The following is a 56867-nucleotide window of genomic DNA, read 5'->3' as shown; positions in this document are numbered from 1 at the left end:
CCCAAACCTCCTTCAGCAACTCCTCGCGGCCCACCAGCTTGCCGCGATTGCGCACCAGCACCTCGAGCATGCCCCATTCGGTCGGCGTCAGATGCACCTCGGAACCGTCCTTGGTTACCTTCTTGGCGGCCAGATCGACGGTGAACGCGTCGGTTTCGACGACCGGCTCGTCCACCTCCGACGCCGCCGCGTTGCGGCGCACCGCGGCGCGCAACCGCGCCAGGAACTCGTCCATCCCAAAGGGTTTCGTCACGTAGTCGTCGGCGCCGGCGTCGAGGGCCTCGACCTTGTCCGACGAATCCGTGCGCGCCGACAGCACGATCACCGGCGCCGACAGCCAGCCGCGCAGGCCGGCCAGCACCTCGATGCCGGAGATGTCCGGCAGCCCGAGGTCCAGCACCACCACGTCGGGCTTGTGCTCGGCCGCCGCGCGCAGCGCCCCCGCGCCCGTCGACGCGGTGATCACCTCGTAACCCCGCACGGACAAATTGATTCGTAACGCCCGCAGGATGTGCGGCTCGTCGTCGATCACCAACACCCGGGTCATAGCGCACCAAACTCCTGGGGCGCGGCCAGATCGACCACGACGGTGAGGCCGCCGCCCGGAGTGTCACCGGCCGAGATGGTGCCGCCCATCGCCTCCACGAACCCACGGGCCACCGACATTCCCAGCCCCACGCCGGTGGTGTTGTCGTGATCGCCCAACCGCTGAAAGGCCTCGAAGATCTGATCCTCGGTGCCCTTTGGGATTCCGGGACCTTCGTCGATGACGTTGATCAGGACGCGATCCCCCACCCGGCCCGCGTTGACGCGAACCACGCAGTTGGGCGCGTAGCGCAGCGCGTTGTCGATCAGGTTGGCGAGCACGCGTTCCAGCAGCCCGGCGTCGGCCAACGCCACCGCGTCACCCATGTCGACCTTGACCCGATCGATCGCCGACCGGTAGAACCCGGTGGCGCCCTTGCCGATGCTGACCAGCGCGCGCTGCACCGTCTCCTCGAGGTACACCCGGCGCAGGTCCGGGCGGATCACCCCGGCGGCCAGCCGCGAAGAGTCGAGCAGATTGCCGACCAGCGCGGTCAGCTGGTCGATGGACTCCTCGATGGTGGCCAGCAATTCGGCCGTGTCGGCGGGGGAGAAGGCGACATCCTCGGCGCGCAAGCTGGACACGGCGACCTTGGCCGCCGCCAGCGGAGTGCGCAGGTCGTGGCTCACCGCCGAGAGCAGGGAGCGCCGCAATTCGTCGGCGCGCACGATCGCCTCGGTCCGGCTGGCCTCTTCCGCCAGCTCTCGCTGCCTGATCAGGCCCGCGGCCTGTTTGGCCACCGCGCTCAGCACCCGGCGGTCCCGGGTGGACAGCTTCCTGCCGGCCATCAGCATCCAAAACACGTCGTCGCCCACCTCGATCGCGGTGTCGGCGGAATCGACGCTCACACAAGGATCTTTGCCCACACACGCGACGATGTGGCCCTTCTTGCCGGCGGTGCGCTCTTCCTCGCTCGGCTCCCGCAGCATGCTGACCGCGCGCTGCGAATAGGTCTCGCGCACCCGTTCCAGCAAGGTCTCGAGGTCGGCGCCGCGCAGCACCGACCCCGCGAACAGCGTCAGCAGCTCGGCTTCCTGGGAGGCGCGGCGGGCCTCCCGGGTGCGTTTGGTCGCGCCGTCGACGAGGACGGCGACCGCCACCGCGATCAGCAACAGCACCAATTCCGTTATGGCGCTGTTGGGTTCGGCGATGGTGAAGCTGTGCCGCGGGGGTATCAGGTAGTAGTTCAGCAACAACCCGGACAGCACCGCCGAAAGGGCCGCCGGCGCAACGCCGCCCAACAGCCCGACAAGCAGCACGCCGATAAAGAACAATGCGCTCTCGCCGCCGTTGTTGAGGTACGGGTCCAGCAGCGTCACCGAGACCGTGCAGATGACCGACGGCACGATGGCGGCCGCCAGCCACGACGTGACCCGACGCTCGCGGGGCGACAGCGCCGCGATGCGGAACCCGCTGCTGGATTCCTCGTGCGTCACCATGTGCACGTCGATTTTCCCGGACCGTTCGACGATCGTCGGGCCGATGCCCTCCTCGAAGATGCGCGCCCACCGGCGCCGCCGCGACGTGCCGATGACCAGCTGGGTGGCGTTGTTCTCGCGCGCGAAATCGAGCAGCGCGGCGGGCACGTCGTCACCGACCACGGTATGCAGCGACGCGTCCAGGCTGTTCGCCAGCTCTCTGATCTTGCCCATCCTGCGCTCCGACACGCCGGCCAGGCCGTCACCGCGGATGACGTGCACCACCATCAGCTCGGCGGTGGACTTCGACGCGATCCGCGATGCCCGCCGCACCAGCGTCTCCGATTCCGGACCGCCGGTGACCGCCACCACGACCCGCTCGCGGGCTTCCCACATGTCCGTGATCTTGTTCTCGGCCCGGTACTTGGCCAGCGCGGTGTCGACCTGGTCGGCCAGCCATAACAGCGCCAATTCCCGCAGCGCGGTGAGGTTTCCGCGGCGGAAGTAATTCGACAGCGCCGCATCGATCCGGGACGGGGCGTAGACGTTGCCGTGGGATAGCCTGCGGCGCAACGCCTCAGGGGTGATGTCGATGAGTTCGACCTGCGAGGCCTGGCGCACGATCGAGTCGGGTATGGTTTCCTGCTGCTCGATGCCGGTGATCTGGGCGACGACGTCGTTGAGGCTCTCCAGGTGCTGGATGTTGACCGTGGAGATCACCGTTATCCCAGTGTCAAGCAGTTCCTCGACGTCCTGCCAACGCTTTTCGTTCTTGCTGCCGGGTGTGTTGGTGTGGGCGAGTTCGTCGACGAGGACCACCTGGGGATGGCGCGCCAGCACGGCCGGCACGTCGAGCTCGGGGAACCTGCCGCCGCGATAGTCGACGTAGTGCGGCGGGATGACCTCGATACCGTCAAGCAGCTCGGCGGTTTTCGCCCGCCCATGGGTTTCGACCACCGCCGCCACCAGGTCGGTGCCGCGCTCCAAGCGCCGGTGCGCCTCGCCGAGCATCGCAAACGTCTTGCCGACACCCGGTGCCGCGCCGAGGTAGATGCGTAGCTCGCCGCGCTTGGGATGGTGGTCGGTCGCGCTCACGTCAACCATCATCCCCCTCCGCGCTAGCCGTTAACCGGAAATTTGTGGTCGAGCTGCAGGTTGAGCTGCAGCACGTTGACCGTCGGCTCGCCCAAAAACCCGAGGTCGCGGCCGCCGAGGTACTGCGCCAGCACCGCGCGGATCTGATCGGCGCTGACGTGGCGCGCCTTGGCCACCCGGGCGACCTGGATGTCGGCGTAGGCCGGCGAGATGTTCGGGTCCAGGCCGCTGCCGCTGGCGGTGACCGCGTCGCCGGGGACGGCCGGGTCGGCGGGTGCAGCCCCGCGGATGGGCACGATCTGGCCGATCGTGTAGTCCTCGCCATTTTTCGCGCACTCGACCCGCGCGCCCTCGTACATCGTCAGGAACGGGGTCGACGTCGACTGGCACGGCTCGTTGACGCTCACCACGCGGGTGGGGTGAACGACGTTTCCGCGGGCGTCGCGGGGTCCGATCACGGACAGGACCGCGCCCACGCCGCCGCCCGTGCAGAACGGCCGGGACCCGTCGACGCCCTCCAGCTGACCAATCGCGGCGCTGCGCGTGCACACCTGCGTCAGCAGGCTCGGCTTGCCCGGTGCGTCGACGATGCTCTCCGGACCCAGGTTGCTCGCGCCCGATGCCAGCGGGTCGTAGCCGTTTCCGGCCGCCGAGGGGCGGCTCTGGAAATACTGCGGCAGCGGGTTTCCGTCCTTGTCCGTGAACGGCTGGCCGATCAGCCGGCTGCCGACGGTCTTGCCGTTGGCGGTCAGGATCGAGCCCTCGGCCTTGTCGTGCAGCCCCGGGATCTGCGCCACCAGCCAGACCAACGCCGGGTAGGCGAGGCCGGTGATGACGGTCAGCACCAGCAGCGCGCGGAAGGCCGCCCAGTGCATGCGGACGAAATTGGAGAACTTCATTTCAGGACATCCCGGGGACGAATTGGACGATGAGGTCGATTGCCTTGATCCCGATGAACGGGGCGACGATGCCGCCGAGCCCGTAGACATAGAGGTTGCGGCTCAACAGCTTTGACGCGCTGCTCGGCGTATAGCGCACGCCGCGCAGAGACAACGGGATCAGCATGACGATGATGATCGCGTTGAAGATCACCGCCGACAGGATCGCGGACTGCGGGCTATGCAGCCGCATGATGTTGATCATGTCCAGCCCGGGGAACAGCGCGACGAACATGGCGGGGATGATCGCGAAGTACTTCGCGATGTCGTTGGCGATGGAGAACGTGGTCAGCGCCCCGCGGGTGATCAGCAGCTGCTTGCCGATCTCGACGATCTCGATGAGCTTGGTGGGATCGGAGTCGAGATCGACCATGTTGCCGGCCTCTTTGGCCGCCGACGTTCCGGTGTTCATCGCCACGCCGACGTCGGCCTGAGCGAGCGCCGGCGCGTCATTGGTGCCGTCGCCGGTCATCGCGACCAGCTTGCCGCCCTCCTGCTCGCGCTTGATCAGCGCGAGCTTGTCCTCCGGCGTGGCCTCGGCGAGGAAGTCGTCGACGCCGGCCTCGTCCGCGATCGCCTTGGCGGTCAACGGGTTATCGCCGGTGATCATCACGGTGCGGATGCCCATCTTGCGCATCTCGTCGAAGCGCTCGCGCATGCCCTGCTTGACGACGTCCTTGAGGTGGATGACGCCGAGCACCCTTGCATTTTCGTCGGCTATGCCGTCGACGCACTCGCCGACGACCAGCGGAGTCCCGCCGCCGGCGGAGATGCCGTCGACGATCTCGCCGAGCTGCGTGGGCACCTTGCCGCCTTGTGCGCGTACCCATTCCGCGACGGAGCTGGCCGCGCCCTTGCGCAGCTGGTGCCCGTCCAGGTCGACCCCGGACATGCGCGTCGAGGCGGAGAACTCCACCCAATGGGCGTGCGCGAGTTCGCCCGGGGCGCGCTCGCGCAGCCCGAAGTGTTGCTTGGCGAACACGACGATCGAGCGCCCCTCCGGCGTTTCGTCGGCCAGGCTGGACAGTTGCGCGGCGTCGGCGAGTTGCTCGCTGGTGACCCCGTCGAGGGGGACGAACGCGCCGGCCTGCCGGTTGCCCAGCGTGATGGTGCCGGTCTTGTCGAGCAGCAGCGTGTTGACGTCACCGGCTGCTTCCACCGCGCGCCCGGACATGGCGAGCACATTGCGCTGCACCAGCCGGTCCATGCCGGCGATGCCGATGGCCGACAGCAGCGCGCCGATCGTGGTGGGGATCAGGCACACCAGCAGTGACACCATCACGATCCCGGTGACGCCACTTGCGTTGAGCGCCTGGCTATCCGGGACGCCCGGGTTGTTCGCCTTGGAGTAGATCGCCAGCGGCTGCAGCGTCGCGACGGCGAAGACGAAGATGATCGTCAGCGCGGCCAGCAGGATGTTCAGCGCGATCTCGTTGGGGGTTTTCTGCCGGTTGGCGCCCTCGACGAGCGCGATCATTCGGTCGATGAAGCTTTCGCCCGGCTTCTGGGTTATCCGCACCACGATCCGGTCGCTCAGCACGGTGGTGCCGCCGGTGACCGCCGAACGGTCGCCGCCGGACTCGCGGATCACCGGCGCCGACTCGCCGGTGATCGCCGATTCGTCCACCGACGCAATACCTTCCACGACGTCCCCGTCGCCCGGGATCACCTGCCCGGCCTCGACCACGACGATGTCGCCCTGCTGCAGCAGCGGCGCCGCCACCTGGTCCTCGACGCCAGGGGCGCCGGGCTGCCAGTTCTTGAGTCGCCGCGCCAGGGTTTGGGTTTTGGCGCGTCGCAACGTTTCGGCCTGCGCCTTGCCGCGGCCTTCGGCCACCGCCTCGGCGAGGTTGGCGAAGAGCACGGTCAGCCACAGCCACATGACGGTCAGCCATCCGAACCAGGTTTCGTTGGCGATCGCCAGCACGGTGCTCCAGACGGCGCCGATCTCGACGATGAACATCACCGGGTTGCGCCACAGGGTGCGTGGGTCGAGCTTGCGCAGGGCGTCCGGCGTCGAGCGCCACAGCATCTTCGGGTCGAGCAGGCCGCCCTGGACCCGCTTCTTGTCTGCGGGAGTCGCGGGCTGCGTCTGCTCGGACGAATCGACGGCGGTCGCGGTCATCAGTGGATTCCTTCGGCAAGAGGCCCGAGCGCGAGCATGGGCAGGAAAGTGAGGGCAACGACGATCAGCGTGACGCCGGCGACCATCCCGACGAATTGCGGCCGGTGGGTGGGCAGGGTGCCCGCCGACTCCGGCGTGTGGCCTTGCTTGGCGAGCGAGCCGGCCAGCGCGAGCACGAGCACGAGCGGCAGGAATCGGCCGAACACCATGGCCAGCCCCAAAGCGGTGTTGTACCAGTCGGTGTTCACGCTGATCCCCGCGAACGCGGACCCGTTGTTGTTGCCCGCGGAGGTGAACGCGTACAGCACCTCCGAGAGCCCGTGCGGGCCGGTGTTCAACATTCCCGTGCGTTCGCCCGGCAGCGCCATCGCGACGGCGGTGCCGGTCAGCACGATCAGCGGTGTCACCAGGAAATAGCTTGCGGCGAGCTTGATTTCGCGTGGGTTTATCTTCTTGCCGAGGTATTCCGGGGTGCGCCCGACCATCAGCCCGGCGACGAAGACGGTGATCACCGCCAGGATCAGGATGCCGTACAGGCCCGATCCTGTGCCGCCGGGCGCGACCTCGCCGAGCTGCATGTTGAACATGGTGATCATCCCGCCGAGGCTGGTGTAGGAGTCGTGGAACGAGTCGACGGCACCGGTGGAGGTGAGCGTCGTCGAGTCGGCGAACACCGCGGAGTCGGCGATCCCGAACCGCTGCTCGACCCCTTCCATGGCCGCCCCGACGGCGGTCGGCACCGTGCCGTGGTGCTGCAGCTGGAACCACAGCATGAACGACACGCTGATGGCGTACAGCGTGGCCATGACCGACGCGATCGCATAGCCCTGCTTGGTGCTGCCCACCATGCGCCCGAAGGTGCGCGGCAGCGAGAAGCCGATCACCAGCAGCAAGAAGATCTCGAGCCAGTTGGTCCATGCCGTCGGGTTCTCGAACGGGTGCGCGGAGTTCGCGTTGTAGAAGCCGCCGCCGTTGGTGCCGAGCTCCTTGATCACTTCCTGGCTGGCCACCGGGCCGCCGGTGATCGTCTGCTGGGCGCCGCCCAGGGTGGTGGCGACCTGGTCGTGCAGGTGGAAGTTCTGGATCACCCCGCCGGCGACGAGCAGGATCGCGGCGACGATCGATATAGGCAGCATGATGCGCAGCACCGTGCGGACCAGATCGACCCAGAAGTTCCCCAGCTCGCCGGTGCGCCTGCGGGCGAACCCGCGAACCAGCGCGACCGCCACGGCCATGCCGACCGCGGCCGAAACGAAGTTCTGCACCGCCAGCCCGGCCATCTGCACCAGATGGCCTTGCGTCGACTCACCCGAATAGGCCTGCCAGTTGGTGTTGGTGACGAAGCTGACCGCGGTGTTCCACGCCAGCGAGGGAGTCATTTTGGTGGCCGGGTCGTGCAGATGCAGCGGCAGCTTGTCCTGCACGAGCTGGAACACGAACAGGAACAGGATGCTGACCGACGAGAACGCCAAGACGCTGCGGGCGTAGGCCCCCCACGTCTGCTCCGAGCGTGAATCGACACCGATCGCGCGGTAGATGACCCGCTCGACATACGAGTCCTTCTCCGACGTGTACACCCGGTACATGTAGTCGCCGAACGGCACATGCACCACCACCAGCGCCACGACGAGGACGGCGAGAAAGAGGATCCCCGCTGTTGTTGTGTTCACTAGAACCTCTCCGGGAACAGCAGGGCCGCTGCGAGATACAGCGCGAGGATGACGGAAAGCGCCAAGCCGACGACGTTTTCGTAACTCACAGCCGCTCGACCAGCTTCTGCGCCAGCCCGAGCAGGGCGAACACCGCGATCGTCAGTAAGACGTAGACCAACACGCCCATCTTGTCTCCGTTCCGCGCTTGAGGACCTCATCGAGCCAGCCACAGCGCCGGCCTCGGAGGCAAGGTCAGCTTGAAACTAAACGGGACCCGTGCGGCAGGGCCGTTGGTTGACGCTTTCCTAACGGCGCCGTAGTGCACTTTTATGGTTTCTTTACGCCCAATCCGCGGTTTGGCCGCGGGTCGATAATGTCGCGCAAATCTTGGAAATTCGACCGGATGAATGGCGTTTGGATCGCCGGCCGGCATTGCGAACCCGGGTGGATTTCGTGGGGAACGGCGTTATCTGTAACGGTGTCACCGGCGTTGGCTCGCGTTGTGTGTCAAGTTGGTGAGTTTGCGGTATTGGCCGGGCGCGGTGCCGGTGGCCCGTTTAAAGGCGCGGGCGAAGGCGAATTCGGAGTCGTAGCCGATGTTTTGGGCGATTTGGCGAATGGTGGCGTTGTCGTCGCGCAGTCGGCGCGCGGCCAACGACATGCGCCAGGCGGCTACGTAGGCCATGGGCGATTGGCCGGTGAGGGCGGCGAACCGGCGGGTGAGGGTGGCGCGGGCGGTTCCGGTGGCGTGGGCCAGGGTGTCGAGGGTCCAGGCCCGGCCAGGGTCTGCGTGGATCAAGGACAGAGCAGTCCCGACGGTGGGGTCGAACAGGGCGCGGCCCCAGCCGCTGTCGTGGTGGTGTTCGGCGAACCAGGTCCGCAGCAGGTAGACGAACAGCAGGTCGACCAGTGAGGCCATGACGGCGGGGGCTCCTGGGTCGGTGCCGTCGACCTCGGCGGCGATGAGCAGCACGGCGGCGGCCAGGCCGCTACCTCGGGCCTGGCCAGCGGTCATGAGCACCACCTCGGGAAGGACGCTGGTCAGCGGATGCCGGATCCCGGTCGCGAGGCGGTATCCGCCGCAGATGAACACGGTGGCCGGGCCGTCGCCTTCGATGACGACATGACAGGGCGGCGTCCCCTCGTCGAGGGTGCGGCCGGCGATCTCCGACATGGGGCGGGCGGGTCGTTGGGGGGTGTCGGACAGTACGTGGGCCTTACCGGACGAGATCAGCACGACGTCCCCGCTGGTGAGTTGCACCGGCTCGGCGCCCTCCAGGGTGAGCCAGCAGGCCCCGGCGGTGATGACGTGGAAGTTGACCATATCGGCCGCCGGGAACGCCGCCCCCCACGGTGCGTGGAATCGGTTGCGCGAGTACATCAGGCTGCCCCGCCGCGTGGTGGCGACCACGTCGGCGACGATATCGGCCACCGGATCATTGGCCACCATTCCCATAGCGGCAAGGATATGCACTGAGCTGAATGGACATCAATCCAGGCTGATCTGTCATGGAACCGCGCATCGGCGGTGTTTAGCGTCGAAGCCGACCGGAGACACACATCTGGATCTGGAGGCCGATCGTGGACACCACTGTGTTGGTCACCGCGCCGACCGGCAAGGTCGGGCGCCGGCTGATCCCGCTGCTGTGGCGTCGCGGGATGCTGGTGCGCGCGGCGAGTCGCTCACCGCTGCCGCAGCGCCGAGGTGTTGAGCCCGTCCGTTTCGACTGGACCGACGCGACGACCTATGCGGCGGCGCGCGACGGTGTCGAGGCAATGTACTTGGTGGCCGGTGATATTCCGCAGGCGGTACACGCCGACTACATCCGCCGGTTGCTCGAGGGCGCGGCGGGGGCCGGGGTGCAGCGCGCGGTGTTGCTGTCCACCTATGGCGTGGATCAGGCACCGCCGGAGCACCCGTTGCGCCGGATCGAATCGGCCGTTGAATCCTCCGGTGTGCCCTTCACGATCCTGCGGCCGGGCGCGTTCATGCAGAACTTCTCCGAACGGCTGCGGTGGCGCGAATCGCTGGCCGAGGGCATCCGCGACGCCGATGAGATCGTCGCACCCGGTGGGGATGGACGGGTGAGCTATGTGTCGACTGAGGACATCGCCGCGGTAGCGGCTGTCGCGCTGACCGAGGACGGGCACCAGGGCAACTCCTACGCGCCGCTGGGACCTGAGCCACTCACGCTGACCGAGGTAGCCGACCACATTTCCTGGGTCACCGGCCGGCCGATCAGCTATGTCGAGACCGGTCGTGCACCCATCCGCGAGGCACTCCTGGCCGCCGGCGCACCAGCTGAGGCAGCCGAAACCAACAGCCAGCTGTATGTCCATGCGTTCACCTCCGGTGCGATGGGGGTGTCCAACGGTGACGTCGCCGAGGTGACCGGACGACCACCGGTCAGCTTCGGGGAATTCGCCGCGGGTGCGGCCGCCGCGTGGCGCCGATAGCGCTCGCGGCGTACCGCTGTCGAAGCACAACGAAAGGACATGAAACCTATGGGAGACACGATTCTGGTGACGGGCGCGACCGGTACCGTCGGCCGCGAAGTGGTCGACCAGCTCCTCGACGCCGGTCATCGGGTGCGAGTGCTGGTCCGTGCCCCGGAGCGCGCCCAGCCGGGCACCGAGGCTGCGGTGGCTGATCTGAACCAACCCCAAACGCTGACACCCGCATTCGACGGTGCGCGGAAAGCGTTCATCCTCGCCCCACCGGTCCCGGAAATAGAGACGATGACGGTCAACGCTCTCGTCGCCGCCGAGCAAGCCCGCGTCGAACACATCGTGTACCTGTCCAACTTCGGTGCCGGCCGCTTCGAGGGCGCCCTGTTCGACGCGCACGGCGCCAACGAGTGGCGGCTACGGTCGCTGCGGTCGACCTGGACGATCCTGCGGCCGACGCGATTCATGAACTACGTTCCATTCGCCATGAACGCGGCCCGCGACAGTGGCCGCCTCGTCGAAACATACGGCGGCGCAAAGGTCGTCATGATCGATCCGGTAGACATCGGCGCGGTCACGGTGGAATGCCTAACTGCACCCGGGCACGACGGTAAGGTTTACATTCTGTCCGGCCAGGCCCTCACCGGCGACGAGATCGCCGCACACGTTTCCGACGCCCTGGGAACGCCGGTCGACTTCGTCGACGCCGGCCTCGACGAGACCCGCCAAACCCTGCTCGCGTCAGGCTTTCCCGCCGCGCTGGCCGAACACACCCTCGCGTACTTCGAAACCGTCCGCAGCGGGCAGTGGTACGAAACCACAACGGTCGCCGACATCCTTGGCAGGCCAGCGCGCACCTATCAGGACTGGCTAGCCGACCACGCATCCGACTTCACCTGACCGGACCCGCTCAAGGCCGTAGCAAGGCGATGCTCGCCCACGCCGCACCAGACGAGCCGGTAAATCCGCAGACAAAGTGCGAGTAAGGATCTGCGGGATTACAGGCTCGACGTGCCGTCCGTCGCCGGATCGTCGATCATCGGCAGCCGGACCCGGAAAACCGTTCGGCCATTGGCGGATTCGGCGGTCACCGAGCCGTGGTGGGCCTTGACGATCGAACTCACGATGGCCAGGCCCAGCCCGATGCCGGAGCCGTTGGACCGGGCCGTGTCGGCGCGCGCGAACCGCTCGAACAACCGGGGGAGGAGCTCCGCGTCGATGCCGGGGCCGTCGTCGGCGACGGTCAGTTCGACGTAGGGCTGCTCCGTGCCGCGGCGCCGGCAGGTGATTCCGGTGGTCACCGTGACGCCCGGCGGCGTGTGCACGCGGGCATTGCTGAGCAGGTTGCTGACCAGTTGATGCAGCCGGGCGTGATCGCCGCGAACCCAAACCGGCTCGTCGGGAAGGTCTTTGACCCAATGGTGCGTGGGCGCCGCGACCGCCGCGTCGTTCACCGCGTTGACGGCGAGGTCCGCCAGGTCGACATCTTGGGTCTGCAGGTCTTGACCCTCGCCCAGTCGCGAGAGCAGCAGCAGCTCGTCGACGAGCACCGCCATGCGCCGCGCTTCCGCCTCGATGCGGGCCAGCGCGTATTCGGTGGTCGGCGGCAGCGCCGAGCTGTCTTGGCGGGTCAGCTCGGCATACCCCTGAATCGCCGCCAGCGGGGTTCGCAACTCGTGGCTTGCGTCGGTGATGAATTGCCGCATCCGCAAGTCGGAGTCGGCGCGATGCGCCAGCGCGCTATCGACGTTGTCCAGCAGCCGGTTCAGCGTGTGCCCGACGATTCCGACCTCGTTGTCGGGGTCGGTGTCGTTCGGCCGCACCCGGACGTTGATTCGGTGGTCGTCGGTCAGCGGCATGGCGGCCACCTCGGCGGCGGTGGCTGCGAGCCGGCGCAGCGGGCGAAGCGTGATCCCGACCACCCAGATCGTCAGCCCCGCCGTAATCGCGAGCGCGGCCGCAACGAGCGCCGTGGTGGTGATGTTCTTGCGGGCGATGATCTGGTTGGCCCGCGCTTGCGACACCCCGACGACCAACAGGTCGGACCCGTAGGCCCGGCTGTCGACGCGATAAGAACCGAGGCTGCCCAGCTTCTCGGTCCGTGGCGGGGCGTCGTCGGGCCAGGGCTGGGACTCGATGGCGTGCACCACGTCGGGTGGCGCGGGTCGCGCCTCGGCTTCGGAAAAGACGGCCGAGCCGATCACGGTGCCGTCGTGCAGGACGGCGATGACGTTGCCGGGCGTTTGATCGGTGAACACCAGCATCGCCTGTGCGATGGGTTCGGTGCCGCGGTGCGTCGGACCGTGTTCGCCGTTTCGGTATCTCGTGTACGAATTGCTCAGCGCGTCAAGGGATTGGGCGACGTCGGCGTCGCTCATGGCCGTCACGTAGCCGCGCAGGCTCAGCACCGAGACGACGCCGACCGTCACCAGCACCACGCTGACCACCGCCAACACGCCCAATAGCAACTGACGGCGCAACGAGTGGGGCAGCCACCGCGGAAGATCCCTGGATCCGGTGTCCGGCTCGCCGGTCATTCGGGCGGTCGCAGCATGTACCCAACGCCGCGGACGGTATGGATCATCGGATCCCTGCCGGAGTCGATCTTCTTCCTCAGGTACGAGATGTACAGGTCCACGATGCTGGTTCGCCCGGCGAAGTCGTAATTCCAGACGCGGTCCAGGATTTCGGTGCGGCTCAGCGCGCGGCGGGGATTGCGCATCAGGAACCGCAGCAATTCGAACTCGGTCGACGAGAGCGATATCTGGGTCCCGCCGCGGGTGACCTCTCGGCTGGCGGTGTCGACATGCAGGTCGCCGATCTTCAACGTTTCCGCGGCCGGCGGGGTCAGCTGGGTGGAGCGGCGCAACAGCCCACGCAGCCGCGCGACGAGCTCCTCGAGGCTGAACGGCTTGGTCATGTAGTCGTCGGCGCCGGCGGTCAGGCCGGTGACACGGTCCATGACCGAATCGCGGGCGGTGAGGAACAGCGTGGGGGTGTAGGCGTCGGATTCGCGGATTCGCTGCAAAATCCGCAGGCCGTCCACGTCCGGCAGCATGATGTCGAGCACCAGCACGTCGGGATTGACGTTCTCGAACTTCGCGATGGCCTCGCGGCCGTTGTGGGCGATGTCGACCACCCAGCCCTCGTAATGCAGCGCCATCTTCACCAGGTTGGTCAGCGCGGGCTCGTCGTCCACCAGCAAAACCCGGATCGGTGAACCATCGGCACGATAAATGCGGGGCAACTGCCCCAGAATGGCCTGGCGTGGCCGTTGGCTGCCTGTGTATCCGGACATCACGGTCATGTTCCTACATCCTCCCAACCGCACATGTGGTTGTCACGGAGTTCATAGAACTCTCAAATAAAACGCCTTTCCGCGGGCCGCGCCGGGCGCCGCGCGATCGGCTGTGCCGGAGGTTTCTCATCGCTCGAGTTGAGAAGAGTTGGATTACCAAAGATACTGGTATGTATGGCTCTTCGCGCTCGCGGTTCGCGCCGGGCCTCCGGCCGATTCCCCAAATCGATTCCTTGAGAATGGATTTCATTGATCAGGTGCCCCGATTCTCCTAGTGCTGAATGGTTTTCACAGCTCGGCCGGCGAGCCTGCCATCCCTTCCGGTCGTCACCGCGCCCGACAGGGTCAGGAAACTCGAGCGAGGAAGGGGAATAGGCGATGGACTTTGGCGCGCTGCCACCGGAGGTCAATTCCGGTCGAATGTATTTGGGCCCGGGGCCCGCGACCTTGTTGGCCGCCTCCGCAGGGTGGGAGTCGCTGGCCGGCGAGCTGATCGACGCCGCCAGCGGCTACCAGTCGGTGATCGCGGGCCTCACCGACGAGTCGTGGCTGGGGCCGACGTCGCTGTCGATGGCGGCCGCGATGACGCCCTACCTGTCGTGGATGACCGCCACCGCGGCCCAATGCACGAGGGCGGCCGCGCAGGCCACGGCCGTCGCTGCCGCCTTCGAAGCAGCGTACGCGATGACGGTTCCGCCGCCGCTGATCGCGGCCAATCGCGCTCGGCTCATCGGGTTGATCGCAACCAATGTCTTCGGGCAGAACACGCCGGCGGTCATGGCCACCGAGGCCGAGTACAGCGAAATGTGGGCCCAGGACGCGACGGTGATGTACCGCTACGCCGCCAATTCGGCTGCGGCTTCGGCATTTTCGCCGTTCACGTCACCGCCGCGGACAACCAATCCGGGCGGCCTTGACCGCCAGATCCGTGCGGTTGCGCGAGCGGCCGCGACCCTGACGAGCCTGGCGACGCCGGGATCGTCACCGGCGGCCGCGGGCACCTTCGCGCCGCTGAGCGCAAGCCCGGACGCGTTCGGCTTCGGCTCCGACGGGGCCGCCCTCGGTCGGGCGGGCTCGCTCGGCACGTTGTCGGTGCCGCCGAGTTGGGCCGACGCCGTGTCATCGGTCACGCCGCTGCCCGCTCTGGACGCCAACGTCATGCCGGGCGGGTGGGGGGCGGCACCGTCGGTCAGGCGTCGCTCGGTTTCGGTCCGGCGAGTCCTGTCGCGCACCACGTCGATTCCGCGTTCCCCGGTCGCCGGATAGCGCGGACAAAGAACGGGGCCGCACACCGATCGGTGTGCGGCCCCGCCTTGAAACGTTGCGATCAGGCCCAGCTGGACCCGACGGCGCTGTCCGTGCTGGACATGTTGCTGCCCGCCGTCTGCACCTTCTGGCCGTGAGCGTTGGCCTGCTCGTAGATCACCTGGAAGTTGCGACCCAACTGGGTGATGAACTCCTGGCAGGCCACCGAACCGGCGCCACCCCAGAAGTCACCAGCGGCCAGCACATCGCGAACGATGGCCTGGTGCTCGGCTTCCAACGACGCGGCCTGGGCGCGAATCGTCGCACCATGGGCATCCACATCGCCAAACTGGTAATTGATGGTCATGTTTTCCTCCTGAAATAAAAGTGTGGGGGCTAGCTGCCGAGGATTTGCTGCGAGGCCTGCTCTTGCTGCTCGTAGTTGTTCGCGTCGCGGATCAGCCCGTCGCGCACACCGTGCAGCATGTTCACGATGTTGCGGAACGCCTGATTCATCTGACCCATGGTGTCGTAGGACGTCGCCTGCGCCTGGCCACTCCAGCCCGCACCGGCGATGTTCATCGACGACGCCCACATCTTGCGGGCCTCATCCTCAACGGTCTGCGCGTGGACCTCAAACCGGCCCGCCATCGCCCGCATCTCGTGCGGGTCAGTCATGAAACGTGTTGCCATGTTTCCGTTCTCCTTGTCTGGTTTGTCTCGAAGCGTTGTGCTTGTCGAAGTCTCGTGAAATTCAGATCGATGCGGCGGTAGCCGCATCCCGGACAGATTACGGCCTAGCGGTTAATCGCTCGCCTCAAATGGGTGACAGATCCTTCCTGTTTTCCGTGTCTATTTCGTGGGTCAGACGACGACCTGTTTTGGCATGACGATCGGCTTGAAGCCGTACCGCGGGCCACTGCCGTAGGCACCGGCGCCCTTGGCGGCGCCCGCCATTCCGGGCATGCCGGGCATCGCGGCGACGGGCTCGTCGGCGGCGGCGGTCCAGCCCGAGCCCTCGAGCGGGGCGGCCGAGGATGCCAACGTCGCCGGGGCGGCCGACGACCAGCTGGCGGGGACCGACAGGCCGCCGACCGCGGAGGCCTCGGCCATGCCCGCCGACATTCCGCCGCCCACGCTGTTCACCAGCGTTCCTTCGCCGATGGCCGCGCCACCGGCCAGCGGCACGACGTCGCTCGCCGTCGCCGCGGGCGCGGCGGCGGCCAGGGTGTGGCCCAACGACACCGCGGTCGGGATGGTGTTCATCACGAACCACGCCGCGGTGTTGACCGCGCCGTTGATGCCGTTGAAGAGCATCGGGGTGCCGAGCAGGCCGTCGACGGCGTTCTCGATATCGGTCAAGCCCAGCGCGTCGATCACGCTTTGAACGCCCTGACCGATGTACCCGCCGTTGAGCAACGACTGGAAGTTGGAGATGATCCCGCCCAGGCCCGACGCCGCCGGCTGGGCCGCCGCGTTCGCGAAGGCCGCCGAAACCGCGCTGCTCTGAATGCCCGCCGCCGCCGGGCTGGCGGTCGCCGCCGCCGGCGTCAGCGGCTGCAGCACCCCGCTGGCCGCGGACGCGGCCGAGTAGGTGTACATCGCGATCGCGTCCTGGACCCACATCTCGGCGTACAGCGCCTCGGTGGCCATGATGGCCGGGGTATTGATGCCCAGGAAGTTCGTCGCGACGAGCGCCGCCAGCTGCGCCCTGTTCGCGGCGATCACCGGCGGGGGCACCGTCGCGGTGAACGCCGCCTCATAGGCGGCCGCCGACGCCGAGGCCTGTGCGCCGGCCTGTTCGGCCGCCGCGGCGGTGGTGGTCAGCCAGCTCACGTAGGGCTGGGCGGCGGCCGCCGCCGCGGCCGACCCCGCGCCCGTCCACTGCTCGCCGGTCAGTGTGCCGATGATCGACTCCCAGGAGGTCGCCGTGGTGCTCAGTTCGGCGGCCAGGTTGCTCCAGGCCGCCGAGGCCGCCATGAGTGGCCCCGAACCGGCGCCGGTGTACATCAGTCCGGAGTTGATCTCGGGGGGCAGTGCTGCAAAGTCCAAAACCATTGGGGTATCCGTTCTTCCGTCGGAATTTTGGTGGGTAGGTGGGGTCGGCCGTTAGACGGCTTTGATCTTGGGCATGACGATCGGCTTGACGCCGTAGCGCGGGGCACCGAAGCCGGCGCTGTTGCGCGCGGCCGCGCCCAGCCCGGGCATGCCCGGCACGATCGTTCCGGTGCCGGCCTGCGGCGCGGCTGCGGTCCAGCCCACGGTCTGCACCGCGGTCGCGGGGCTCGTGGCCGACACAAAGCTGCCGGCCCAGCTCGGCGGCGTCGACAACCTGCCCACCATCGTCGCGCTGCCCATGCCCGCGACCGGCATCGCGCCCATGCCGCCCATGCCTCCGGCGGGCGCGGTCGCGCTGACGGCGTCCGCGGCACCGGCGGCCGCGGCCGCGTCACCCGTGTCGCTGGCTGCCGCCGGTAGCAGACCACCACCGGCCATACCGATCAGGTCGGAGGCCGCCGAGGTCCAGTTGCCACCGCCGATGTTGACGAGGTTGGCGAGGTTGCTGGAGAGGCTGGTCGGCAGGCCGTTGGTGCTTCCGAGGGGGCCGCCGAACAGCGTGCTGAGCTGGGTGACGAGGTCGGTGGGGGTCGCGGCGGCGACGTTCGCGGCCTCGGTCTGGGTGTAGGTGCCGGAGCTCAACCCCAGGGTGCTCACAAACTGCTGCTGCATCGCCTGGGCTTCGGCGGCGATCTGCTGGTACATGGTGCCGTAGCCCGAGAAGAGCGCCGACTGCAGGGCCGACACCTGGTCGGCGGCGGCCGGAGCGATGGCCGTCGTCGGGGCCGCGGCGCCCGCGTTCTGCGCCGTCAGCGAATTGCCTATTCCCTCCAGCTGCGCCGCCGCGGCTAGCAACTCTTCGGGGATTGCTGTCAGAAATGACATCTAGTGCTCCTCGTGTTCGGAAAAATGCCGATCTCCCTGACCGGGGGATCGACCTGTGCGTTGGCGTAACGGCTCCTGTGCGTCGGCGTAAGGTTAACCAGGCACGACTCCACAGTCCCGACGGAAAAGGCTAGGGTGACGGCCGTTTACGGCTTCTTAACGCCGACGCGAGCAGTTTTAACAAGGTCCTGTCGCCGGACATAGCGATGTCACCTGAGATCGCCAGGCAACGCGTCAAACCGCGCGCGGCGCGCGCATCCTAGGTCAACCGCGGCCGGCGCGCACCCGTGGATTTTTGCCGGTTTTTGTCCGGGTGCGACGCCCCGGAGCGGCGCTCGGCGCGCTAGATTCGCCGCCGGGCCCCTATAGCCCAATTGGCAGAGGCAGCGGACTTAAAATCCGTCCAGTCTGGGTTCGAGTCCCAGTGGGGGCACACATTTGAGCTGATCGAACACGGCTTCGGGTCGGTTGACAGGCGTGCTGACCCTGGTCGGCGTCCGCTACGTCCACACCGCGTCCACATTCGACAGCTCCCGCGGCTGCGGGGTTCGTGTCGGTCAAGCCATGCTGACGGTGAGGTGTGTAATCCTGACCGGCATGACGCCATGCAACGTGCAGAAGTGCCCCAACGCGGCCAACGAGGCGATAGAGCCGCTGCTAATCGTTGGCCCGCTGTGTGATGACCACCGGGCCAGGCTTCTTGCCGGTGAAGACTACGAGTTACAGGGCAGCGAGGAGTCTGTCAGCGGCACCACGCAGCCAACGGTGTTGCTTGACGACTCTTTACGGTCACTGGACCAATACGTCCTGCTCGTGCCGCCGCACCAGATGGTGGACGGCAATAGCCCTGGTCACCTAGTGCCGCTACGAGTACATCGCAGAGGCGAGCCAAACGAACGCGAAATCAACCTGGTGATTCCGCATGACATGCTGCGCGAGTTTGCTGCCTTCTTTACGCACGTCGCGGGCCTCGGCAGTTAGCTATTGTGCTTGCGTTTGCGACGACCACCTCGGGCGGGTGCTACATCTCGCCCATGCTGGCGATGTCGACAGAACGCGAGTCCGGAATCGGGTGGGGCCCGTTTCGTCGCGGATGAAACCGGGAGGTTGCACGACGACGTAGATTGTCGAACTGACGCGACGAAGTGGTGCGACGTCTAGCAAGGAGTTCCATGGCAGACACGCTGCAGGAAGAGATTGAGACAGCGCGGCAGACGATCCGTTCGGAGGCCATGTCCATGTCCGTGGGCGAGATCGTGAACCTCTACAAGGACGAGGAGATGGTCATTCGCCCCGAGTTTCAGCGTCTCTTCCGCTGGGATACGGAGCAGAAGTCCCGGTTGATTGAGAGCCTGCTGTTGGGGATCCCGGTGCCATCAATCTTCGTGATGCAGCGTGAAGACAGCGTATGGGAGGTGATCGACGGTCTTCAGCGACTCAGCACCATCCTCGAGTTCATGGGCGAGCTCCGCGACGAGTCGACGAAGGAAGTTGTTGCTCCGAGCGTTCTACGGGCAACCAAATACCTCCGGCACCTCCAAGGCGCAGCGTATGAGGAAGACACTGAAGGCGCGTCGGTCGCCCTCACGCCTGGTCAGCGACTGGCTCTCAAGAGAGCGAAGATTGACCTTAAGATACTTCTTCCGGAAAGCGACGAAAAGGCGAAGTTCGAACTCTTTGACAGACTTAACACGGGTGGCAGCCCACTGTCGGCGCAGGAGATTCGAAACGCACAGTTGATCATGCTTGATCCCAGCTTGTTTGAATGGTTGGAGAGTCTTCGGAATGATGAGAATTTCCAGGACACAATCTCTATCACTGACCGGCTGTACGACGAAGCAAAGGACATGGAGCTGGTTTGTAGGTTTATGGCACTCATTCGATCATCTGATGACGATCTAAAAAACATGGGCAACATCGATAGTTTTGTATCAAATAAAATTTTCGCTACCGTAGATGAGGGTGATTTCAATCGCGGGTTCGAAGGCGATAGGTTCCGCAAAATTTTTAAGGCGTTGAATGCCGCGCTGGGAGACGACGCGTTTCGGAGGTGTGACGCTGGTCGGTTCTTGGGCGGATTTTCGGTGTCCGCGTACGAGACAATCACCGTGGGAGTCGGACTCAACGCAGACCTATGGCTTGAGGATGAGGTCGACCCAAACCTACTAAGGTCGCGAGTTGCAGAATGGTGGAGCAACCCAACGTTCCGAAATGCTTCGCGGGGCGGTAGTAGGGGAGCGACGCGAGTGCCAAAGACTCTGCCGGAAGCACGCGTTTTCTTCAGTTCGACCACATGAAGATTCGCACTCAGGAGGAACTGTTCGACCGAGTCTCCGATGACTTGATTTGGCGGAGGCGTGAACTAGTCCTGTTTAGTAGTCAAGTAGATAAAGCCAATTCAGAGTTCTCCCGTGCCCTATTGCGCGGTTCAGTCGCACTGCTTTATGCGCATTGGGAGGGGTTTATCAAGAATGCTTGCCATTACTATCTCTGCTACCTGTCTTCTTGCACGATTTCCTTCTCGCAGTTGATTCCTGAGATTGCTGCCCTCTCGCTCCGCTCAAAGATATCACAGGCCGTTTCTGCCAAAAAAATTGCAATGCGCGCCGACTTGGTGCGCGATATTCGTGACCGCGCCCAAGATCGGGCCACGATACCAAATTCGCGGGACGCGGTCGTTACGGAATCCAATTTGTCCTATGCGGTATTGACTGAAATACTTACCAGCGTGGGGTGCGATGCTGGTAGGTATGCCAAATACGCAGATCTCATTGACGATCAGCTGGTCAATTCTCGGAATAAGATTGCACATGGCGAGAATGCAAACATAGCACGTACGGAGTGGCGGGAACTAAGTTCGCTAATCCTGTGGATGATGGACGACATCGCGACGCAGCTTGTAAACGGGGCTGTCGAGCGCTCCTATCTCGTCTCCTGAAAGCGGCGGGCTACCAGTTGCGGCTTGATTCGATATCTGTTTATATAGAAGAATGTCGAATCAAGCCGAGGTGGGGTGCTGCCCCGCGCTCACTGTGGCCGCCCTGGCGGAGTCGCAGGCGGCGGAGTTGGCGGCGATGTTCAAGGCGCTCGGCGACCCGGTGCGCCTGCGGCTGTTGAGCCTGATCGCCAGCCACCCCGGCGGGGAGGCGTGCGTGTGCGAGATCTCGGCGACCTTCGACGTGACTCAGCCGACGATTTCCCATCACCTCAAGCTGCTGCGCTCGGCCGGGCTGCTGGACTGCGAGCGGCGGGGCACCTGGGTGTACTACTGGGTGATTCCCTCGGCGTTGCGCCAGCTTTCTTCGGCCCTTCATGTTGACGACAAGCCTTGACGGCCAAACCAGGGTGCGGGCCGTGACCGCAACCCCGACACCGGTGTCCGCCCCGGAGCCGGTAGCGACCCGGCTTCCGACCCTGGACCGCTTCCTGCCGGTGTGGATCGGCGTCGTGATGGCCGCGGGGCTGCTGCTGGGCCGACTCATTCCGGGCCTCGGCTCGGCGCTCGGTGCCGTTGAGGTCCAAGGCATTTCACTGCCGATCGCGGTGGGCCTCCTCGTGATGATGTATCCGGTGCTGGCCAAGGTCCGCTACGACCGGCTCGACGAGGTCACCACCGACCGCAGGCTGATGGTGTCCTCGCTGGTGCTCAACTGGCTGATCGGTCCGGCTGTGATGTTCACGCTGGCATGGCTGCTGCTCGCGGATCTGCCCGCCTACCGCACCGGTCTGATCATCGTGGGGTTGACCCGCTGCATCGCCATGGTCATCATCTGGAACGACCTGGCCTACGGGGACCGCGAAGCCGCGGCGGTGCTGGTCGCGTTGAACTCGCTGTTCCAGGTCGTCATGTTCGCCGCCCTGGGCTGGTTCTACCTGTCGGTGCTGCCGGGCTGGCTGGGGCTGCCGCAAACCGGCATCGCCGTGTCCCCGTGGCAGATCGCGAAATCCGTGCTCATCTTCCTCGGCATCCCGCTGCTGGCCGGATACCTGTCGCGCCGACTGGGTGAACGGGCCAAGGGGCGCCACTGGTACGAGACGACGTTCCTGCCCCGCATCGGTCCGTGGGCCCTGTATGGCTTGCTGTTCACCATCGTCATCCTGTTCGCCTTGCAGGGCCACCAAATCGCCTCCCGGCCATGGGATGTCGCCCGCATCGCCGTACCGTTGCTGGCCTACTTCGCCATCATGTGGGCCGGCGGGTACGCCCTCGGCTTCCTTTTGCGGCTGGGCTACGCGCGCACCGCCACCCTGGCGTTCACGGCCGCCGGCAACAATTTCGAACTGGCCATCGCGGTGGCGATCGCCACCTACGGCGCGGCATCGGGGCAAGCCTTGGCCGGGGTGGTCGGACCGCTGATCGAAGTGCCCGTGCTGGTTGGGTTCGTCTACGTTTCCCTGGCGATGCGCTCCCGGCTCTTCCGGTCCGCGCCGAACCGAGCGACCGGCTCCGATGGCCGCTAAGCCCAGCGTGTTGTTCGTCTGCGTCCACAACGCCGGACGCTCGCAGATGGCCGCCGCCCTGCTGAGCCGCGCGGCCGGCGATCGCGTCGAAGTTCGCTCCGCCGGAACGCGGCCCGCCGATCAGATCAACCCCGTCGTCGTCGCAGCGATGGCCGAACTCGGCGTCGACCTCACCGCCGCCACCCCCACAGTCCTGACCAGAGACTCCGTGCAGACCAGTGACGTCGTGATCACCATGGGCTGCGGCGACGCCTGCCCCCACTTTCCCGGGGTGTCCTACCGCGACTGGGAACTTGCCGACCCGGCCGGTCAACCCCTTGCCGCCGTGAGGGCGATCCGCGACGAGATCGTCTGGCGCGTCGAGTCCCTGATCGCCGAACTCCTGCCCAACGCCACGACCACATAATTCGCACCGGAGGAAGGAACCACCATGTCTCGCGTGCAGCTGGCCCTCAATGTCGACGACCTTGACGAGGCAATCATGTTCTACTCCAAGCTGTTCAACACCGAACCGGCCAAGGTCAAACCCGGGTACGCCAACTTCGCGATCGCCGAACCCCCGCTGAAACTGGTGCTGTTGGAAAATCCCGGCCACGGCGGCACTCTCAACCACCTCGGCGTCGAGGTGGAAACGACCGAGAAAGTGCGCGAAGAAATCGGCCGACTCGCGAGCGGCGGGATGCTGCCGGAAGAGCAATCCGGCACCACGTGTTGCTACGCCACGCAGGACAAGGCCTGGGTCACCGGACCCGCCGGCGAGAGGTGGGAGGTCTACACCGTCCTGTCCGACTCGGACACCTTCGGCATCACCGACGAGGCTACGAGCACGGCGCGGTGCTGAGCGGGGAACGGATCAAATCCCGGTGCACAGGGTGGGGGCGTCGCACACATTCCCGGGGCAATAGGTCGAGTGTGCGGCGTTGACCATGGTTCCGACGTCCAGCAGGGTCACGCCCCTCGCGTTCAGGTGGGCGTGCACGTCGTCGGCGATCTGTTGGGGCGTCCAACCCCAGGTGAGGTCGTAGCAGATCAGGTGCGCTTCCCCGATCAGCGCCTCTTCAGTTTGCGGCGGCCAAGACAGGCCGACGGCGCGCAGTTGCGCGAGGTACGCCTCATCTTGTGGGGTGGCGGCGCTCGCACTCGCGGCGCTGCCAAGCAGGGCGGCGCCGGAAATCGTGGGGATGGCCAACGCGGCCAGCCAGCGAGGGGAGGGCATTTGATTCCCTTTCTTTGGTGGTCGCGCCGTTTGGAAGCAGCGCAAATCCGAGGAGAACGATAGCGAAATCCGCAGTAAGTTGGTCGGGTTCGTGACAGGTCAACCCACAACAAGGAGTCAGCGCCGAAGTGCCCGAGGATCCGCGCGTCGACGGCGTCGCCCGCCAATACGATCGCTGGGAATATCCGCCGCCGGTAACCGACCTTGAGGCGTGGACCAAGAACCACTGGGATTGGTTCGACCCCTTCTGGACACATCGCGTGTTGTGGCCGAACCGGGAATACAAACCGGACGCCGACATTCTTATTGCGGGTTGCGGCACCTTTCAGGCGGCTGTGTATGCCTTCATGAACCGCTCCGCGAAAGTTGTGGCGATCGATGTCAGCCGGTCCGCACTGGATCACGAGCAATACCTGAAAGACAAGCACGGCTTGCGAAATTTGGAGCTGCACCTGCTTCCGATCGAAGAGGTGTCGGCGCTCGGCAGCGACTTCGACCTCATCGTGTCCGGCGGCGTCCTGCACCACCTGGCGGATCCGTTGGCCGGCCTGACGGCGCTGGGCGAATGCCTGCGCCGCGACGGCGCCCTGGGCGTCATGCTCTACGCGAAATACGGTCGGGTCGGCGTCGAGATACTGGAATCGCTTTTCCGCGACCTCGGACTGTCGCAGGACGAAGCGTCCGTTCGATTGGTCAAGGACGCGCTTGCGCTCCTACCGGCGGACCACCCGGTCCGGAGTTATCTGAAGGTCGCGCGCGATTTGCTGTCCGACGGCGCCCTGGTCGACACGTTCCTGCACAGCCGCCAACGCAGCTACACCGTCGCGGAGTGCCTGGACCTCGTGAGTTCGGCGGGGCTTGCATTCCAGGGCTGGTTGAACAAAACGCCGTACTACCCGCACGACTTGTTCGCGCCGGCGAACGCGTTCACCTCACTGCTGAATCAATTGCCCGACGTCGAACTCTGGTCCGCGATGGAACGCCTGCAAACGGCCAATGCCACCCATTTCTTCATCGCCTGCCGCCCCGAGCGCCCGAAGGAGGACTACACGATCGACTTCTCGGCGCCGGGATCGCTCGAGTACGTTCCGCTGACGCGGGCGGCGTGCCTGCTGTCCGGCGACGAGATCCACCTGCCGGGCGGCAAGCTGAAGCTCGAGCCGGCCCAGCTGGCCTTCGTGCGACACGTCGACGGTCGCCGCACGATCCGGGCGATCATCGAGCGGGTGGCACAGAACGGCGTGGCCCCGGAGCGGCGGGCCGAACTCGAGGAATTCGCGCGCCGGCTGTTCCGGTCGCTGTGGCGCCTCGACTTCCTGGCGATGGCGCTGGACTCGCAATCCGCCGGTTAGCCTTGCCGCCGACGGCGCCCGAAACGCCCGCTCATAAACTGACCCCTCGTGGGCATGCTGTCTGGTTTTGCGCCGTGGATCGTCTATTGGGTGCTGGTCGGTAACGTCCCGTTCGCCGCCGCCGTGTTAGTCGCGCTGGCGATCGCGGTCGCGGCGTTCGCGCTCGGCGCCCCTGGCGGTAGACCATTCCAAATCGGCACTGTCGCAACGTTTTTGGTGCTGACAGTCCTGACGTTCGCGCTCGGTGACTCGCTTGACCAGCGATGGATGCTGCCGCTGAGCAACGCGGGGATCCTGGCGGTCGCGCTCGTCGGTGCGCTGGCCGGCCGGCCATTCGTGCGGGAGTTCGCCGCCGCCGAACAGCCCGCCGACGTCGTCAAGACGGAGCTGTTCGGCAAGCTCGTCAGGGTGCTGTCCTGGGTCTGGGTCGCCGCGTTCGCCGGCATGACGGTGTCGTCGGCGATTCCGCCGATCATCGACCGGAGCGCCGGCCTGCAGGACACGGCCCCGTTGTCGTACGTGGGCTACTGGGTCATCCCGTTCGCGCTGTGGGGCCTGGCGGCGCTGGCGTCGCGGGTCCTGCCCGACCGGATGCTGGCGGGGATCGACGACCTCGCCAGGGAGACGTCGTTCGTCGCCTACGACGAGGCCACCATCGACGAGCTGTACTACCTGGCCCAGGAGCACGCCAACCGCGAGGTCGGCCCCGGCAAGGAGGCCTACAACGTCAAGGTCGGGGGGATGGGGACCCCGCTGACCGGCGACGAATCGCGAAAGTCGTGGCCTTCTACCTACAAAGTGCGCGATAAGCGGCGCTAGACACGCCAAAATCGGCTTCATGGCATCCACTCGCCTGGCGGCGTCGCGTGCGTGGCTGGCGGCGGGAACCGTGTTGCTCACGGTGGCGGCCTGCGGGTCGGACCCGCCGCCCCCGCTGTCGGTGCCGCCGCTGAAGGAGCTGACCACCGGCGCCGGGACGGTCCTGACCATCTCACCGGGCCAGCTGTTGACCGCCACCAACGGCGTCACGCCGGTGGCGTTCGGCAAGCCCGCGCACGGCAGCGTTGCCTACGGCGCCTACGGGGCGATGATTTACACCCCGGACCCCGGCTTCACCGGCACCGATCAGCTCCCGGTCACCGTCAGCCACGCCGTCCGGGTCTACGCCGAGGACGAGACGCCGCTGCTCATCGTCGGCGAGGTCGCCGTGCAGGCCAACGCGCACGGCTCCGCGATCGCCGCGGTGCCCGGCAGCGCCGACGAAATCTACGGCCTGTCGGATCGCGGCCCGAACGTCGACGGGCGCACCGCGGGCGAAAAGGTGCTTCCCATACCGACTTTCCATCCGCAGATCGCCAAGCTCAAACTGCGCGACGGCGTCGCGTCGCTGGAGCAGATCATCACGCTGACCGGAAAGGACGGCGCGCCGCTCGTCGGCGTCACCGACCCGCTGGCGTCGACCGGCGAGTCGCTCCTCGACCTCAACGGCAATCGGCTGCCGCCGTCTGATCACGGCCTGGACAGCGAGGGCCTGGTCGCCATGCCCGACGGCACGTTCTGGGTCTCCGACGAGTACGGCCCGTTCGTCGTCCACTTCGACGCCAACGGCAAAGAGCTGGAACGCCTTTCGCCGTATGACGGCACGCTGCCCAGTGAACTGGCGCTGCGCGGCCCGAACCAGGGGATGGAGGGGCTGACCATCACCCCCGACGGCGGCACGCTGGTGGGCATCATGCAGTCGGCCCTGCACACGCCCGGCCTCGCCGGGTCGACCAGATCCGTTCCGATCACCCGCATCGTGACCATCAACCTCGCCAACCGCGGCGACGTGCACGAGTATCTCTATCCGCTGGCCGACCCGCAGCACACGAAGGTCGCGGTGTCGGAGATCACCGCCGTCAGCGCGACCACGTTCCTGGTCGACGAACGTGACGACCGGCCGCAGCCCGACGGCAACAAGAAGATCTACGCGGCCGACATCTCCGGGGCCACCGACGTCGGGCCGCGCTCGACGGTGCCGGGAGCGACCTATCGGGCTGACGGCGGCGGCCTGCTGATCGACGGCGTCCCGATCGAGACGTTCGTCGGCGTGAGCACCGACGCGGCGGCCACCGACAAACTCAAGGCCGCGGGAATCGCCCTCCCCGCCAAGACGCTCAAGCTCGATCTGGGAGGCCTGGTTCGTTCGCTGTCCCCGAACGGTGATTTCTTCGGACACGACCACGTCGAAGGGCTCATCAGCCGGGACGGCGGTAACACGCTAATGCTGGCCAACGACAGCGATTTTGGCGTCGAAGGACTGCCCGGTGGGCCGGCCGCCACCCCGCCGTTTCAACTCAAGCCCAAGATGCTGCCCAACGGCACCCAGGACAGCGGCGAGATCCTGGTGGTCGACACCACCAAGCTGCCCGCCACGACGGAGTCCGTCATGGTGCCCATCAAAGTCGGCTGAGCGGCCCCGACCTGCGCCCGCTCCGCCCGATGGCGCCGTTCGGATACGTTGGTTCCGGCGGGGCCACTGCGGCCACACCAGGAGCCTCGAAGGAGTTGCGATGAACGCACCCAGCCCGGACGCCATCCGCGCGGAAACCATCACCATCACCGGCCACGGCGGCGACGAGATCGAGGCCTACCGCGCGTCGCCGCTCGCCGAGGGATCGCGCGGCGGAATCGTGTGGATTCACCACATGCCCGGCTACGACCGGGAAACCAAGGAGTTCGTGCGCCGGCTCGCCGTCAGCGGCTATCACGCCGTCGCCCCCAACCTGTACTCGCGCGAGGCCCCGGGCGCCGCTCCCGACGACGCCGCCGCGACGGTGCGGGCCGCCGGCGGCGTGCCCGACGAGCGACTGGTCGGTGACGTCGCGGGCGCGGTCGAGCACCTACGTTCCCTGCCGGGCGCCAACGGGAAGTTCGGCGTGATCGGGCACTGCTCGGGCGGGCGCCACGCGTTCCTGGCGGCGTGCTCGCTGCCGTTCGACGCCGCGGTGGACTGCTACGGCGCGTTCATCGTCGAGGACCTCCCGGAGGGCATGCCCAAGGCCATGCAGCCGATCCTGCACCTGGCGCCGAAGCTGAGCTGCCCGATGCTCGGGCTGTTCGGGGCCGACGACAGGTTCCCGGCGCCGCCCGCGGTGGCCACCCTGGACGCCGAGCTGACCAAATTCGACAAGCCGCACGCCTTTGTCTCCTATGACGGCGCGGGCCATTCGTTCTTCTCCGTCGACCGGCCGGCGTACCGGCCGGAGGCGGCCGTGGACGGCTGGCGGCGCATCGACGAATTCTTCGCTAACCACCTGAAAGGCTAGGCGTCCCAACACATGTGCACATACCTCACCGAACACGTACGGATCGACGGCAGCGGCAAGGGCAGGACCGGCTGGTTCGGCGCCACCCGCGCCACGGTGTACGTCGACCACCCCGTCCACGCGCCCTACGGCCACACGGTCAACATCGACGTGATCAACCCGGAGCTGGGCCCGTCGGCGCGCGTCGCGCTCGAGCTCACCGAGGAGAGCGCGCTGGCCCTGGCCGGCGCCATCCACAAGGCGATCGCCAACGCGCCGGCCGGGCTCGCCTCGAAGGACCAGCCGTGAGCGCCGAGCGCGACTACCCACAGATGGCCGCCACCCGCGGCCGCATCGAGCCCGCACCGCGCCGGGTCCGCGGCTACCTCGGTCACGACCTGGTCTTCGACACCACCGCGGCGCGCTACGTGTGGGAAGTGCCTTACTACCCCGCCTATTACGTGCCGCTCGCGGACGTCCGTGCGGAATTCCTGCGCGACGAGGACCACCCGCAGAAGGTGCAGCTCGGCCCGTCGCGGCTGCACTCGCTGGTTGGCGGCGGCCAGACCTATCCCTCGGCGGCGCGGGTGTTCGACGCCGACGGCGACGGCCCCGTCGCGGGCACCGTGCGATTCGAATGGGATCCGTTGCGGTGGTTCGAGGAAGACGAGCCGATCTACGGCCACCCACGCAATCCCTATTCGCGGGTCGACGCGCTGCGCTCGCACCGGCGCGTCCGCGTCGAGCTCGAAGGAACCGTGCTGGCCGACACCCGATCCCCGGTGCTCCTGTTCGAAACCGGGCTGCCCACACGGTATTACATCGATCCGACCGACATCGCGTTCGAGCATCTCGAACCCAGCCCGACGCAGACGCTGTGTCCGTACAAGGGCGTGACATCGGGCTACTGGTCGGTGCGGGTGGGCGATACCGCGCATCCGGACCTGGCGTGGACGTATCACTATCCGCTCCCGGCGGTCGGCCAGATCGCCGGCCTGGTGGCGTTTTACAACGAGAAGGTCGACATCACCGTCGACGGCGTGGCTTTTCCCCGGCCGCAGACCCAGTTCGGCTGACCACGAGCTTCACGTCGCGCCGCGGGACGACGGCGATGCCGCGCGGCACCGAGCGGGGCGGCTGTCTGCGGCGCTCGCGCCGCGGCATGGTCAGCTCCGCCGCGCGCATGATGGTGCCCACCGCGATTGCCATTTCGTAGTTGGCGAAGGCCGCGCCCACGCAGCGCCGGTGGCCGCCGCCGAAGGGCAGGTATTCGAAGGGCGCCGGCCTGCCGGCGAGAAAGCGATCGGGATCGAACCGGTAGGGATCGCGCCACAGTTCGGCGCTGAAATGGATGGCCGGCAGGGCGATTCCGACGATGTCGCCGCCGCGGTACCGCACCGGCCCGATGGATTGCGGTTCGATGAGCTTGCGCAACACGATCGGCACCGCGGGGTGCATTCGCAGCGTCTCCTTGATGACCGCGGACAGGTAGGGCAGCTTGGGCATCTCGTGCGGCGCGGGATTTGCGGAGAGCTCGTCGGCGAGTCGTGCCCGGACGCGGGTGTCGCGGTGAATGTGGTACAGCGCCCACGCCAGCGCGGCGGCCGTGGTGTCGTGGCCGGCGATCACCATGGTCCGCAGCTGTTGCTGGAGATCGTCGTCGTCGAGACCCGATCGCGCGTGGGCGTTTTCGCGCAACAGGTCGCCCAGCACCGCGTCGCCACCGGGACAGCTGCGGCCGCGCTCCATCTGGCCGGTGAGCATGCTCTGGAATTCGGTGCGCAGGCGCACCAGCCGGGCCCACGGGCCCAGGCCGGCGAAGTTTCTGCGCAGGGCCGGCACCAGCAGCAGCGCTGCGGTGTTCGCGTTCATCAGCGCGGATACCACGCCGGCGTACCGTTCGGCGCGCTCGTGGTCCACCCCGAGCACCGTCTCGACGATGATGCGCAGCGTGATCGCCTGGGACGCGCGGTGCAGCGCCACCCGGTCACCCGGGCGCCACGACTCCACCTCGGCGAGCACCGCCGCGGAGATCGAGTCCGCACGCCGGCGCATGTGGGCCCCGTGAAACGCCGGCGACAGCAGGCGGCGTTGCACGTGATGGTGCTCGCCGGAGGTCAAGATCACCGAATCCGGCCCGACGATCGGCTCGATCGGATTCGGCGTCGGCGCGCACAGGGCCTCGCGCGGCGTGGTCAACAGCTGGCGCGCCTCCAGCGCGGTAGCGACGAAGTGCACGGGGCCGAGGCCGGGGAATATCACCACGAATGGGTCGCGGCGGTCGGCGCGGCGACGAAAGTAGGATTCCGGGTCGAGCCCGACGCGTAGCGATCGCGCCCAGTCGCGCAATCGATGTACGCGCGCCTCCGGCAAATCCGTCGACGCGGGCGGCCTCGCCGCTGTCAATGATTGCGTCATACCCAGTTGACACGATCAACTCGGTTGATTAGTTCAACAAAGCATTTTGCTCACATGTTGAATAGCGGTGTAGATAACGGTAATACGAAAATTAAGCGTTAGCTGGCGTCATCGGAGCCGACGCGACGGCACGGCGGTTTCGAGTTCCGCGACGATGCGGCGGGCGACGTTTCTGGATTGCTTGGCGACGTAGCCGAGTAGCCCCGGCCGGGATTGAAAGCCGATGAACCGCAGGCCCGCCGCGGCCGGCGTTTCGCCGGTGGCCGACGGCAGGCCGCGCTCGTCGAGCACCCCGAGGTGACCCATCACGGGTTCCAGGCCGCGCCGGTAGCCGGTCGCGCAGATGACCGCGTCCGGTTCCAGGCGTCGTCCGTCGACCAACCGGACGCCGCGAGCGTCGAATCGCTCGATGGTCGGGACCACCTCGAACGAACCGTCGCGGATCGCGTCGATCACATCCCGGTCGACGATCGCGGGTGCGCGGCCCAGCCGGATCCCGCGGGCGAACACGCCTTCGGACGGTGTCGGTAACCCGTACGCGCCAAGGTCTCCGATGCTCAATCGGCGTCCCAGCGTCGCCAACGCATCGGCGAGCGGAACCGGCGCGCGGAACAGCGGCGTCGCGATCAGGTCCGAGGGCAGCCCGCCCGGCAACGAGCGCAGCATGATGTTCGGCGGCGTCCGCACCGCCAGCCACGCCTTACGCGCCCCACCGGTGGCCACGTCGTGCACGATCTCCAGCGCCGACGACCCGGCCCCCACCACGAGCACGCGCTCGTCGCGGTGGGGTGCGGGGTTGCGGTACGCCGACGAATGCAGCACGCGGCCCTCGAAGCCGTCGAGGCCCGGCCAAGCGGGCATCAGCGGCGTGTGCTCGTATCCGGTCGCCATGACCACCTGGCGGCAGGCGATGTCGCCGGATGTGCTTCGCAACAACCAGCCGTCACCGTGGCGGTCGATCCGGCAGACCTCGGTGGCGAGCCGCAACTCGATCCCGTCCTCGCGGGAGTGCCTTTCGAGGTGCTCGACGACTTGATCGCGGGTCGGAAAGATCGGCGTGTCCTTGGGATAGGGCCGACCGGGAAGATGCGAAAACTGTTTGCAGGTATTGAGTTTCAGCCTGTCGTAGCGACCACGCCAGGACGAGCCCACCGCGTCGGCACGGTCGATCAGCAGTGGCCGCACGCCACGATCGCGCAGGCTCAGTGCCATCGACACCCCCGCGGCACCGGCGCCGACGACGACGACCTGGTGCTCCAACGTTTCGGTCTTGACGAGCCGCACCACGCCCGTCGGACCGCTCAGCCGCGAATCCCGTTGCATAGCTTTCCTGTCCACCGACGTCCAGCATGTGGCCCTGGGCGGGCCTCGTGAACCGGCCTATATAACTCCGACGATGTTGCGGCACAATTGGTTCAGCATCGCCCAGAATCGTGGCCCTATTTGACTCGTGCGAAATTGCCGGTCGCCCAAGGTAATTCCCGACTCGCGCCGCCGGCCTACCGGACGCCCCGACCGGGGGCCTGGAGGGGCCGGCTCGCGGTGAACAAATGAAATCAGGATTTAAACCGTTGCATACACGGCCGAAACAATCCGGGCAAAGGCTTCACGCGTCTACGGCGTCACTTTCGCACCGCAGCTGATGATAGCCCGACGGCTCGAATTGGGGTGTGTCTGAACCATGTTGCCCTATCCCGATTGGCTGAATCCCGGAGACAACGCCTGGCAATTGGTGGCCGCGACCCTCGTCGGCCTGATGAGCATCCCAGGCATCGCCGTGCTGTACGGCGGCATCGTGCAGAAGAAGTGGGCCGTCAACACCATGCTGATGGCCTTCACCGGCTTCTCGCTGGTGCTGGTGGTGTGGGTGCTGTGGGGTTTCAAGATGGGTTTCGGCGAGCCGCTCAAGCTCGGCCCGGGCATCCTGCGGGCCGCGGTGGGAATCCCCCACACCATCCTGAGCAGCAACAACCAGGAGCAGGCCGTCATCCCCCTGTTGGACGGCGCCATGCCGAAATTCCGCTTCTCGCAGACCACGCTGGCCTACTTCCAGTTCGTGTTCGCCGCCATCACGCCGCTGCTCTTCCTCGGCAGCGTCATCGGCCGGATGAGCTTCAAGGTGTGGCTCATCTTCGTGCCGCTGTGGTCGACGATCGCGTACTCGGTCAACGCGTTCCTGTTGTGGGGCGGCGGCTGGTGGGCGCAGGCGGGTGCCCTGGACTACAGCGGTGGATACGTGATTCACCTGGCTGCCGGGACGACGGGATTCGTCGCCGCCGCGGTGATCGGCCCGAGGCTCGCGCGCGACCGGGAACGGGCCGTGCCGAACAACCTTCCCCTGGCCGCGGTCGGCGCCGGTGTCCTGTGGCTGGGCTGGAACGGGTTCAACGGCGGCGACCCGTACTTCTCGGGAGCCGACGCGTCGCTGGCGGTGCTCAACACCAACCTCACCACCGCCGTCGCGCTGCTCACCTGGGTGCTGTGGGACATCTTCGCGAGCAGGCAGCGCAAGCCGACGTTCCTCGGCGCGATCAACGGCATGATCACCGGGTTGGTCGCCATCACCCCGGCCGCCGGCTTCGTCAACAGCTTCGGCGCGATGATCATCGGCGTCGTCGCCTCGTCCCTGGTCTGGATGTCCTGGAACTGGCTCGGCAGGACCCGATTGTTCAAGAAGGTCGACGACACACTCGGCGTCTTCCACACCCACGGCGTGGCGGGCCTGTCGGGTGGGTTACTCGTCGGGGTGCTCGCCGACCCCAAGATCGTCGAATACCTTGGCGGCGGTGCGGGATCCGACGTCACGTTCTCCGGCTGGCTGTGGGGTCACCACCCCAAACAGATTTTGATCCAGGCCGGTGCCGCCGCCACGGTCATCGTCTGGGACGCGATCGTCACGTTCGTCATCCTGAAAGTCCTCGGCCTCTTCATGAAGCTGAGGCTTCCCGATGAGGTCCTGGAAACCGGCGACCTCGGCGTGCACGACGAGGAGGCCTACCCCGACGAGGGTCTCGTCACCGGTCGGCGGGTCGAGCCGCTGGTGCCCGCGCGGACCGAGGCGGCCGCCGCGCAGCCCGCCGAAACCGCCGACGATTGAGTGGTGAAGCCATGAAGCTGGTCACCGCGATCGTCAAGCCCTTCACGCTCGACGACGTCAGGCACGCCGTGGAGGCCGTGGGGGTGCTGGGCCTGACCGTGACCGAGGTCCAGGGGTATGGCCGCCAGCGGGGCCACACCGAGGTCTACCGCGGAGCCGAGTACGCAGTCGAGTTCGTTCCCAAAGTCCGCGTCGAGGTGCTCGTCGACGAGGCTTTCGCCGACCGAGTTGTGGAGGCGATCCTCGGCGCCGCGCGCACCGGGAAGATCGGCGACGGCAAGGTTTGGGTTTCGCCGGTGCAGACGGTAATTCGCATCCGGACCGGCGAACGCGACCACGACGCGCTCTGAGCGGTGGCTCAGGCCGCCGCCGGCAACCGGCCCGGCTTGTAACCGAACACCGCCGAGGTGGGACCCACGAGATGTCGCACCTTGACGCGAGTGAAGCCGCCTGCGCCAAGCAGTTCCGCGCAGGCGGCGGTGGAGGCTTCGTAGCCCTCCCGCGACTCCATCATGATATTGAGGCTCGACAGCAGGCTCATGTAGTTGTTGCCCCGGTTCTTCAGCCGCCCAGACTGAATCATCGCGTCGTACACGATGATTGCGCCGCCGGGGGGAGTCGCCGCATAGGCCTTCGCCACCAGCTCCTGGCGGATCTCGTGGTTGCGCCCGTGGAACACGTGCCCGAACGAAATCACGTCGGCCCGCGGCAGCGGACTTTCGAGGAAGTCTCCCTCGACGAAGTCCAATCGGCGGCCCAGGTCGAACGACTCGACATATTCCTCGAAGATCGGTCGCACGGCGGGAAAGTCGAAACCCGTGCCGCGCAGGTGTCGGTGGGTCAGTGCGACCCGCACCGGAAACGCGCCCTGGGCGCTACCGACGTCGCAAAACGTGCGAAAGCGCCGCCAAGGAAACCGGGCCGCCAGCAGCGTCGCCTCCCCGGTCGAGATGCCCGTCATCCCGGCCAGAAAGCCCTTGAGCGCCAACGGATCACGATAAAGCATGGAAAAGAACTCGTTATCGCCGCGTTCCTCTTCGGCGCCGGGACGGCCGGTGCGAAGGAGATCGTCCAGACTCGACCAAAGGCCGTAGAGGCGCTTGCTCGACAACTCCATCAGGCCACCGACATAGCTCGGCTTGGTCCGGTCCAGGAACATCGCGCTGCGAAACGTGTTGGTGTACCGGCCCGTTCGGTCGCGCCGCAGCAACCCCGCGGCAACCAGGGCGTCCAGCGCCGTGGTCGCGGCACGTGGGTGCCAGCCGAGGGCGTCGGCCAGCTCCTGTTCGGTGGCCGCTCCGTTGGCCAACTCGGTGAAGACGCCCGATTCGACCGCGGAAAGTATCAGTCGCGAGGACCAGAAGGACATGCCCATCCGAACGATGTCCTCCGGGCCGGCAAAGCGGCGCAACAGGGGGCCGAGGATGGGATTCTGGAAGACGCGCATCAACCGGCGCTCACGGCGGATGTCCTGCGCGCGGTTGCGCACCAACGGTGTGGAACCTACGTCGAGCGTCATGCTGGCAAGCCCTTCCGATCGAAACCGGGTCTTTGCGGTAGACGTTGCGGGGGGCTCGGTGGTTCAGCGCGCACGGGGGAGACGACGGCCCCCATGCTGGACAGGGACCCGTTCCATTGGCGAACACGAGGCCGCGCCAGGTGAATTGCTGTGGGCCGGTGACACGCTCAAGCGAGCAAGGTGTGACATTCACCTCGTCAATCGATAAATAATAAGATTTCCCTTATTTATGGACGCCTGTCCACTGCCCCGGACGGCCGGCTGGTTGGGCGAAAAAGGCTGTCTACCAAGACGTATTCGCCTCGCCGTCGAATCGCCCACGACTAATTGCTGGAGCACGGCTGCGGCGCAATCGCGTTTATTAAGGTGACCTGTATCACAGCGCTCGTGGAGAAATATTTTTGCCCGGAATTTCGTCGGTAAAATTTGTTAAAAGAAACCATCTCTGGGTGCTGTAACGCGGTTTATCCAGGGCCGCAGGTGCGACACGGCGAGGCTTTGATTGCTGTGAACGCCCGCGGACGTACCACGAGCGAAGGCGGTGCCAGCATGCGCGACTTGAACCACCGGAAGGCCACCGGCCAGGGCGGGGCCATCGAGTTGGGCGCGGCGGCGGGATTTCCGGTCGTCGCGCGGATCGCGGTGCGCCAAGGTCCGATCAGCGGCATCGCCGCCAGCCCGGACGGCACCCGGCTGGTGGTGGCCAACTATGGCTACGACAGCGTCTCGGTCATCGACACCGACACCTGCCGCGTCGTGCAGACCGTCGCCGGCCTGCCCGAGCCCTTCGCGCTCGCCGTGGGCCGTCGCGACACCAACCGCGCATACGTCAGCACCGTGACACCGGCGTATGACTCGATCGGGGTCATCGACCTGCCGACCAACACGGTCGTCGCGACGCATCCGCTGGCGTTCAGCGTCAGCGACTTGGCGGTCAGCCCCGACGGCGACCACGTCTACGCCAGCCGCCACGGCGCCGGCGGACCCGGCGTCGCCGTCCGCGACACCAGGACCGGCCGCACCGAGGAGATCGCCCTGCCGAACCGGCCCGGGACCGTCACGGAATGCGTCCGGTCCAGCGCGGACGGGAGCCGCCTCTACCTGGCGACCAACGGCCCCGGCGGCGGACAGCTCGCCCTGATCGACGCGCACGCGCCGGCCCGATCACGCCTCCTGAGCACCGTCGAGATCGGCCTGCCCATCCGCGACGTCGCGCTCAGCCCCAACGGCGCGCTCGCCTACGTGGCCAGTTGCGCCCCCGAACTGGGCGCCGTCATCGACGTCGTCGACACCCGGACCGCCAAGATCACCGGCACCAGCAAGATTAGCGAGATCGGTGGCATCCTCACCGCGCTGACGCTCAGCGGCGACGGCGATCGCGCCTACCTGGTCAGCGACGACGGCGTCACGGTGCTGTCCACACTCACCCACGACGTCGTCGGCACCATCGGGGTGGCCGGCCAGCCGTCGTGCGTGGTCGAGAGCGCCGACGCCAGGTACCTCTACGTTGCCGACTACTCCGGCACCGTCACCGTGGCGCCGGTCGCCTCGGTCGTCGCGCTGGGCATCGAGGTGACGGCGTCGTGTCACGAGAGCGAGCCGGCGGCCGAGTGGGCCGTGCCCGAGCTACTGCCGGCCGAACCCGCCCTGGCGTAGCCGGGCCCGCGCGGTAAACCGCGCAGAGCAAAACACGCGTTGTCAGGGAACCCGTTTTCTCGCGGCGGTGTGCGGCGATACGGTGCAGCGATGGACAGCACGATGCAGGACTATCCGCTGACGATCGCCGCGATCATGCGGCACGGCTGCGGTATCCACGGTGAACGCACTGTCACCACCGCGACGGGCGACGGGTATCGTCGGACCACCTACCGCAAGCTGGGCGAACAGGCCGCCCGGCTGGCGAACGCGCTGCGCGGCCTCGGGGTGACCGGGGACCAGCGCGTCGCGACGTTCATGTGGAACAACACCGAGCACCTGGCGACCTACCTCGCGGTCCCGTCGATGGGCGCCGTCCTGCACACGCTGAACATCCGGCTGTTCCCCGAGCAGATCGTTTTCGTGGCCAACGAGGCCGAGGACCGCGTCGTGCTGGTCGACGCGTCACTGGCCAAGCTGTTGGCACCGGTCCTGGGGGAGCTCAAGACCGTAGAGGCGGTGATCGTGGTCGGCGACGGGGACACGGCCGCGCTGGAGGCGTCCGGCAAGACCGTGCTGCGCTACGCCGAAGTGATCGACGCCGAGTCCACCGACTTCGACTGGCCCGACATCGACGAGACGTCCGCGGCCGCCATGTGCTACACCAGCGGCACCACCGGCAACCCGAAAGGCGTTGTCTACAGCCATCGTTCGAGCTTCCTGCACGCGATGGGCGGGTGCACCACCAACGGCATCGGCGTCGGGGCGGTCGACAGTGTGCTGCCGATCGTGCCGATGTTTCATGCCAACGCCTGGGGGCTGCCCTATTCGGCGCTGATGGCGGGGGCCGACCTGGTGCTGCCCGATTGCCACCTCGACGCCCGCTCGCTGATCGGCATGGTCGAGACCCAAAAGCCCACCGTCGCCGGCGCCGTGCCGACCATCTGGAACGACGTCCTGCACCGCCTGGAGGAAGAACCCGAACACGACATGTCCTCGCTGCGCCTGGTGGTCTGCGGCGGCTCGGCCGTCCCGGTGTCGCTGATGCGCACGTTCGAGGAGAAGCACGGCGTCCAGATCCGCCAGCTGTGGGGCATGACCGAAACGTCGCCGATGGCCACCATGGCCTGGCCGCCGCCGGGAACCCCGGAGGACCAGCACTGGGCGTTCCGCGCGACGCAGGGTCAACCGGTGTGCGGGGTGGAGATGCGCATCGTCGACGACGACGGCGCGGTGCTGCCCAACGACGGCGCCGCCGTCGGCGAGGTGGAGGTCCGGGGCCCGTGGATCACCGGCTCCTACTACCTCGGCCACGACGACTCGAAGTTCGACTCCGGCTGGTTGCGCACCGGCGACGTGGGCCGCATCGACGAGCGGGGCTTCGTCACGCTGACCGATCGGGCCAAGGACGTGATCAAGTCCGGCGGCGAATGGATCTCGTCGGTGGAGCTGGAGAACTGCCTGATCGCACACCCGCAGGTGCTCGAGGCCGCGGTCGTCGGGGTCCCCGACGACCGGTGGCAGGAACGGCCGCTGGCGGTCGTGGTGGCCAAGCATTCGTCGGTGAGCGCCGAGGATCTGCGAAAGTTCCTCGCGGACAAGGTGGCCCGGTGGTGGCTGCCCGAGCGGTGGACGTTCGTCGAGGAGATTCCGCGCACCAGCGTCGGCAAGTACGACAAGAAGGCCATCCGGGCGCGATACGCCGAGCACGGCTACTGGGTGGTCGAGGCGCGCGACTGAGTGGCCGGATCTCGTGCGCGAGTCGATCATGTTGTGGGCGAATGGATCTTTGCCCCGGCGGCGGGCGGGACCGAGATCACCTGGCGCTGGGACATCTACCCGAGGTCACCGCTGACATCGTGGGCCCTGCCGCTGTTCGGCCGAATCTGGAAGGGCCATGCGCGCCAAGCCCTGCGGGACCTCTCGGCGATGCTGACGGGCTGACTCCCCGAGATTTAATCCGTTGCGGTGCGCCGCGGCGCGTCGTCGCAACCATCTAAGTGTCGCGGGGCCAAGCGCCCGACCGCCTTTCGGTACGGTCGGAACCATGTGCCGACTTTTTGGCTTACACGCCGGGACGGACGTTTGCACCGCGACCTTCTGGTTGCTGAACGCCCCGGACAGCCTGTCCGCGCAGAGCCGCAAGAACCCGGACGGCACCGGGCTGGGTGTCTTTGACGCGCACGGCCGGCCGCAGCTGCACAAGGAGCCGATCGCGGCGTGGCAGGACGCCCAATTCGCCACGGAGGCGCACGAACTGACCGGGACGACCTTCGTGGCGCACGTCCGGTACGCGACGACGGGTTCGCTCGACGTCCGCAACACCCACCCGTTTCTGCAGGACGGCCGGATCTTCGCGCACAACGGCGTGGTCGAGGGGCTGGACGGCATCGACGAACGGCTCCGCGAACTCGGCACCGACGGCCTGGTCCTGGGCGACACCGATTCCGAGCGGGTGTTCGCCCTGATCACCGGTTCGATCCGCGGTCGCGGCGGTGACGAGACGGCGGGCCTCGTCGACGCCGTGCGATGGCTCGCGGGCAACGCGCCGATCTACGCGGTCAACGTCCTGCTGAGCACGGCCACCGACATGTGGGCGCTGCGCTACCCCGACGCCCACGAGCTCTATGTCCTGGACCGGCGACACCAGGGCGGAACGCCCGAATTCGACTTGCGGACGCACCGAATCCGCGCGCGGTCCGAGCATCTGTACGCCCGCTCGTCGGTGGTGTTCGCCAGCGAACCGATGGACGACGACCCGCGCTGGCGCCTGCTGGAACCCGGCGAGCTGGTCCACGTCGACGCCGGCCTGCGGGTCACCCGCCGCGTGGTGCTGCCCGACCCGCCCGCACACCCGGTTCGCCGGTCCGACCTGAGCGCGCCGGCCCAGGCGGCGCAGCACACGTCGGCGTAGTCCATGGCAACCAGACGGGCGCTCGTGCTCGCCGGCGGCGGAATAGCCGGAATCGCCTGGGAGACAGGGGTTCTGCGCGGAATTGCCGACGAGTCACCGGCGGCCGCCCGGCTGCTGCTGGATTCCGATGTGCTGGTGGGGACCTCGGCGGGTTCGGCCGTCGCCGCGCAGATCGGCAGCGGCCGCCCGCTCGAGGCGCTGTTCGACCGGCAGATCGCCGAGTCGTCGGCCGAGATCGATTCCGGCGTCGACATCGACGACATCACCGAGGTCTTCCTGACCGCCCTGGGCCAGCCCTACGACGACGCGCTCGACAAGACCCGCCAGCAGATGCGGCGGATCGGGGCCGTGGCGGTGGCGACGCAGACCGTCCCCGAGCCCGTCCGGCGCAACGTGATCGCCCAGCGCCTGCCGTCACACGACTGGCCGGAACGGGTGCTGCGGATCACCGCCATCGACGTGGCCACCGGCGAACTGGTGGTCTTCGATCGCGACTCGGGCGTCGGCCTCGTGGATGCGGTGGCGGCCAGTTGCGCGGTGCCGGGAGCGTGGCCGCCGGTGACGATTGGGGTCCGGCGCTACATGGACGGCGGCGTCGGCAGCTCGGTCAACCTCGGCGTGGCCGGCGATTGCGACGCCGCGGTGGTGCTGGTGCCCTCGGGGCCCGACACGCCGGCGCCGTTCGGCGACGGGCCGGCCGCCGAGATCGCCGCGTTCGCCGGCGCGACCCACGCGGTGTTCGCCGACGGCGACTCGCTGGCGGCGTTCGGGCCCAACCCGCTGGATCCGCGCTGCCGCATCGACTCCGCCGTGGCCGGGCGCCAACAGGGCCGCCGCGAGGCGGCAGCGGTCGCGCGGTTCCTCGGCGCCTGATCAACCCTCGAGCGCGGGCGGCGACGCCTGCTCCAGCGCGTCCAGGGCCTCGCCGGCCAGCGCGCGGCCCACGTCGATCACCTCCACCGCCCGGTGAAACTCCAGGCCCCGGCACGTCGAACGCGGCACCTCGATCAGCACGTCGGGCGGGTAGGCCGCCAGCGTGTGCCGGGCCAGCGCGGACTGGGCGATGTCGATCGTCCGGTTCATCACCTCGAAGCTGCCCAGCTTGGGCACCCCGGGAACCTCCGCGATTTCCTCGGGGCCGACCTCGTCCGCGTCGGGGTCGTCGGACCAGCTGTCCGACCCGCCGAACCTGCTCAGCACCGCCCGCGCGGTCGGCCGGTCCAGCAGGGACCGGGCCGCCGCGGTGTCCAGCAGCGCCGACGTGCTGCGCACCATGCGGTTCAACCACTCGGCGGTGGCCCCCGGCTCCGCCTCGCGGCCGCCGACGGACTCGCTGCCGCTGAGGCTGACCGCGATGGTCAGGTCGGCGTTGACCGCGGCGATGGGGGCCATCGGCAGCGGATCGAGGATGCCGCCGTCGGCGAGCAGGCGCCCGTCGAGCGCGTACGGCGCGATCACCCCCGGAATCGCGATGGACGCGCGGATCGCGTCGTCGACGGGGCCGCGCTGAAACCACACCGACTTGCCGGCCAGCAGGTCGGTGGCGACCGCGGTGTAGGGGATCGGCAGTTGCTCGATGGACACCGGACCGAGGATGTCGCGCACCGCGTCCAGGATCTTCTCCGCCCGCAACACCCCGGCCGCGCTGATGGCCGGGTCCAGCAGCCGCAGGATGGTGCGCTGCGTCAGGGACTTCGCCCAGTCGGCGAACTCGTCGAGGCGCCCGGCCGCTTCCAGGCCGCCGACCATCGCGCCCATCGAGGAGCCGGCGATCCCGGCGATCTCGTAACCGCGCGCCCGCAGCGCCTCGATCACCCCGATGTGGGCGTAGCCGCGGGCACCGCCGCTGCCCAGCGCCAGCGCCACCCGGGTCGGTGCTGATCGACGCGCCACCGTTCCGCCACGTCCGCCGGGCATGCGTTCATTTTGCGCGGCCGACGCCGCCCCCGGCGGCCGGGGAGGCACTTTTTGTACCCATGATCACAATTGGTGCGGGGCGGCGAACGTTACCCGCATTCGTCGTTGGCGGCGGCCCGCGCGGCGGTGATCACGGCCGCCTGCCGCGCCGGTGTCAGGTCCGTCCACCGGGCGTTCCAGGTGCCCGCCGTGCCCGATTGCGACGCCTGGATCATCCCCAGGTACGGCTCGAACAGCGACCCACCCGTCCTGGGCTGCGCCTCCATCCACACCTTCGCGGCGTGGCAGGCCTGGAAATACTCCTCTTCGGTCGAATCCGCGGGGACATCGACCCTGGTCGTCACCCCGCCCGGGGAGACGCCGACCGCGCCCGGGGGCGCCGCGGTGGCGCCGTGCGGGATGCCCGACGGCCGCGCCGACGGCACGGCTACCCCACCGTTGGGAGCGCCCTGCGAGCAGCCCGTGACCGCCAACAAAAGCGCCGCGACGAGAACGGCTCCACGTTGCCCGTGGGGACGACCGCACCAGCGCACGGTCCCAATCTATGCAACACTGGCGGCCGTGATGGAGCGCTTCGGTTTTTGCGAGTGTTGTCGGCCCTGACCCGCCGCCGCTTGCCCGAATCCGTTCACCCTGGAGCTCCTCGATGTCTGTTCCCGTTGCGACGCGTGCCGTCGCCTCCGGTGCGCCCCGCCCCCTGACCGTCTCGTCGCCGTCCTCGGGACCCACCCGGCTGCGGGTGCCCGACCTGCTGTACGCCACGGACCAGGCCGCCGATCAGGTCCTCAGCGGGCGCTGCGACCACCTGCTGCCCAAGGGCGGGATACCGGAGTCCGAGCGCTGGTTCGCCCGGATTCACGGCGACGACGAACTGGACGTCTGGCTGATCAGCTGGGTCCCCGGCCATCCCACCGAGCTGCACGACCACGGCGGCTCGCTGGGCGCGCTGACCGTGGTGTCCGGATCGCTCAACGAATTCCGTTGGGACGGGCGGGGTTTGCGGAGACGCCGGCTCGACGCCGGTGACCAGGCCGGCTTCCCGCTGGGCTGGGTGCACGACGTGGTGTGGGCGCCGCGGCCCGTCCCGGAGCCGGTGGCGGCCTTCCGGGCGCAGCCGACGCTCAGCGTGCACGCCTACTCGCCGCCGCTGACGGCGATGTCGTACTACGAGGTCTCCGACCGCAACAGGCTGCGCCGCCAGCGCACCGAACTGACCGACCAACCGGAAGGACCCTGATGAGCCGCATCGACATTGTCCTGAGATCGGCCCGGCGCCGGTTTCGCCGCCTTCGCGCCGTCGAGGTGCCCGAGGCGCTGAGGCGCGGCGCGGTGCTGGTCGACATCCGGCCGCAGGCGCAGCGATTCCGCGAGGGCGAGGTGCCCGGCGCGCTGGTGATCGAACGCAACGTCCTGGAGTGGCGCTGCGACCCGACCAGCGACGCCCGGCTGCCCGAGGCTGTCGGCGACGACGTCGAATGGGTGATCGTGTGCTCCGAGGGCTACACGTCCAGCCTGGCCGCCGCCGCGCTGCTGGACATCGGCCTGTACCGCGCCACCGACGTCATCGGCGGCTACCACGCGCTGGCCGGTTCCGGTGTGCTGGACCAACTGATCGGTGACTCGGACGGCTCGGGCCCGGGGCTGGCGAACGCGGGCAGGACCGTTCGCCGCTGGCTCTAGGGGCGCTAGCCGTTGGCGTGCAGCAGCGGCCGTAGTTTGTCCGTCTTCTCGGCCGTCCAACCGGGCGGCGACAGCACCGCGGCCCAGCCGTTGGCGACGTCGGCGACGTAGTGGTGGCCGTGCCCGTCTGGCACGTCCACCGCCACCGCCATGTCGGCCGAGACTTGCAGGAACGTCACCACCGGGATCCAGTAGGTGTCGGGCAGCACGTCGTAGCCCCGTTTCTCGCGCAGCCAGTCGGGCTTGGAGAACAGCAGGTCGGGGGTCCACCAGGCGATCGGGTCGGAGGCGTGCTGCAGATAGACCACCCGCGGGTGGTCCCATGCGGCGTCCGGACGCCCCAGATCGCTTGCGCGAGCGACGAATCGGACGTTCTTGCCGTCGTTGTAGATCGGCAGCCACTGCGGGGAGCCCGCGTCGCGCGTCGACGTCAGGTCCGTCCAGATCGTGTTGTTGAACGTCGGCCCGCTGAACAGCGCGCCGTCGGTGCGGGCCAGCACGTTGTTCAGGCTCATGAACGGCGCCTCGCCGCCGAACGACCCCAGGCTTTCGCCGAACACCACGAGCTTGGGGCGCTGGGCTTCCGGCATCTGGCGGATCAGTCGGTCGACGGCCTCGAACAGCGCCTGGCCGGCGTGGCGGGCGTTTTCCTTGTCCACCAGGAACGAAAGCCAGCTCGGCAGGAACGAGTACTGCATGCTGACGATCGCGGTGTTGCCGTTGTACATGTACTCCAGCGCGGAGGCCTCCGCCTCGTTGATCCAGCCGGTGCCGGTGGTGGTCGCGACGGCGACGACGGCGCGCTGCAATCCGCCCTCACGCTGCAGCTCCTGGGCCGCCAGCTCGGCGGTCGCGGTGATGCCGTCCGCGGAGTTCAGCCCGGCGTAGGCGCGGACCGGCTGCATCGCCGGGGATCCGTTGAACGTCGTCAGTTCGTCGACCCGGGGCCCGCCCTCGATGAAGACGCGGCCCTCGCGACCGAGCGACTCCCAGGAGACCAGCGACTGCGGGCCACCGGACCTCAGCGGCGTTTTCGGCGGCGCGGTGTCGGGGCTCATCTCGTTGTTGGCCGACGCGAACGTGTTGTTCATCGTGCGCATGGCGAACTTCAGCACCACGCCGTTGAGCAGGGTGATGGTCAGCACGACCAGCACCACCACGACGATGGTCACCGAGAGGCGAAACGGTGCGACCCGATCGAGCTGCCCCACCAAGAAACTGACCAGCCAGCGGACGAACTGGCCGATTTCGACCAGTGTGAACAGCACGACCAGCGACAGGCCGGCGGCGATCGGGTAGTCGTACCACTTGAGGTGCTGCACTCCCATCAGGTCGCGCACCTTGTCCTGCCAGTCGTGGAACCCGATCGCCATGACCACCATGCCGACCGCGCCGACCGGGATCAGCACCATCCACGCCCAGCGCGGTGCGGGCGGGCTGTAGTTCCGGGTGCGCATGTAGCGGACCAGCCAGACGGCGAAGACCCCCAACCCGTAGCCGATGGCCCCGGAGATCCCGCTGACCAGCCCCTGGAACAGCGCGTCTCGCGGCAACAGCGACGGCGTCATCGAAAACCAGATGAAAACCAGGCCGACCGCGGTGCCCATGAAGGTGTAATGCCTTACCCACCAAGGCTTTCGGTAGGGATGCGGCTCGTGTGGCCGGGGGGCCTCCGGGGTTTCCGGGGCGGCCTCCCGCACGGCTTCGTCTTCGGGGGCGGTCGTCGCGGGACCCGGGTCGCTCATCGAGGCGTCCTACCGGTGAGTGAAGTTGGGGGGCCGCTTCTCGATGAATGCCGCCATTCCCTCGGACTGGTCCTCGGTCGCGAACGTCGAATGAAACAGCCTGCGCTCGTACAGAAGTCCCTCGGACAGCGTGGATTCGAAGGCCCGGTTGACGGCCTCCTTGGCCATTCGCGCCGCCGAGCGCGACATCTGCGAAATGGTGGTGGCGACGGCCTTGGCCTCGGTCAGCAGGTCGTCGGCCGGCACCACACGCGAAACCAGCCCGCTGCGTTCGGCTTCGGCGGCGTCGATGGTCCGCCCGGTCAGGATGAGGTCCATGGCCTTGGCCTTGCCGATGGCGCGGGTCAGCCGCTGCGAACCACCCATGCCCGGCAGCACACCGAGTTTGATCTCCGGCTGACCGAACTTCGCGGTGTCGGCGGCGATCAGCAGGTCGCACATCATCGCGAGCTCGCAGCCGCCGCCCAGCGCGTGACCGGCCACCGCGGCGATGGTGGGGGTGCGGACGGCGGCGAGCTTGCCCCAGGTGGCGAAGAAGTCGCCGCCGAACGCGTCCGCGAAGGTCAGCGCCGCCATCTCCTTGATGTCGGCGCCGGCGGCGAACGCCTTGGCCGAACCGGTGATGATGATCGCACCGATTCCGGGATCGTCGTCCAATTCGGTTGCCGCGCTGGTGACTTCGCGCATCACCTGGCTGTTGAGCGCGTTGAGCGCCTGCGGCCGATTCAGCGTGATGATCCCGACCCGCTGATCGCGCTCGACGAGGATGGTCTCGTACGTCTCTGTCACGCCAACCGCCTTTCTAGAATTTCAAGTCGTCGTCGACCGGCGCGAAATACGCCTCCACGTCGGCCGCGGTGACCTCGGCCAGCGTCGCCGGCGACCACTTCGGATTGCGATCCTTGTCGATGATCTGCGCGCGGATGCCCTCCACCAGATCGTGCGAGCGCGCCGACGCGCTCGACACCCGATAGTCCTGGACCAGAACCTCTTCCAGGGTCTGCATTTTGGCTGCGCGGCGCACCGCCTCCAGGGCCACCGACACGGCGATGGGGGAGCGGGTGGCGATCAGGTCGGCGGCGTCGTTCGCCGGCCCGCCGCCGTGACCGCGCAGGGCCGCGAGGATGTCTTCGACCGTGTCGCCCACGAAGCACTCGTCGATCCAATCGCGTTGCGCGGCAAGCTCGCTCGGCGGAGGTTCGACGGCGTGCGCGGCCAGCGCGCTCTCGACGCCGTCATCGACGATCGCTTTGGTGAACGCCTCCAGCTCGTCGTGCGGGACGTAGTGGTCGGCGAATCCCATTGCGATGGCGTCGGATCCGGAGAACGGCGCCCCGGTCAGGGCGGCGTGGAGCCCGAGCGAGCCCGGTGCCCGGGACAACAGGAACGCCCCGCCGACGTCGGGAATGAACCCGATGCCCACCTCCGGCATTGCCACCTTTGACGTTTCGGTCACCACGCGGACGCTGCCATGCGCGCTGACCCCGACGCCGCCACCCATCACGATGCCGTCCATCAACGACACGTACGGCTTGGCGAACCGCCCGATCTGGCCGTCGAGCTGATACTCGTCGCGCCAGAACTTTCGCACCTCGACGCCGTCCTTGCGGGCGCTCTCGTAGACCGCGACCACGTCGCCGCCCGCGCACAATCCGCGTTCGCCCGCACCGGACAGCACGACCGCCCGCACCGCGTCGTCGTTTTCCCAACGGCTGAGCACGGCGCTCAGCGCGTCCACCATGGTCTGATTCAGCGAGTTGATCGCCTTGGGCCGGTTCAGCGTGATCAAGCCGATGCCGCCTTCGACTCGGGTCAGGACCTCGTCGGATTCGTCGGTTTCCGCAGTCAACGCCCCTTGCCTTCCAATCGCCGCCCGGTCTCGACCAGCAATCTAGATCGTCACGACCACAGCGATCCCCGCGGGTAAGGTTTATGTTTGACCGGACGACAACAGCAGAGCCCGTTTAAATAGCCGGAAACACCGAGAAAACAGCAGGTCTGTTGGGAACCCGGGCGCCCCGCTGGTCGTTGACCAAGTGTTCGCACAGCTCGAACCCATAGCCATAAGAGAGGATCCGACGGTGCGGGAGACAAGTAACCCGGTATTTCGTTCGCTGCCTAAGCAGAGCGGCGGATACGCGCAATTCGGCACTGGCGCGGCCCAGGGCTATTACCAGGCTGACCCCTACGTGGCTCCCTACCAGGACACCAGGGCCGCCCGTCCGCTGACCATCGACGATGTCGTCACCAAGACCGGCATGACGCTGGCCGTGCTGACGGGCGCCGCGATCGTGTCCTACTTCCTGGTGGCCGCCAACCTGGCGCTGGCGATGCCGCTGACCCTCATCGGCGCGCTGGGCGGCCTGGGGCTGGTGCTGATCGCGACCTTCGGGCGCAAGCAGGACAGCCCGGCGATCGTGCTCAGCTACGCCGTTCTCGAGGGGCTCTTCCTCGGCGCCGTCTCCTTCGTCTTCGCCAACTTCCAGGTCTCGAACGCCAACGCCGGCGCGCTGATCGGGGAGGCCGTCCTGGGCACCTTCGGCGTGTTCTTCGGGATGCTCGTCGTCTACAAGACCGGCGCCATCCGCGTCACACCGAAATTCACCCGGATGGTGGTCGCCGCCCTGTTCGGTGTGCTGTTCCTGATGCTCGGCAACTTCTTGCTGGCGATGTTCCACGTCGGCGGCGGCACGGGCCTGGGCCTGCGCAGCGGCGGGCCGATCGCGATCATCTTCTCCCTGGTGTGCATCGCGATCGCCGCGTTCAGCTTCCTGATCGACTTCGACGCGGCCGACCAGATGATCCGGGCCGGCGCGCCCGAGAAGGCCGCGTGGGGCATCGCGCTGGGCCTGACCGTGACCCTGGTCTGGCTGTACCTCGAGATCCTGCGCCTGCTCAGTTACCTGCAGAACGACTAGCCCGACTCGACGGAAAAGCCGGCACGCCCCTGGGTGTGCCGGTTTTTTGTGCGCTGACGGCGTTTGAATGTGCGCTCACGGTTTTGCGTGTGTACCTGTGGCGGAGGCGCTCGGCGTGTCGCCGCCAGGGCTTCACACTCAGCGCGCAGGCTTCACCCGCCCCTCTCCGCGATGTCACATCCGCGGCCGCTGGATGCGTCTGCTGGTTGTCAGCACACATTCGCTCGCGAAAGGCAGCATCATGAAGCACATCGTGATCATCGGCGCCGGCTACGCCGGCATGGCAGCGACCGCCCGCCTGGCGCGTCGGGTCAAGGGCCGCGACGACGTCCGCGTCACCCTGGTCAATCCGCAGGCTCGTTTCACCGAGCGGCTGCGCCTGCACCAGGCCGCCTCGGGCCAGCGGCTGGCCGACCTGCAGATCCCGGACCTGCTCGCCGGCACCGGCGTCGAGTTCGTCCAGGGCTGGGTCACCGGCGTCGACGCCGACGCGCGGACCGTCCGGCTCGACGACGAACGCACGATCGGCTACGACACGCTGGTGTATGCGCTCGGCAGCGTCGCCGACACCGAGGCCGTGCCCGGCGTCGACGAATTCGCCTACACCCTCAACAGCGCCCGCGACGCCGGGTTGCTGGCCGAGCAGCTGGATCGGCTGGGCGCCGGCACGGTCGTGGTCGCCGGCGGCGGCCTGACCGGAATCGAATCGGCGGCCGAGATCGCCGAGCGGCATCCGGAACTCGACGTCGTGCTGCTGAGCCGGCAGACGCCCGGATCGACGATGGGCCCCAAGGCGCGCGCCCGCCTGCACGCCGGGTTGAGCCGGTTGGGCGTGCGGGTCCGTGCCGGCGTCGACGTCGTCAAGGTGATGCCCGACGGGGTCGCCCTGGCCGACGGCGAGGTCGTCGCGGCGCGCGCGGTGCTGTGGACGACGGGTGTGCGGGTGTCGCCGGTGGCGGCCGCCGCGGGCCTGCGGGTCGACGAGCGCGGCCGGATCATCACCGACGCGGCGCTGCGTTCGGTGTCCCACCCCGACGTGTACGTCGTCGGCGACGCCGCCGCCGTCACGCAGGGATACGGCCTCGTGCACGGCACCTGCCAGAGCGGCATCCCGACCGGCGTGCACGCCGCCACCAACATCGTCCGAGAGCTGAAGGGCAAGCAGCTCAAGCGGTTCCGTTTCGGCTACATCCATCAGCCGGTGAGCCTGGGACGCCACGACGGCGTCATCCAATTCACCCATCCCGACGACAGCCCGACGCGTTTCTATCTGGCCGGCCGGTGGGCGGTGGCGTACAAGGAAACGGTGAGCGCCAGCCCCTGGACGACCTACCGGCTGCTCAAGTTGCTGCCCGCGCTGGGCGCGGTGACGTGGCGGCGCGGTGGGGGCTTCACCCGATGAGCACCGACGAGCACACGTTCGTCGAACATCGGAAACTGTTGTTCGCCATCGCCTATCGGATTCTGGGGTCGGCGGCAGACGCCGAAGACGTCGTCCAGGATGCGTGGCTGAAGTGGTCGGCGGCCGATCGGGGTCAGGTCGCCGACCCCAAGGCGTACCTGTCCCGCATCGTGTCGAACCTGTCGATGGAACGACTGCGCTCGACCCGGCGCCAGCGCGAGACCTACGTCGGGCCGTGGCTTCCCGAGCCGATCCTCACCAGCGCCGACACGGCCGAGGATGTCGCCGCCGCCGAATCGGTGTCGATGGCGATGCTGGTCGTGCTCGAGACGCTGAGCCCACTGGAGCGCGCGGTGTTCGTCCTCAGGGAGGTGTTCGACTTCAGCTACGCCGAAATCGCTTCGGCCGTCGAGCGTTCCGAGGCGGCGGTGCGCCAGGCGGGCCACCGCGCCCGCAATCACGTGCAGGCCCGCCGGCCCAGGTTCGAGGCCGATCGCGGCAAGAAACGCGCGGTCACCGAACGCTTCTTCGCCGCGGCGACCGGCGGCGACATCAACGACCTCATGCAACTGCTCGCCCCCGATGTCACGCTCTGGACCGACGGCGGCGGAAAGGTGCGCCAGGCGCTGCGCCCGCTCGAGGGCATGGCCAAGGTCGCCGCCTGGCTCGCCGGGGTCACCAAACGCCCCTACGAAGGCGTCGAGATCGCCGACATGACAGCCGAAGTCGTCGACGTCAACGGCGGACCGGGCATCGTTTTCTCGGCCGCGGGCCGCGTGATCGCCACGCTAACGGTCGAACTCGACGCGGACGGGCGCATCGTCACCATCCACAACGTGGCCAACCCGGACAAGCTGCACGCCGTCGCCGATGGGGTGCGGCGCGGCTAGCGCCTTTGGTTGTGCGCTCACGGTTTTGGGTGTGCGCTGACGGCGCAGCCGCCCCGCGTGTCGGCGCCCACGATTCACACGCAGTCGTTCGGCGCGGCTAGCTCAGCCGCTCGATCACCATCGCCATGCCCTGGCCGCCGCCGACACACATGGTTTCCAGGCCCAGCGTCTTGTCGTGGGTCTGCAGGTTGTTGAGCAGCGTGGTGGCGATGCGCGCGCCGGTCATGCCGAACGGGTGGCCCAGGGCGATCGCCCCACCGGACACGTTCAGCTTCTCCTCGTCCATGCCCAGCTCGCGCGCCGAGCCCAGCACCTGCACCGCGAAGGCCTCGTTGATCTCGTACAGGTCGATGTCACCGATCGACATGCCGGCCCTGGCCAACGCCTTCTTGCACGCCTCGATGGGGCCCAGCCCCATGATCTCCGGCGACAGCCCGCTGACCCCGGTGGACACGATGCGGGCCAGCGGCGTCAGGCCCAGCTCCTTGGCCTTGGTGTCGCTGGTGATGATCAGCGCGGCCGCGCCGTCGTTCAGCGGACACGCGTTGCCCGCGGTGACGGTGCCGTTGGGCCGGAACACCGGCTTGAGCTCGGAGACCTTCTCGTAGGTGGTGCCGGCGCGGGGGCCGTCGTCGGTGGTGACGGTGGTGCCGTCGGGCAGCTTCACCGGGGTGATCTCGCGCTCGAAGAACCCGCTCTTGATCGCCTCCTCGGCGCGGTTCTGGCTGCGCACCCCCCAGCGGTCCTGGTCCTCGCGGCTGATGCCGGTCATGATCGCGACGTTTTCGGCGGTCTGACCCATCGCGATGTAGACGTCCGGCAGGTTCCCGTCGGCGCGGGGGTCGTGCCACTCGTCGGCGCCCTGAGCCGCGGCGGCCGAACGCTCCTGGGCCTCGTCGAACAGCGGGTTCTTGGTGTCGGGCCAGGAGTCGGAGTTGCCCTTGGCGAACCGTGACACGGTCTCCACGCCCGCGGAGACGAACGCGTCGCCCTCGCCCGCCTTGATCGCGTGGAACGCCATCCGTGTGGTCTGCAGCGACGACGAGCAATACCGGTTGACTGTGGTGCCCGGAAGGAAGTCGTAGCCCAGCTCGACGGCGACGACGCGGGCCATGTTGAAGCCGGATTCGCCGCCCGGCAGGCCGCAGCCCAGGATCAGGTCGTCGATCTGGTGCGGGTTGAGCGCGGGCACCTTGTCGAGCGCGGCGCGCACCATCTGCGCGGCCAGGTCGTCGGGCCGCATGGACACCAGCGACCCCTTCATGGCGCGGCCGATCGGCGAGCGAACGGCTGAGACGATGACGGCTTCAGGCATGGCTTTTCCCTTCAAATCCCTTCCGCCGGTGCGGGCTCGCATCACAAGCGGGTGTCTGGGCACCCCGACGGGCTAGAACAAATCTAGTCGGTGCCGACCGGCTGGGAATCAGACGGGGCGGGTGATACGACGGCCGGGCGCCGCCACAGCCGCGACACGAGGGTCAACCGCGCGTGGGACTCGTCGAGCCGCGGTGCGAGCGCGGCGACCGAAACCTCGGGAACCGGGCTCTCGACCGCTATGCCCAGCGCATCGCACAGCGCGACCAGCAGCGCGTCGGCGGCCAGCGCGTACGCGGTCGGCGACGGGTGGAAGCCGTCGGCGGAGAACATCAGCTCGGGCGCGGCCCGGAACCGGGGGGCCAGCAGCTGCGCCATCGGGACCGGGATGCCGCCCGCCCCGCGGACGGCCGCCGTCTGGGCGCGGGCGAGCTGCGAAGTCCGCGCGTGCGCCAGCGAGCGAAGCGGCTGGGGGATCGCGCTGATGACACCGAGGTCGGGACAGGTGCCGACGACCACCACCGCGCCGCGGGAACGCAGCTTGCGCACGGTCAAGGCCAGCCGTTGCGCCGATTGGCTGATGCCGTTGAGGGCCGTGACGTCGTTGGCCCCCAGCATCATCACCGCCACGTCCGGCGGCGGGCCGGCCACGAACATCGCGTCGACCTGACCGGCGACGCCCTTCGACGTGGCGCCGACGATGGCCTTGGTGCTCAGCCGGACGGCCTTGCCGGCACGCTCGGCCAGTCCGCGGGCGATCAGCACGCCGGGGACTTCCTCGGCGCTCATGCAGCCGTACCCGGTGGCCGTCGAGTCGCCGAAGATCATCAGGTGCAGGTCGGCGGCCATGCCGCGCTGCCACCGCTGCACGGGCCCGCCGCCGGCGGTGTACACGCCGTCGGCGCGCGGTGGGATGTCCCAGGCCTTCGGAATGACGGTGCGCGTGTGCGCCGCCTGGCCAACCAGCAGGTTGCGTGCGCCGAGGTAGGCAGTCCCCGTCGAGGCGAGCGCGCCGGCTGTGGCCAGGGCGATCGTCGAACGACGCGGCACCCTGATGGTCACGGGATCAGTTTAGTTCGGCTCAAGGGTTTGCGCGGGCGGCTTATGAACAATGTGGTCACGTTGTGAATCAAATGTGGTATCAAATCAGATTCTTCAAACGTTCTACTCAGCAAAGGCTGTCAAGCTAAGTTTCAAGGGTTGGCTGAACGCCCTGGAAAGTGGGCTGAACCGGACGCTTGGCCGCCTCGTCACATGCTGTATCGGACTACAACGGCGTAGGAAGTGTTGAGCATGACCGCACCTAGCAAGGTATCCGGTTCCCCCCGGAATACCGTTCGGCCACATGAGGTCCTCAAGCGACGTAGAGTTGAGGCACGCAGATTTGCCATCAGCGACGGCGCGCCGGTCGAGGTACTCGAGTCCGGTCCCAGCGTTGCTGCGCGGGTAGCTAACCTCGCGTCCCGGCTCACGATCCGGCCGGTTCTGGCCGTCGGCAGCCACGTCCCCAACCTGCCGTGGCCGTGGGGTCTCATCGACGTCGCGGCCCGGGTTCTGCTCCCGGTTTCGGCCACCGTCCGCGAGACGGTGAACTTGCCCAATGCCTCCGCGCAGCTCGTGCGCGCCCCCGGAGTGCTGCCCGCGGACGGCACCCGCCGGGTGATCGTCTACTTGCACGGCGGCGCGTTCTTGACCTGTGGAGCAAACTCCCACGGCCGGCTGGTCGAGACGCTGTCGAAGTTTGCTGACTCGCCGGTGCTGGTGGTCAATTACCGGCTGTTGCCCAAGCACTCGGTCGGGATGGCCCTCGACGACTGCCACGACGCCTACCAATGGTTGCGCGAGCGCGGCTTCGAGCCGGACCAGATCGTGCTGGCCGGCGACTCGGCGGGCGGGTATCTCGCGCTGGCCCTGGCGCAACGCCTGCAGGAGGAAGGGCACGGGGATTCGGATATGCCGGCCGCGCTGGTGGCGATCTCGCCACTGCTGCAGCTAGCAAAGGAATGCAAGCAGGCGCACCCCAACATCAAGAGCGACGCGATGTTCCCCGCGAACGCCTTCGACGCGCTCGTCGAGTTGGTTGCTAGCGCGGCCGAAAAGAACGTCGTCGACGGCAAACCGGAAGAGATTTACGAGCCGCTGGAGCACATCAAGCCCGGCCTGCCGCGCACGCTCATCCACGTCTCCGGGTCCGAGGTGTTGCTGCACGACGCGCAGCTGGCGGCGTCCCGGCTGGCGGCGGTCGGGGTGCCGGCCGAGGTGCGGGTCTGGCCCGGCCAGGTCCACGACTTCCAGCTGGCCGCACCGCTGGTGCCCGAGGCCATCCGTTCGCTGCGCCAGATCGGCGACTACATCCGCGAGGCCACCGGCTAGCGAGTGTGCGCCGCGCGAAAGCGCCTGAGACGATGAACGCATGCGGATCGCGCAGCACATCAGTGACCTCATCGGTGGGACGCCGCTGGTTCGGCTGAACTCGGTCGTTCCCGACGGCGCGGGCACCGTGGCGGCCAAGGTCGAATACCTCAACCCCGGCGGCAGCTCCAAGGACCGGATCGCGGTGAAGATGATCGACGCCGCCGAGGCCAGCGGGCAGCTCAAGCCCGGCGGCACCATCGTCGAACCCACGTCGGGCAACACCGGCGTGGGCCTGGCCCTGGTCGCCCAGCACCGCGGGTACAAGTGCGTGTTCGTCTGCCCCGACAAGGTCAGCGAGGACAAGCGCAACGTGTTGCTCGCCTACGGCGCGGAGGTCGTGGTGTGCCCGACGGCGGTGCCGCCGGACCACCCGGACAGCTACTACAGCGTCTCCGACCGGCTCGTCACCGAAATCGACGGCGCGTGGAAGCCCGACCAGTACGCCAACCCGGAGGGACCGGCCAGCCACTACGCGACCACCGGCCCCGAGATCTGGGCTGACACCGACGGCAAGATCACCCATTTCGTCGCCGGCATCGGCACCGGCGGCACGATCACCGGCGCCGGCCGCTACCTCAAGGAAGTGTCCGACGGCCGGGTCCGCGTCATCGGCGCCGACCCCGAAGGTTCGGTGTACTCGGGCGGCAGCGGCCGGCCCTACCTGGTCGAGGGCGTCGGCGAGGACTTCTGGCCGGATGCGTACGACCGCACGGTGCCCGACCAGATCATCGCCGTCTCCGACTCCGACTCGTTCAACATGACGCGGCGGCTGGCCCGCGAGGAGGCCATGCTCGTCGGCGGGTCGTGCGGGATGGCGGTGGTGGCCGCGATCAAGGTCGCCGAGGAGGCCGGGCCCGACGCGCTGGTCGTGGTCCTGCTGCCCGACGGCGGGCGGGGCTACATGTCCAAGATCTTCAACGACGCCTGGATGTCGTCGTACGGGTTCCTGCGGGCGCGCCTCGACGGGTCGACGGAGGAGTTCAGCGTCGGCGACGTGCTGCGCCGCAAGTCGGGGGCGCTGCCCGATCTGGTGCACACCCATCCGGCCGAGACCGTGCGCGACGCCATCGGCATCCTGCGCGAGTACGGCGTCTCGCAGATGCCCGTGGTCGGCGCCGAGCCGCCGGTGATGGCCGGCGAGGTCGCCGGCAGCGTTTCCGAACGCGAGCTGCTGTCGGCCGTCTTCGAGGGCCGGGCAAAGCTGGCCGATGCGGTGTCGCTGCACATGAGCCCGCCGCTGCCGATGATCGGCGCCGGCGAGTTGGTCAGCGCGGCGGGCAAGGCGCTGCGCGACTGGGACGCCCTGATGGTGGTGGAGGAGGGCAAGCCGGTCGGCGTGATCACCCGCTACGACCTGTTGGGATTCCTGTCGGACGGGCCCCGCGGAACGACGGTCCGGCGTTAGCGCGGCGCGCGGCGATTCGCGCTTATACCGCTGCGCAGGCCCGGCAGGTACTGTAATTCGGCCTGGTTCAGCTAACTCAGTGGAGGGTTGCCCATGTCCGATCAACCGTCGCCCGGCGAGTCCTACCCGCCACCCCCCGGGGCGGGTGGCCAATCCCTTGAACGTGTGGTCTCCGCTACGGTCCTCGCTCATCGACGATCAGCCTAGTGACGGCGCCGCGCCACCGCCCCGCCGACCAAATGCCCGCCGGATTCAGGCCGCCGCGCCCTCTTCGATCGGCAGGCACACCGTCGTCATGATCTTGTCCGCCAATGTTTGCCGCTTGGCGTCCCACAGCGGGAACAGGTAGCCGATGTAGCAGATGAGCGAGTCGACGAAGTGCGCGATCTGGCGCACCACCGACATCGCGAAACCCAGCGGCTGGCCGGTCACCTCGCTGACCACCTTGAACTTCATCACCGACTTGCCGACGCTCGAGCCCGTGATGCCCTGGCGGTAGCCGTAGTTCCAGACCAGGTAGGCCACCGCGGCCAGCCACGCCAACCAGAACGCCATCGTGCCGATGCCGCTGGGCTGGTTAACGCAGTACTGGTTGACGCTGTACTGGGTGATGTCGCTGACGCACGACTGTTGCGTGGTCAGCGCCTGGATGAGCGCGCCGATGCCGACGAGGACGCCGGCCGGGATGTTGTCGATGATGAACGCCAGCACCCGGGTGACCCACGGCGTGTAGGACTCCGTCGGCAAGGCGCGGATCGCCGGTCCGGGTGGGGGCGGCGCAAATCCGCCCGACGACGGGCGGGGCTACATGTCCAAGATCTTCAACGACGCCTGGATGTCGTCGTACGGGTTCCTGCGGGCGCGCCTCGACGGGTCGACGGAGGAGTTCAGCGTCGGCGACGTGCTGCGCCGCAAGTCGGGGGCGCTGCCCGATCTGGTGCACACCCATCCGGCCGAGACCGTGCGCGACGCCATCGGCATCCTGCGCGAGTACGGCGTCTCGCAGATGCCCGTGGTCGGCGCCGAGCCGCCGGTGATGGCCGGCGAGGTCGCCGGCAGCGTTTCCGAACGCGAGCTGCTGTCGGCCGTCTTCGAGGGCCGGGCAAAGCTGGCCGATGCGGTGTCGCTGCACATGAGCCCGCCGCTGCCGATGATCGGCGCCGGCGAGTTGGTCAGCGCGGCGGGCAAGGCGCTGCGCGACTGGGACGCCCTGATGGTGGTGGAGGAGGGCAAGCCGGTCGGCGTGATCACCCGCTACGACCTGTTGGGATTCCTGTCGGACGGGCCCCGCGGAACGACGGTCCGGCGTTAGCGCGGCGCGCGGCGATTCGCGCTTATACCGCTGCGCAGGCCCGGCAGGTACTGTAATTCGGCCTGGTTCAGCTAACTCAGTGGAGGGTTGCCCATGTCCGATCAACCGTCGCCCGGCGAGTCCTACCCGCCACCCCCCGGGGCGGGTGGCCAATCCCTTGAACGTGTGGTCTCCGCTACGGTCCTCGCTCATCGACGATCATCCTGGTTACCGGCGCCGCGC

Annotated in this window: 51 protein-coding genes, 1 tRNA gene and 4 pseudogenes (1 of these 56 running past the window's edge); 31 read left to right on the top strand and 25 right to left on the bottom strand. The window is 67.7% G+C overall.

Features of this window, described 5'->3' with window-relative positions; all coding sequences use genetic code 11:
- The 7 genes from A5655_RS01435 to A5655_RS01405 all read right to left on the bottom strand — a co-directional run.
- Positions 1-547, bottom strand: the 5' portion of a protein-coding gene (locus A5655_RS01435; protein WP_067004782.1) for a response regulator. It extends 134 nt beyond the left edge of the window; only the first 547 of its 681 coding nucleotides appear in the window; the start codon lies at positions 545-547; the stop codon falls past the left edge of the window.
- Positions 544-3111: a sensor histidine kinase KdpD gene (locus A5655_RS01430; RefSeq protein ID WP_067004780.1), complete on the bottom strand. Its 2568-nt coding sequence runs from the start codon at positions 3109-3111 to the stop codon at positions 544-546. The genes A5655_RS01435 and A5655_RS01430 overlap by 4 nt, the downstream gene beginning before the upstream one ends.
- An 11-nt stretch (positions 3112-3122) precedes the next feature.
- Entirely contained in the window at positions 3123-3998 is an 876-nt protein-coding gene (locus A5655_RS01425) for a potassium-transporting ATPase subunit C (protein ID WP_067004778.1), read from the bottom strand.
- Between the two features lies 1 nt (position 3999).
- A complete protein-coding gene (gene kdpB, locus A5655_RS01420; protein ID WP_067004776.1) occupies positions 4000-6162 on the bottom strand; it encodes a potassium-transporting ATPase subunit KdpB in 2163 nt (720 codons plus the stop codon).
- Positions 6162-7832, bottom strand: a complete 1671-nt coding sequence (gene kdpA, locus A5655_RS01415) for a potassium-transporting ATPase subunit KdpA (RefSeq protein WP_067004774.1) — start codon at positions 7830-7832, stop codon at positions 6162-6164. The genes kdpB and kdpA overlap by 1 nt, the downstream gene beginning before the upstream one ends.
- Positions 7832-7921, bottom strand: coding sequence for a K(+)-transporting ATPase subunit F (gene kdpF / locus A5655_RS28460; RefSeq protein WP_156764638.1), 90 nt, complete (start codon positions 7919-7921; stop codon positions 7832-7834). Before kdpF ends, kdpA begins: the two co-directional genes overlap by 1 nt.
- A 374-nt stretch (positions 7922-8295) precedes the next feature.
- Entirely contained in the window at positions 8296-9270 is a 975-nt protein-coding gene (locus A5655_RS01405) for an AraC family transcriptional regulator (protein WP_082978422.1), read from the bottom strand.
- A gap of 125 nt (positions 9271-9395) precedes the next feature.
- Here A5655_RS01405 and A5655_RS01400 point away from each other — a divergent pair, with 125 nt between their 5' ends.
- A complete protein-coding gene (locus A5655_RS01400; protein WP_197508562.1) occupies positions 9396-10271 on the top strand; it encodes an NmrA family NAD(P)-binding protein in 876 nt (291 codons plus the stop codon).
- A gap of 48 nt (positions 10272-10319) precedes the next feature.
- Positions 10320-11162, top strand: coding sequence for an NAD(P)H-binding protein (locus A5655_RS01395; protein ID WP_067004771.1), 843 nt, complete (start codon positions 10320-10322; stop codon positions 11160-11162).
- Between the two features lie 98 nt (positions 11163-11260).
- Here A5655_RS01395 and A5655_RS01390 read toward each other — a convergent pair whose 3' ends face one another.
- On the bottom strand, positions 11261-12799 hold the full coding sequence (locus tag A5655_RS01390) for a cell wall metabolism sensor histidine kinase WalK (RefSeq protein WP_067004769.1): 1539 nt from the start codon (positions 12797-12799) through the stop codon (positions 11261-11263).
- Positions 12796-13569 (bottom strand): response regulator transcription factor, encoded by a 774-nt coding sequence (locus A5655_RS01385; protein ID WP_067004766.1) that lies wholly within the window; start codon positions 13567-13569, stop codon positions 12796-12798. The genes A5655_RS01390 and A5655_RS01385 overlap by 4 nt, the downstream gene beginning before the upstream one ends.
- A gap of 369 nt (positions 13570-13938) precedes the next feature.
- On the opposite strand from A5655_RS01385, the gene A5655_RS01380 reads away from it, so the two are divergent.
- Positions 13939-14826, top strand: coding sequence for a PPE family protein (locus tag A5655_RS01380; RefSeq protein ID WP_067004765.1), 888 nt, complete (start codon positions 13939-13941; stop codon positions 14824-14826).
- 61 nt (positions 14827-14887) lie between these two features.
- Here A5655_RS01380 and A5655_RS01375 read toward each other — a convergent pair whose 3' ends face one another.
- The 4 genes from A5655_RS01375 to A5655_RS01360 form a co-directional block, all read right to left on the bottom strand.
- Positions 14888-15172: a WXG100 family type VII secretion target gene (locus A5655_RS01375; RefSeq protein ID WP_067004763.1), complete on the bottom strand. Its 285-nt coding sequence runs from the start codon at positions 15170-15172 to the stop codon at positions 14888-14890.
- A gap of 29 nt (positions 15173-15201) precedes the next feature.
- Positions 15202-15498: a WXG100 family type VII secretion target gene (locus A5655_RS01370; RefSeq protein ID WP_066914021.1), complete on the bottom strand. Its 297-nt coding sequence runs from the start codon at positions 15496-15498 to the stop codon at positions 15202-15204.
- Between the two features lie 171 nt (positions 15499-15669).
- Positions 15670-16863: a PPE family protein gene (locus A5655_RS01365; protein WP_067004758.1), complete on the bottom strand. Its 1194-nt coding sequence runs from the start codon at positions 16861-16863 to the stop codon at positions 15670-15672.
- A gap of 51 nt (positions 16864-16914) precedes the next feature.
- Entirely contained in the window at positions 16915-17748 is an 834-nt protein-coding gene (locus tag A5655_RS01360) for a PE domain-containing protein (RefSeq protein ID WP_067004756.1), read from the bottom strand.
- A gap of 359 nt (positions 17749-18107) precedes the next feature.
- Here A5655_RS01360 and A5655_RS01355 point away from each other — a divergent pair.
- From A5655_RS01355 to A5655_RS01325, 7 genes and pseudogenes are all read left to right on the top strand, one after another.
- A tRNA-Leu gene (locus tag A5655_RS01355) sits at positions 18108-18181 on the top strand.
- Between the two features lie 44 nt (positions 18182-18225).
- Positions 18226-18729 (top strand): hypothetical protein, encoded by a 504-nt coding sequence (locus A5655_RS01350; protein ID WP_067004754.1) that lies wholly within the window; start codon positions 18226-18228, stop codon positions 18727-18729.
- A gap of 191 nt (positions 18730-18920) precedes the next feature.
- Positions 18921-20045 (top strand): DUF262 domain-containing protein, encoded by a 1125-nt coding sequence (locus A5655_RS01345; protein WP_067004752.1) that lies wholly within the window; start codon positions 18921-18923, stop codon positions 20043-20045.
- The gene (locus A5655_RS27625; protein ID WP_156764637.1) at positions 20042-20686 is read left to right on the top strand and encodes an MAE_28990/MAE_18760 family HEPN-like nuclease; all 645 of its coding nucleotides are present in this window, start codon (positions 20042-20044) and stop codon (positions 20684-20686) included. Before A5655_RS01345 ends, A5655_RS27625 begins: the two co-directional genes overlap by 4 nt.
- Before the next feature lie 52 nt (positions 20687-20738).
- Positions 20739-21080, top strand: coding sequence for a helix-turn-helix transcriptional regulator (locus tag A5655_RS01340; RefSeq protein ID WP_067004750.1), 342 nt, complete (start codon positions 20739-20741; stop codon positions 21078-21080).
- Positions 21081-21123: 43 nt separating this feature from the next.
- A pseudogene (arsB, locus tag A5655_RS01335) lies at positions 21124-22615 on the top strand (ACR3 family arsenite efflux transporter).
- Between the two features lie 24 nt (positions 22616-22639).
- A complete protein-coding gene (locus tag A5655_RS01325) occupies positions 22640-23050 on the top strand; it encodes an ArsI/CadI family heavy metal resistance metalloenzyme (RefSeq protein WP_067004744.1) in 411 nt (136 codons plus the stop codon).
- 12 nt (positions 23051-23062) lie between these two features.
- Here A5655_RS01325 and A5655_RS01320 read toward each other — a convergent pair whose 3' ends face one another.
- A complete protein-coding gene (locus tag A5655_RS01320; RefSeq protein WP_082978423.1) occupies positions 23063-23383 on the bottom strand; it encodes a DUF732 domain-containing protein in 321 nt (106 codons plus the stop codon).
- 170 nt (positions 23384-23553) lie between these two features.
- Between A5655_RS01320 and A5655_RS01315 the strand changes: the two genes are divergently transcribed.
- The 6 genes from A5655_RS01315 to A5655_RS01290 all read left to right on the top strand — a co-directional run bounded on the left by A5655_RS01315 (position 23554) and on the right by A5655_RS01290 (position 29140).
- On the top strand, positions 23554-24777 hold the full coding sequence (locus tag A5655_RS01315) for a bifunctional 2-polyprenyl-6-hydroxyphenol methylase/3-demethylubiquinol 3-O-methyltransferase UbiG (protein WP_067004739.1): 1224 nt from the start codon (positions 23554-23556) through the stop codon (positions 24775-24777).
- A gap of 48 nt (positions 24778-24825) precedes the next feature.
- On the top strand, positions 24826-25596 hold the full coding sequence (locus tag A5655_RS01310) for a hypothetical protein (protein ID WP_067004737.1): 771 nt from the start codon (positions 24826-24828) through the stop codon (positions 25594-25596).
- Between the two features lie 19 nt (positions 25597-25615).
- Complete coding sequence (locus A5655_RS01305; protein ID WP_082978419.1) at positions 25616-27229, top strand: esterase-like activity of phytase family protein; 1614 nt, start codon at positions 25616-25618, stop codon at positions 27227-27229.
- A gap of 100 nt (positions 27230-27329) precedes the next feature.
- Positions 27330-28085, top strand: a complete 756-nt coding sequence (locus A5655_RS01300) for a dienelactone hydrolase family protein (protein WP_067004735.1) — start codon at positions 27330-27332, stop codon at positions 28083-28085.
- Between the two features lie 12 nt (positions 28086-28097).
- Positions 28098-28373: a DUF6295 family protein gene (locus tag A5655_RS01295; RefSeq protein ID WP_067004732.1), complete on the top strand. Its 276-nt coding sequence runs from the start codon at positions 28098-28100 to the stop codon at positions 28371-28373.
- Between the two features lie 23 nt (positions 28374-28396).
- Positions 28397-29140: a DUF427 domain-containing protein gene (locus A5655_RS01290; protein ID WP_067004795.1), complete on the top strand. Its 744-nt coding sequence runs from the start codon at positions 28397-28399 to the stop codon at positions 29138-29140.
- On the opposite strand, the gene A5655_RS01285 is transcribed toward A5655_RS01290, so the two are convergent.
- A complete protein-coding gene (locus A5655_RS01285) occupies positions 29091-30470 on the bottom strand; it encodes a cytochrome P450 (RefSeq protein WP_231999041.1) in 1380 nt (459 codons plus the stop codon). The two genes, A5655_RS01290 and A5655_RS01285, sit on opposite strands and share 50 nt — an antisense overlap.
- Before the next feature lie 120 nt (positions 30471-30590).
- Positions 30591-31694, bottom strand: coding sequence for an NAD(P)/FAD-dependent oxidoreductase (locus A5655_RS01280; protein ID WP_067004793.1), 1104 nt, complete (start codon positions 31692-31694; stop codon positions 30591-30593).
- 469 nt (positions 31695-32163) lie between these two features.
- Between A5655_RS01280 and A5655_RS01275 the strand changes: the two genes are divergently transcribed.
- The gene (locus A5655_RS01275) at positions 32164-33579 is read left to right on the top strand and encodes an ammonium transporter (protein WP_067004728.1); all 1416 of its coding nucleotides are present in this window, start codon (positions 32164-32166) and stop codon (positions 33577-33579) included.
- 11 nt (positions 33580-33590) lie between these two features.
- Positions 33591-33929, top strand: coding sequence for a P-II family nitrogen regulator (locus A5655_RS01270; RefSeq protein ID WP_067004726.1), 339 nt, complete (start codon positions 33591-33593; stop codon positions 33927-33929).
- 8 nt (positions 33930-33937) lie between these two features.
- Here the strand turns inward: A5655_RS01270 and A5655_RS01265 are convergent, their stop codons facing one another.
- Complete coding sequence (locus A5655_RS01265; protein WP_082978416.1) at positions 33938-35098, bottom strand: methyltransferase; 1161 nt, start codon at positions 35096-35098, stop codon at positions 33938-33940.
- A gap of 549 nt (positions 35099-35647) precedes the next feature.
- Here A5655_RS01265 and A5655_RS01260 point away from each other — a divergent pair.
- From A5655_RS01260 to A5655_RS01240, 5 genes and pseudogenes are all read left to right on the top strand, one after another.
- On the top strand, positions 35648-36754 hold the full coding sequence (locus tag A5655_RS01260; RefSeq protein WP_067004790.1) for a YncE family protein: 1107 nt from the start codon (positions 35648-35650) through the stop codon (positions 36752-36754).
- Positions 36755-36844: 90 nt separating this feature from the next.
- Positions 36845-38473 carry a long-chain fatty acid--CoA ligase gene (locus tag A5655_RS01255; protein ID WP_067004724.1) on the top strand — a complete coding sequence of 543 codons (1629 nt, stop codon included), beginning with the start codon at positions 36845-36847 and terminating at the stop codon, positions 38471-38473.
- Positions 38474-38494: 21 nt separating this feature from the next.
- Positions 38495-38677 (top strand): annotated as a pseudogene (locus A5655_RS01250) (SRPBCC family protein); the annotation flags it as partial.
- Positions 38678-38780: 103 nt separating this feature from the next.
- A complete protein-coding gene (locus A5655_RS01245) occupies positions 38781-39647 on the top strand; it encodes a class II glutamine amidotransferase (RefSeq protein ID WP_067004722.1) in 867 nt (288 codons plus the stop codon).
- Between the two features lie 3 nt (positions 39648-39650).
- Positions 39651-40520 carry a patatin-like phospholipase family protein gene (locus tag A5655_RS01240; protein ID WP_067004720.1) on the top strand — a complete coding sequence of 290 codons (870 nt, stop codon included), beginning with the start codon at positions 39651-39653 and terminating at the stop codon, positions 40518-40520.
- Here A5655_RS01240 and A5655_RS01235 read toward each other — a convergent pair whose 3' ends face one another.
- A complete protein-coding gene (locus A5655_RS01235) occupies positions 40521-41564 on the bottom strand; it encodes a patatin-like phospholipase family protein (RefSeq protein WP_156764635.1) in 1044 nt (347 codons plus the stop codon).
- A gap of 89 nt (positions 41565-41653) precedes the next feature.
- Positions 41654-42097 carry a lipoprotein LpqV gene (locus A5655_RS01230; protein WP_067004716.1) on the bottom strand — a complete coding sequence of 148 codons (444 nt, stop codon included), beginning with the start codon at positions 42095-42097 and terminating at the stop codon, positions 41654-41656.
- A 113-nt stretch (positions 42098-42210) separates the two neighbouring features.
- Between A5655_RS01230 and A5655_RS01225 the strand changes: the two genes are divergently transcribed.
- Together A5655_RS01225 and A5655_RS01220 are read left to right on the top strand one after the other, a co-directional pair.
- Complete coding sequence (locus tag A5655_RS01225; RefSeq protein WP_082978414.1) at positions 42211-42801, top strand: cysteine dioxygenase; 591 nt, start codon at positions 42211-42213, stop codon at positions 42799-42801.
- Positions 42801-43244, top strand: coding sequence for a rhodanese-like domain-containing protein (locus A5655_RS01220; protein ID WP_067004710.1), 444 nt, complete (start codon positions 42801-42803; stop codon positions 43242-43244). Before A5655_RS01225 ends, A5655_RS01220 begins: the two co-directional genes overlap by 1 nt.
- Before the next feature lie 5 nt (positions 43245-43249).
- Here the strand turns inward: A5655_RS01220 and A5655_RS01215 are convergent, their stop codons facing one another.
- Genes A5655_RS01215 through A5655_RS01205 form a run of 3 tightly spaced genes read right to left on the bottom strand, consistent with a single transcriptional unit; the run spans position 43250 to position 46838 of the window.
- Complete coding sequence (locus A5655_RS01215) at positions 43250-44989, bottom strand: alpha/beta-hydrolase family protein (RefSeq protein ID WP_067004708.1); 1740 nt, start codon at positions 44987-44989, stop codon at positions 43250-43252.
- Positions 44990-44998: 9 nt separating this feature from the next.
- Positions 44999-45778: an enoyl-CoA hydratase gene (locus A5655_RS01210; protein ID WP_067004706.1), complete on the bottom strand. Its 780-nt coding sequence runs from the start codon at positions 45776-45778 to the stop codon at positions 44999-45001.
- Positions 45779-45791: 13 nt separating this feature from the next.
- Complete coding sequence (locus A5655_RS01205) at positions 45792-46838, bottom strand: enoyl-CoA hydratase/isomerase family protein (RefSeq protein ID WP_156764634.1); 1047 nt, start codon at positions 46836-46838, stop codon at positions 45792-45794.
- A gap of 232 nt (positions 46839-47070) precedes the next feature.
- Here A5655_RS01205 and A5655_RS01200 point away from each other — a divergent pair, with 232 nt between their 5' ends.
- The 3 genes from A5655_RS01200 to A5655_RS01190 all read left to right on the top strand — a co-directional run bounded on the left by A5655_RS01200 (position 47071) and on the right by A5655_RS01190 (position 50199).
- Positions 47071-47907: a Bax inhibitor-1/YccA family protein gene (locus A5655_RS01200; RefSeq protein WP_067004703.1), complete on the top strand. Its 837-nt coding sequence runs from the start codon at positions 47071-47073 to the stop codon at positions 47905-47907.
- A 241-nt stretch (positions 47908-48148) separates the two neighbouring features.
- The gene (locus tag A5655_RS01195; RefSeq protein WP_082978413.1) at positions 48149-49309 is read left to right on the top strand and encodes an NAD(P)/FAD-dependent oxidoreductase; all 1161 of its coding nucleotides are present in this window, start codon (positions 48149-48151) and stop codon (positions 49307-49309) included.
- Positions 49306-50199: an RNA polymerase sigma-70 factor gene (locus A5655_RS01190; RefSeq protein ID WP_067004788.1), complete on the top strand. Its 894-nt coding sequence runs from the start codon at positions 49306-49308 to the stop codon at positions 50197-50199. The genes A5655_RS01195 and A5655_RS01190 overlap by 4 nt, the downstream gene beginning before the upstream one ends.
- 97 nt (positions 50200-50296) lie before the next feature.
- Here the strand turns inward: A5655_RS01190 and A5655_RS01185 are convergent, their stop codons facing one another.
- Together A5655_RS01185 and A5655_RS01180 are read right to left on the bottom strand one after the other, a co-directional pair.
- Positions 50297-51514, bottom strand: coding sequence for an acetyl-CoA C-acetyltransferase (locus A5655_RS01185; protein WP_067004698.1), 1218 nt, complete (start codon positions 51512-51514; stop codon positions 50297-50299).
- 83 nt (positions 51515-51597) lie between these two features.
- The gene (locus tag A5655_RS01180; RefSeq protein WP_369807136.1) at positions 51598-52563 is read right to left on the bottom strand and encodes an SGNH/GDSL hydrolase family protein; all 966 of its coding nucleotides are present in this window, start codon (positions 52561-52563) and stop codon (positions 51598-51600) included.
- Positions 52564-52806: 243 nt separating this feature from the next.
- Here A5655_RS01180 and A5655_RS01175 point away from each other — a divergent pair, with 243 nt between their 5' ends.
- Both A5655_RS01175 and A5655_RS01170 read left to right on the top strand, forming a co-directional pair.
- Entirely contained in the window at positions 52807-53886 is a 1080-nt protein-coding gene (locus A5655_RS01175) for an alpha/beta hydrolase (protein ID WP_067004694.1), read from the top strand.
- Between the two features lie 40 nt (positions 53887-53926).
- Complete coding sequence (locus A5655_RS01170) at positions 53927-55333, top strand: cystathionine beta-synthase (protein WP_067004693.1); 1407 nt, start codon at positions 53927-53929, stop codon at positions 55331-55333.
- 252 nt (positions 55334-55585) lie between these two features.
- On the opposite strand, the pseudogene A5655_RS01165 reads toward A5655_RS01170, so the two are convergent.
- Positions 55586-56137, bottom strand: a pseudogene (locus tag A5655_RS01165) (RDD family protein); the annotation flags it as partial.
- Here A5655_RS01165 and A5655_RS01160 point away from each other — a divergent pair.
- A pseudogene (locus A5655_RS01160) lies at positions 56121-56645 on the top strand (CBS domain-containing protein); the annotation flags it as partial. The pseudogenes A5655_RS01165 and A5655_RS01160 sit on opposite strands and share 17 nt — an antisense overlap.
- Positions 56646-56867 lie beyond the last annotated feature (222 nt).

Origin of the sequence: Mycobacterium sp. 1081908.1, from assembly GCF_001673535.1 — a bacterium.
In the GTDB taxonomy this organism is placed as follows: Bacteria; Actinomycetota; Actinomycetes; order Mycobacteriales; family Mycobacteriaceae; genus Mycobacterium.
Note: the sequence above shows the minus strand (reverse complement) of the source record. Positions and strands in the feature narration are given on the sequence as shown.

What these genes read in the sequence shown, in the direction of transcription:
- A5655_RS01325 (WP_067004744.1), top strand. Translation starts at nt 22,640, where the DNA reads ATGTCTCGCGTGCAGCTGGCCCTCAATGTCGACGACCTTGACGAGGCA.
- A5655_RS01235 (WP_156764635.1), bottom strand. Translation starts at nt 41,564, where the DNA reads ATGCCCGGCGGACGTGGCGGAACGGTGGCGCGTCGATCAGCACCGACC.
- A5655_RS01340 (WP_067004750.1), top strand. Translation starts at nt 20,739, where the DNA reads ATGTCGAATCAAGCCGAGGTGGGGTGCTGCCCCGCGCTCACTGTGGCC.
- A5655_RS01275 (WP_067004728.1), top strand. Translation starts at nt 32,164, where the DNA reads ATGTTGCCCTATCCCGATTGGCTGAATCCCGGAGACAACGCCTGGCAA.
- A5655_RS01260 (WP_067004790.1), top strand. Translation starts at nt 35,648, where the DNA reads ATGCGCGACTTGAACCACCGGAAGGCCACCGGCCAGGGCGGGGCCATC.
- A5655_RS01305 (WP_082978419.1), top strand. Translation starts at nt 25,616, where the DNA reads ATGGCATCCACTCGCCTGGCGGCGTCGCGTGCGTGGCTGGCGGCGGGA.
- A5655_RS01360 (WP_067004756.1), bottom strand. Translation starts at nt 17,748, where the DNA reads ATGTCATTTCTGACAGCAATCCCCGAAGAGTTGCTAGCCGCGGCGGCG.
- A5655_RS01300 (WP_067004735.1), top strand. Translation starts at nt 27,330, where the DNA reads ATGAACGCACCCAGCCCGGACGCCATCCGCGCGGAAACCATCACCATC.
- A5655_RS01365 (WP_067004758.1), bottom strand. Translation starts at nt 16,863, where the DNA reads ATGGTTTTGGACTTTGCAGCACTGCCCCCCGAGATCAACTCCGGACTG.
- A5655_RS01425 (WP_067004778.1), bottom strand. Translation starts at nt 3,998, where the DNA reads ATGAAGTTCTCCAATTTCGTCCGCATGCACTGGGCGGCCTTCCGCGCG.
- A5655_RS01395 (WP_067004771.1), top strand. Translation starts at nt 10,320, where the DNA reads ATGGGAGACACGATTCTGGTGACGGGCGCGACCGGTACCGTCGGCCGC.
- A5655_RS01270 (WP_067004726.1), top strand. Translation starts at nt 33,591, where the DNA reads ATGAAGCTGGTCACCGCGATCGTCAAGCCCTTCACGCTCGACGACGTC.
- A5655_RS01290 (WP_067004795.1), top strand. Translation starts at nt 28,397, where the DNA reads ATGGCCGCCACCCGCGGCCGCATCGAGCCCGCACCGCGCCGGGTCCGC.
- A5655_RS01430 (WP_067004780.1), bottom strand. Translation starts at nt 3,111, where the DNA reads ATGATGGTTGACGTGAGCGCGACCGACCACCATCCCAAGCGCGGCGAG.
- A5655_RS01190 (WP_067004788.1), top strand. Translation starts at nt 49,306, where the DNA reads ATGAGCACCGACGAGCACACGTTCGTCGAACATCGGAAACTGTTGTTC.
- A5655_RS01295 (WP_067004732.1), top strand. Translation starts at nt 28,098, where the DNA reads ATGTGCACATACCTCACCGAACACGTACGGATCGACGGCAGCGGCAAG.
- A5655_RS01245 (WP_067004722.1), top strand. Translation starts at nt 38,781, where the DNA reads ATGTGCCGACTTTTTGGCTTACACGCCGGGACGGACGTTTGCACCGCG.
- kdpB (WP_067004776.1), bottom strand. Translation starts at nt 6,162, where the DNA reads ATGACCGCGACCGCCGTCGATTCGTCCGAGCAGACGCAGCCCGCGACT.
- A5655_RS01170 (WP_067004693.1), top strand. Translation starts at nt 53,927, where the DNA reads ATGCGGATCGCGCAGCACATCAGTGACCTCATCGGTGGGACGCCGCTG.
- A5655_RS01215 (WP_067004708.1), bottom strand. Translation starts at nt 44,989, where the DNA reads ATGAGCGACCCGGGTCCCGCGACGACCGCCCCCGAAGACGAAGCCGTG.
- A5655_RS01385 (WP_067004766.1), bottom strand. Translation starts at nt 13,569, where the DNA reads ATGACCGTGATGTCCGGATACACAGGCAGCCAACGGCCACGCCAGGCC.
- A5655_RS27625 (WP_156764637.1), top strand. Translation starts at nt 20,042, where the DNA reads ATGAAGATTCGCACTCAGGAGGAACTGTTCGACCGAGTCTCCGATGAC.
- A5655_RS01220 (WP_067004710.1), top strand. Translation starts at nt 42,801, where the DNA reads ATGAGCCGCATCGACATTGTCCTGAGATCGGCCCGGCGCCGGTTTCGC.
- A5655_RS01375 (WP_067004763.1), bottom strand. Translation starts at nt 15,172, where the DNA reads ATGACCATCAATTACCAGTTTGGCGATGTGGATGCCCATGGTGCGACG.
- A5655_RS01345 (WP_067004752.1), top strand. Translation starts at nt 18,921, where the DNA reads ATGGCAGACACGCTGCAGGAAGAGATTGAGACAGCGCGGCAGACGATC.
- A5655_RS01185 (WP_067004698.1), bottom strand. Translation starts at nt 51,514, where the DNA reads ATGCCTGAAGCCGTCATCGTCTCAGCCGTTCGCTCGCCGATCGGCCGC.
- A5655_RS01255 (WP_067004724.1), top strand. Translation starts at nt 36,845, where the DNA reads ATGGACAGCACGATGCAGGACTATCCGCTGACGATCGCCGCGATCATG.
- A5655_RS01390 (WP_067004769.1), bottom strand. Translation starts at nt 12,799, where the DNA reads ATGACCGGCGAGCCGGACACCGGATCCAGGGATCTTCCGCGGTGGCTG.
- A5655_RS01265 (WP_082978416.1), bottom strand. Translation starts at nt 35,098, where the DNA reads ATGACGCTCGACGTAGGTTCCACACCGTTGGTGCGCAACCGCGCGCAG.
- A5655_RS01240 (WP_067004720.1), top strand. Translation starts at nt 39,651, where the DNA reads ATGGCAACCAGACGGGCGCTCGTGCTCGCCGGCGGCGGAATAGCCGGA.
- A5655_RS01195 (WP_082978413.1), top strand. Translation starts at nt 48,149, where the DNA reads ATGAAGCACATCGTGATCATCGGCGCCGGCTACGCCGGCATGGCAGCG.
- A5655_RS01405 (WP_082978422.1), bottom strand. Translation starts at nt 9,270, where the DNA reads ATGGGAATGGTGGCCAATGATCCGGTGGCCGATATCGTCGCCGACGTG.
- A5655_RS01380 (WP_067004765.1), top strand. Translation starts at nt 13,939, where the DNA reads ATGGACTTTGGCGCGCTGCCACCGGAGGTCAATTCCGGTCGAATGTAT.
- A5655_RS01225 (WP_082978414.1), top strand. Translation starts at nt 42,211, where the DNA reads ATGTCTGTTCCCGTTGCGACGCGTGCCGTCGCCTCCGGTGCGCCCCGC.
- A5655_RS01175 (WP_067004694.1), top strand. Translation starts at nt 52,807, where the DNA reads ATGACCGCACCTAGCAAGGTATCCGGTTCCCCCCGGAATACCGTTCGG.
- A5655_RS01280 (WP_067004793.1), bottom strand. Translation starts at nt 31,694, where the DNA reads ATGGCACTGAGCCTGCGCGATCGTGGCGTGCGGCCACTGCTGATCGAC.
- A5655_RS01370 (WP_066914021.1), bottom strand. Translation starts at nt 15,498, where the DNA reads ATGGCAACACGTTTCATGACTGACCCGCACGAGATGCGGGCGATGGCG.